The 57,671-nt window shown below is 63.3% G+C and carries 33 protein-coding genes and 2 pseudogenes (1 of these 35 running past the window's edge); 15 read left to right on the top strand and 20 right to left on the bottom strand.

Annotated elements, in window-relative coordinates:
- The 3 genes in view from INS93_RS20375 to INS93_RS20365 are tightly spaced (at most 4 nt apart) and all read left to right on the top strand, a layout consistent with a single transcriptional unit that may run on beyond the window.
- Positions 1-338 carry the 3' portion of an HIT family protein gene (locus tag INS93_RS20375; RefSeq protein ID WP_192985262.1) on the top strand. 109 nt of this gene lie to the left of the window's left edge, so only the last 338 of its 447 coding nucleotides appear in the window; its start codon lies off the left edge, out of view; its stop codon occupies positions 336-338.
- A 4-nt stretch (positions 339-342) separates the two neighbouring features.
- On the top strand, positions 343-1,116 hold the full coding sequence (locus INS93_RS20370) for a class II glutamine amidotransferase (RefSeq protein WP_192985260.1): 774 nt from the start codon (positions 343-345) through the stop codon (positions 1,114-1,116).
- 4 nt (positions 1,117-1,120) lie between these two features.
- Positions 1,121-1,645: a DUF2937 family protein gene (locus INS93_RS20365; protein WP_192985258.1), complete on the top strand. Its 525-nt coding sequence runs from the start codon at positions 1,121-1,123 to the stop codon at positions 1,643-1,645.
- A gap of 39 nt (positions 1,646-1,684) precedes the next feature.
- Here the strand turns inward: INS93_RS20365 and INS93_RS20360 are convergent, their stop codons facing one another.
- Genes INS93_RS20360 through INS93_RS20350 form a run of 3 tightly spaced genes read right to left on the bottom strand, consistent with a single transcriptional unit; the run spans position 1,685 to position 6,122 of the window.
- Entirely contained in the window at positions 1,685-3,028 is a 1,344-nt protein-coding gene (locus INS93_RS20360; protein ID WP_192985256.1) for a TolC family outer membrane protein, read from the bottom strand.
- Between the two features lies 1 nt (position 3,029).
- Positions 3,030-4,376, bottom strand: coding sequence for an HlyD family type I secretion periplasmic adaptor subunit (locus INS93_RS20355; protein ID WP_160018296.1), 1,347 nt, complete (start codon positions 4,374-4,376; stop codon positions 3,030-3,032).
- A gap of 6 nt (positions 4,377-4,382) precedes the next feature.
- Positions 4,383-6,122 carry a type I secretion system permease/ATPase gene (locus tag INS93_RS20350; protein WP_192985254.1) on the bottom strand — a complete coding sequence of 580 codons (1,740 nt, stop codon included), beginning with the start codon at positions 6,120-6,122 and terminating at the stop codon, positions 4,383-4,385.
- Between the two features lie 668 nt (positions 6,123-6,790).
- Here INS93_RS20350 and INS93_RS20345 point away from each other — a divergent pair.
- Positions 6,791-17,281 (top strand): peroxidase family protein, encoded by a 10,491-nt coding sequence (locus tag INS93_RS20345; protein WP_192985252.1) that lies wholly within the window; start codon positions 6,791-6,793, stop codon positions 17,279-17,281.
- A 75-nt stretch (positions 17,282-17,356) separates the two neighbouring features.
- Positions 17,357-18,025 (top strand): response regulator, encoded by a 669-nt coding sequence (locus INS93_RS20340; protein ID WP_160016788.1) that lies wholly within the window; start codon positions 17,357-17,359, stop codon positions 18,023-18,025.
- 11 nt (positions 18,026-18,036) lie between these two features.
- Here INS93_RS20340 and INS93_RS20335 read toward each other — a convergent pair whose 3' ends face one another.
- Positions 18,037-19,497 carry a sensor histidine kinase gene (locus INS93_RS20335; RefSeq protein WP_192985250.1) on the bottom strand — a complete coding sequence of 487 codons (1,461 nt, stop codon included), beginning with the start codon at positions 19,495-19,497 and terminating at the stop codon, positions 18,037-18,039.
- A 561-nt stretch (positions 19,498-20,058) separates the two neighbouring features.
- On the opposite strand from INS93_RS20335, the gene INS93_RS20330 reads away from it, so the two are divergent.
- Both INS93_RS20330 and INS93_RS20325 read left to right on the top strand, forming a co-directional pair.
- Positions 20,059-26,238, top strand: coding sequence for a peroxidase family protein (locus INS93_RS20330; RefSeq protein ID WP_192985248.1), 6,180 nt, complete (start codon positions 20,059-20,061; stop codon positions 26,236-26,238).
- Between the two features lie 215 nt (positions 26,239-26,453).
- The gene (locus INS93_RS20325; RefSeq protein WP_192985247.1) at positions 26,454-27,500 is read left to right on the top strand and encodes a DUF2167 domain-containing protein; all 1,047 of its coding nucleotides are present in this window, start codon (positions 26,454-26,456) and stop codon (positions 27,498-27,500) included.
- Positions 27,501-27,626: 126 nt separating this feature from the next.
- On the opposite strand, the gene INS93_RS20320 is transcribed toward INS93_RS20325, so the two are convergent.
- Both INS93_RS20320 and INS93_RS20315 read right to left on the bottom strand, forming a co-directional pair.
- The gene (locus INS93_RS20320; RefSeq protein ID WP_160016784.1) at positions 27,627-28,805 is read right to left on the bottom strand and encodes a vWA domain-containing protein; all 1,179 of its coding nucleotides are present in this window, start codon (positions 28,803-28,805) and stop codon (positions 27,627-27,629) included.
- Positions 28,806-28,993: 188 nt separating this feature from the next.
- On the bottom strand, positions 28,994-29,839 hold the full coding sequence (locus INS93_RS20315) for an AAA family ATPase (protein WP_160016783.1): 846 nt from the start codon (positions 29,837-29,839) through the stop codon (positions 28,994-28,996).
- 207 nt (positions 29,840-30,046) lie between these two features.
- On the opposite strand from INS93_RS20315, the gene cysK reads away from it, so the two are divergent.
- Positions 30,047-31,018 (top strand): cysteine synthase A, encoded by a 972-nt coding sequence (gene cysK / locus INS93_RS20310; protein ID WP_192985245.1) that lies wholly within the window; start codon positions 30,047-30,049, stop codon positions 31,016-31,018.
- A gap of 274 nt (positions 31,019-31,292) precedes the next feature.
- Here cysK and INS93_RS20305 read toward each other — a convergent pair whose 3' ends face one another.
- On the bottom strand, positions 31,293-32,183 hold the full coding sequence (locus tag INS93_RS20305) for a DMT family transporter (RefSeq protein WP_192985243.1): 891 nt from the start codon (positions 32,181-32,183) through the stop codon (positions 31,293-31,295).
- Between the two features lie 223 nt (positions 32,184-32,406).
- On the opposite strand from INS93_RS20305, the gene aceK reads away from it, so the two are divergent.
- Together aceK and INS93_RS24820 are read left to right on the top strand one after the other, a co-directional pair.
- A complete protein-coding gene (aceK, locus tag INS93_RS20300) occupies positions 32,407-34,125 on the top strand; it encodes a bifunctional isocitrate dehydrogenase kinase/phosphatase (RefSeq protein WP_192985241.1) in 1,719 nt (572 codons plus the stop codon).
- An 87-nt stretch (positions 34,126-34,212) separates the two neighbouring features.
- Positions 34,213-34,341: a PA1414 family protein gene (locus INS93_RS24820; protein WP_017677423.1), complete on the top strand. Its 129-nt coding sequence runs from the start codon at positions 34,213-34,215 to the stop codon at positions 34,339-34,341.
- Between the two features lie 6 nt (positions 34,342-34,347).
- On the opposite strand, the gene INS93_RS20295 is transcribed toward INS93_RS24820, so the two are convergent.
- From INS93_RS20295 to INS93_RS20250, 10 genes are all read right to left on the bottom strand, one after another.
- A complete protein-coding gene (locus tag INS93_RS20295; RefSeq protein WP_192985239.1) occupies positions 34,348-35,079 on the bottom strand; it encodes an MBL fold metallo-hydrolase in 732 nt (243 codons plus the stop codon).
- Between the two features lie 260 nt (positions 35,080-35,339).
- A complete protein-coding gene (locus INS93_RS20290; RefSeq protein WP_192985237.1) occupies positions 35,340-36,680 on the bottom strand; it encodes a purine-cytosine permease family protein in 1,341 nt (446 codons plus the stop codon).
- A gap of 157 nt (positions 36,681-36,837) precedes the next feature.
- The gene (locus INS93_RS20285; RefSeq protein ID WP_192985235.1) at positions 36,838-38,439 is read right to left on the bottom strand and encodes a 5-guanidino-2-oxopentanoate decarboxylase; all 1,602 of its coding nucleotides are present in this window, start codon (positions 38,437-38,439) and stop codon (positions 36,838-36,840) included.
- A 73-nt stretch (positions 38,440-38,512) separates the two neighbouring features.
- A complete protein-coding gene (locus tag INS93_RS20280) occupies positions 38,513-39,907 on the bottom strand; it encodes a YjiH family protein (protein WP_192985233.1) in 1,395 nt (464 codons plus the stop codon).
- Positions 39,908-39,986: 79 nt separating this feature from the next.
- Positions 39,987-40,946, bottom strand: coding sequence for an agmatinase (speB, locus tag INS93_RS20275; protein WP_072424662.1), 960 nt, complete (start codon positions 40,944-40,946; stop codon positions 39,987-39,989).
- Between the two features lie 170 nt (positions 40,947-41,116).
- Positions 41,117-41,839 carry a class II aldolase/adducin family protein gene (locus tag INS93_RS20270; RefSeq protein ID WP_226945644.1) on the bottom strand — a complete coding sequence of 241 codons (723 nt, stop codon included), beginning with the start codon at positions 41,837-41,839 and terminating at the stop codon, positions 41,117-41,119.
- Positions 41,836-43,350: an amino acid ABC transporter permease/ATP-binding protein gene (locus INS93_RS20265; protein ID WP_192985231.1), complete on the bottom strand. Its 1,515-nt coding sequence runs from the start codon at positions 43,348-43,350 to the stop codon at positions 41,836-41,838. The genes INS93_RS20270 and INS93_RS20265 overlap by 4 nt, the downstream gene beginning before the upstream one ends.
- Before the next feature lie 128 nt (positions 43,351-43,478).
- Positions 43,479-44,285, bottom strand: coding sequence for an ABC transporter substrate-binding protein (locus INS93_RS20260; RefSeq protein ID WP_192985229.1), 807 nt, complete (start codon positions 44,283-44,285; stop codon positions 43,479-43,481).
- Between the two features lie 42 nt (positions 44,286-44,327).
- Complete coding sequence (locus INS93_RS20255) at positions 44,328-45,368, bottom strand: isopenicillin N synthase family dioxygenase (RefSeq protein ID WP_192985227.1); 1,041 nt, start codon at positions 45,366-45,368, stop codon at positions 44,328-44,330.
- Positions 45,369-45,377: 9 nt separating this feature from the next.
- Complete coding sequence (locus tag INS93_RS20250; RefSeq protein WP_192985225.1) at positions 45,378-46,220, bottom strand: sugar phosphate isomerase/epimerase family protein; 843 nt, start codon at positions 46,218-46,220, stop codon at positions 45,378-45,380.
- Positions 46,221-46,639: 419 nt separating this feature from the next.
- On the opposite strand from INS93_RS20250, the gene INS93_RS20245 reads away from it, so the two are divergent.
- From INS93_RS20245 to INS93_RS20235, 4 genes and pseudogenes are all read left to right on the top strand, one after another.
- Positions 46,640-47,533, top strand: coding sequence for a LysR family transcriptional regulator (locus INS93_RS20245; RefSeq protein WP_192985223.1), 894 nt, complete (start codon positions 46,640-46,642; stop codon positions 47,531-47,533).
- A 117-nt stretch (positions 47,534-47,650) separates the two neighbouring features.
- Positions 47,651-47,932 (top strand): annotated as a pseudogene (locus tag INS93_RS25160) (PAS domain-containing protein); the annotation flags it as partial.
- Between the two features lie 309 nt (positions 47,933-48,241).
- Positions 48,242-49,216: pseudogene (locus INS93_RS25155) on the top strand (methyl-accepting chemotaxis protein); the annotation flags it as partial.
- An 82-nt stretch (positions 49,217-49,298) separates the two neighbouring features.
- Complete coding sequence (locus tag INS93_RS20235) at positions 49,299-49,892, top strand: tRNA-uridine aminocarboxypropyltransferase (RefSeq protein ID WP_192985219.1); 594 nt, start codon at positions 49,299-49,301, stop codon at positions 49,890-49,892.
- Positions 49,893-50,019: 127 nt separating this feature from the next.
- Here INS93_RS20235 and INS93_RS20230 read toward each other — a convergent pair whose 3' ends face one another.
- The 3 genes from INS93_RS20230 to INS93_RS20220 are packed head-to-tail and all read right to left on the bottom strand — an operon-like array spanning position 50,020 to position 54,930.
- Complete coding sequence (locus tag INS93_RS20230) at positions 50,020-51,378, bottom strand: HlyD family type I secretion periplasmic adaptor subunit (protein ID WP_160016768.1); 1,359 nt, start codon at positions 51,376-51,378, stop codon at positions 50,020-50,022.
- 12 nt (positions 51,379-51,390) lie between these two features.
- Positions 51,391-53,541: a type I secretion system permease/ATPase gene (locus tag INS93_RS20225; protein ID WP_192985348.1), complete on the bottom strand. Its 2,151-nt coding sequence runs from the start codon at positions 53,539-53,541 to the stop codon at positions 51,391-51,393.
- A gap of 33 nt (positions 53,542-53,574) precedes the next feature.
- Positions 53,575-54,930: a TolC family outer membrane protein gene (locus tag INS93_RS20220; RefSeq protein ID WP_192985217.1), complete on the bottom strand. Its 1,356-nt coding sequence runs from the start codon at positions 54,928-54,930 to the stop codon at positions 53,575-53,577.
- Positions 54,931-55,375: 445 nt separating this feature from the next.
- Here INS93_RS20220 and INS93_RS20215 point away from each other — a divergent pair.
- Positions 55,376-57,671: retention module-containing protein (locus tag INS93_RS20215; protein ID WP_192985215.1), on the top strand; the 2,296-nt coding region annotated here is incomplete at its 3' end.

Genomic DNA, 57,671 nt, shown 5'->3' with positions numbered 1-57,671 from the left:
ATGTGCTGATCGTCAGTCGTCTGCATGCACCGTATCTACGTGATCTGCCGCCAGCGGTTCGTGAGCGTCTGCTGGCCTTGTCCGCGCGTGTGACCGCTGCACTGCGTGAGGCGGGTTACGGCAAGAACGGCATCAACCTGCTGATCAATGATGGTCCTGATTCCAATCAGCACGTTCCCCATCTTCATTTACACCTGATTCCGCGGCGGCCGGGTGACCTGCCAGCGTTGCTCTGGCGACTGCTGGTGCGTTTTCTGCCAATGGGTCGCAAGCGACTCGACGCGCGTCTGCAGGACGAAGCCGATCGTTTGCGTCTGATCCTCGGCAAGGAGAATTGATTCGATGTGCGAATTGCTCGGCATGAGCGCCAATGTACCCACCGATATCGTGTTCAGCTTTACCGGGCTGATGCAGCGTGGCGGCCGCACCGGGCCGCACCGCGATGGTTGGGGTATCGGTTTTTACGAGGGGCGGGGTTTGCGTCTGTTTCAGGACCCGCGGGCGAGCAGCGAATCCGAGGTGGCGCAGCTGGTGCAGCGCTACCCGATCAAGAGCGAGGTGGTGATCGGCCATATCCGCCAGGCCAATGTCGGCAAGGTCAGCCTGGTCAATACCCACCCCTTCAGCCGCGAGTTGTGGGGGCGTAACTGGTGTTTCGCGCACAACGGCCAACTGGCTGGCCTGGAAGGCTCCACCACCTTCTACCGACCCGTCGGCGAAACCGACAGCGAGGCGGCGTTCTGCGATCTGCTCAACCGTGTGCGTCGCGCCTTTCCCGAGCCGGTATCGGTGGAAATGCTTTTGCCGGTGCTGGTGGCGGCCTGTGCCAGCTACCGCAAGCTCGGCGTGTTCAACTGCCTGCTCAGCGATGGCGACTGGTTGTTCAGCTTCTGTTCGACCAAGCTCGCGCATATCACCCGCCGCGCGCCGTTCGGCCCTGCGCAACTCAAGGACGCTGACCTGAAGGTGAATTTCCAGTCGCAAACCACGCCCAACGACGTGGTGACGGTGATCGCCACCGAACCTTTGACCGACAACGAACAATGGTCGCTGTACCAGCCGGGCGAATGGCGCCTGTGGCGTCGTGGCGAATGCATCACTGACGGCAAGGCCTGATCCCATGCTTAGAAGTTACCTGCGTCTGACGCTGTTCGCTTTTGGCCTGTTGCTCGGCGTGCAGGTACCGGGCTTCGTCGATGACTATGCCAAGCGGGTCGAGGCTCATCGCCTGGAGTCGCAGCAGAGTCTCAAAGGCTTCCAGGAAACTGCGCGCAATTTCTTCAAGGGCGATATGGATGCGCTGGTCGCACACTATCGCGTCAGCGACGACCCGGTGATGCGCAGCGATGCCAATAGCCTGGCGCATCTGGTGCAGCGCTCAGCCTTGCTCGAACGCGAATGGCAGGCCATGCAGGGCCCCTGGTACGCCCAGGCCTGGCACCTGGCGACCGGCGCGGATCATCAGCTGTTCGAGGAAACTCTGCAGGCATACCGTTATCAGGTGCTGTTTACCCCGGATGCGATTCTCTGGGGCGTGATCAGCGCGCTGCTGCTGGCCTGGCTGGCGGAGGTGCTGGTGGTGCTGTGCGGCTGGATGTTCGGCGCAGGGCAGACCAGGCGTGCGCAGCAGCGCCACTGGCGCTGAATACCCGGGCAAAACACCGGTGATTGGTGAGTACGGCGCTCAGTAACCGAGTGCCAACTCCGGACCCAGGTAGGCATTGACCTGGAGGATATCGTCCTCGCCGAGCAGACCGACCGCTGCGGCCAGTTGCAGGCGTGCGAGCAGATAGCGAAGTTTGGCTTCGAGCAGATCACGACGGGCGATGAACACCTGTTCTTCGGCGTTGAGTATGTCGACATTGGTACTGGAGCCTGCGAGAAACCCCTTGCGCGCCGAATCCTGCGCCCGCTCGCTGGAAATGACGGCCTGCTGCAGGGCGCGAATGCGCGCCTGGCCGCTCTGCACGCCACGGAACTCACGGGTTGTGGCGGAGAATACCTCCTCGCGGCTGGCATTGACTTCTTCCCCGGCCTGTTCACGGCTCGCGGTGGCCTGGCGCACCCGTGCACTGACTCCGCCGCCGGAGTAAAGCGGCATGGTGAATTCCAGGCCGATGGAGCTGTAGCGGTTGGTCTGGTTGATGGTGGAGAGCGAATCGCTCTCGCTGTCGGTATAGCCCAGTACCAGATCAAGCGTGGGCCAGTGGGCGCTGCTGGCGCGTTTGACCTCCTCTTCGGCGAGGCCGTGATTGAGCTGTCGCGCGCGCAGCGAGGGATTGTTCAATTGCGCCTTTTGTAGCCAGTCCTGCAGGTTGTCCGGTTGCAGCGGCGGGGTTGGAAAGTCCGCGTGCAGGGTGGAGAGCTGATCCAGGTTGTTGCCGAGCAACTCCTGCAGCAGGCGCAGGGCAACTACCAGATTGTCTTCGGCTTCAATCACACCGGCCTGCGCCAGGTCACGTCGGGCGGTGGCCTGGTCGACGTCGGTGATGGTGCCGTCGCCCAGGTCGAAGCGGCGCTTGGCAGCCGCTACCTGCTGCTCGAAAGCCTTGAGCTTGGCGCGCGAAAGGTCGATGGTCTCGCGCGTCAGCAACACATCGAAGTAGCGACTGGCCAGGCGTACGGCAACGCTCTGCGTCTTGGCATCGAACACCGCTTCGCTATAGCTGGCGCGTTGTTTGCCCTGGCGGTACTCGACCATTTTCTGGCGGTTATACAGCGGCTGACGCAATTGCACGCTGAGGCTTTCCGAGTCGTAGTCCAGATCGTTCTCGATGCGCCGGCCAAGTGCATTCTGTTGCTCCTGGGTGCCGTCGACCTGGCTTTTGCTGGCCCTGGCCGTGACCTGCGGCAGTAGCCCGGCTCTGCCGATGGCGGGGTTTTCCAGACCGGCTGCACGTTCGTGGACGGCCGCACGATAGGTCGGGCCCTGCAGCTGCAGCAATTCCCAGGCCTGCACCAGGTCCATGGAGTGGGCGGGCAGGCTGACCAGGCAGCAGAGGCCTGACAGGATCTGGCGTACGAGCATGTCATTGCTCCTTGAAGGCCCCGTCGATACGGTCGAGCATGGGCTTCATCAGATAGCTCATGAGGTTGCGTTCACCGGTCTTGATCGTCACGGTGGCTGGCATGCCAGGGCGAATGCGATTGCTGCCCAGCTTGTCCATGCCTTCGGCGGTGACCTCGATCTCGGCCAGGTAGTAGGGCTGCTTGTTGGTCTCGTCGATAAGGCGATCGGCGGAAATCGTCAGAACGCGACCAGGAATGTTCGGCGTCTGCGCGTGGTTGAATGCGGGGAAGGCGATGTCCACCGGCAGTCCAGGTTGCATCTTGTCGATGGCCTGCACCGGCACCATGGCATCCACCTGCAGCGGCTCATTGGCCGGCACCACGTCCATGATCCGCGAGCCGGCCTGGATCACCCCGCCTATGGTGGAGGCGGACAACCCCAGCACCACACCGTCGATGGGCGAGCGGATCACCGTGTTGGTGACTTCATAGTCCAGTGCTCGCAGGCGGTCGGCGAGGGCGGCGGCCTCTTTCTGCATATCGCTGAGCTGCGATTGCACTTCCTGCTGGTAATTCTGTTCAAGCTGGAGGATGCGCAGTTTGAGTTCGGAGATCTGGTTGCGCGTACGCCCTGTGTCGGCGATGTTCTGCGCCAGCGAGGCGCTCAGTTCGGCGGCGTTGCGTTCCAGTTCGAGCATGCGGTTGCGCGTCACATAGCCTTCCGCCGCGAGGCTGCGCACGCCGTCGAGCTCCTGGTTGAGCAGCCTGATCTGCGCGCTGCGCGAGTACTGGACCTGGCGCAGGCCCTTGAGCTGTTCCTCGGCGCCGAGGATGTTCTCGCGGAGAATCTCGGCTTCGCCGGTCAATGCCGTACGGCGGGTAGTGAACAGGCGCTGCTGCAGGGCGACGGAGGCATGCAGGCGTGGGTCGTCGGCGAACCGGCTGAGCAACTCAGGGTCGAACTCGACCTGTGCTGCGCCGTCGCGCTCGGCCTGCAGGCGACTTTTTACTGTGCTGACCACTATGTACTGCGCGCGGACCATGCCCTGCTCGGCGATGGCGCGGGTGGCGTCCAGTTCGATCAGCGGCTGGTTGCGTTGCACCAGATCACCCTCGCGCACCAGGATGGCGCCGACCGAGCCGCCGGTCAGGTGCTGGATGGTCTTGCGGTTGTCGGTGACGTTGACCGTGGCATTGGCCACCACCCCGGCATCCAGTGGCGCGAGAATGGCCCAGAGAATGAATCCGCCGAAGCCGGCGAGCACCAGCGACAAACCCCAGCGACTGGGTTTGCCATCGTCCATGTCAACTGTGCAGGGGCTATCCGTCAGTATCAGCCCCTTGCTTTCGAACTGCAGATCGGACATGACATGTCACTCCTTGGCCCGCACCGAGGCCAGGGTCGGCGCCCCTTTGCCGGTGGGGACCACGTTGGCCTGGCGCAACGCGGCGAATACCTCATCGCGGCTGCCGAACATCTGTACAGCGCCTTCGCGCAGTACCAGAACCTTGTCCACCATGCTCAGCACGGTGGGGCGGTGGGAGATCAGCACCAGGGTCTTGCCGCGTTGCTTGAGGTCGAGCAGCGCTTGCAGCAGCGCCGCTTCGCCGACGTCGTCGAGGCTGGCGTTGGGCTCGTCGAGGACGATCAGCGAGGGCTCGCCATAGAGTGCGCGGGCCAGACCGATGCGCTGCTTCTGCCCACCAGACAACGAGCCACCGTCGGCGCTCAGGTGGGTGTCGTAGCCTTGCGGCAGGTGCAGGATCATCTCGTGCACGCCGGCCTGCCTGGCGGCCAGGATCACTGCCTCGCTGTCGATTGCGCCGAAGCGCGCGATGTTCTCGGCGACGCTGCCCTCGAACAGTTCGACGTCCTGCGGCAGGTAGCCGAGCCAGGGACCCAGTTCGGCTTTGTTCCATCGATAGATATCGGCGCCGTCCAGGCGCACCTTGCCGCCTTGCGCTTGCCAGACACCGACCAGCAGGCGCGCCAGGGTAGATTTGCCCGATGCCGAGGGTCCGATGATGCCCAGGGCCTCGCCGGGCGCCAGATTGAAGCTGACGCCGCGCAGGATCGGCGTGGGCGAGCCCGGTGCGCTGGCGAAGGCGTTCTCCACGTGGAGCATGCCCAGCGGCTTGGGTAGCGGCATGGAGGGCTTGTGTGCAGGAAAGTCGGTCAGCAGCCCGGACAACCGGGCCCAGGCAGCGCGGCTGGAGAGCAGCTGCTTCCAGGCCGAGATCACCTGCTCCACTGGCGCCAGGGCACGACCGGAGAGGATCGAGCAGGCGATCATCATGCCTGGGGTGATCGTGCCCTGGATTGCCAGCAGGGCGCCGGCGCCCAGGATCAGCGACTGCAGGGTGACGCGCACGAAACGACTGGCCCCGGCGATGTAGGCCGCGCGGTCTGAGGCCAGGGTTTGCAGCTCAAGAATTTTCAGGTGGTTGCCGAACCAGCGCTGACGAATCGCCGGCAGCATGCCCATGGCTTCGATCACTTCGGCATTGCGCAGGTTGTTGTTGGCGAAACTGCCGGATACCAGCGAGGCCTGATTGGCCTCGGCCAGCGGCTTGCGGGTGCTGACTTCGGTCAGCCAGGCCAGGCTCACCAGCAGTAACGAGCCAATCAGGGTAATCAGGCCGAGCAGTGGGTGTACCAGGTAGATCACCAACAGGAAGATCGGGGTCCAGGGGGCGTCGAAGAAGGCGAACAGGCCGTTACCGGTGAGAAACTGGCGAACCTGCGAGAGATCCTGCAGCGCCTGTGCGGGGTTGCCGCCGGCGCGGCGCAGGTTGCGCTCGAAGGCGGCGCCGAAGATGCGCTTGTTGAGCATCATGTCGAGACGGTTGCCGACGCGGATCAGCACGCTTGAGCGCACCACCTCCAACAGCGCCATCAGTACATACAGACCGATCACCAGCACGGTGAGCATCAGCAGGGTGGTGATGTTGCTGCTGACCAGTGCGCGATCATAGACCTGCAGCATATAAACAGCCGGGGTCAGCATCAGCAGGTTGATCACCCCGCTGAAGGCGGCCAGTGCGTAGAAGGTACGGCGCAGGCGAAACAGCACCTCGGCCAGCTCGGAACGCGGGGACTGCGGGACGTCCATGGGACCCTCCGGCACTGCATGTTCGCTGGGTGTCCTGCTTGGGGTGACGGCATTTCGACGATTGATGCGCAGGACCGTCTAGTTAGAGACATTTTTTTGTCTTCTATGGTGTCGCCATGTAGGTATAGATGGGATTTTCGTCGATGTGCAAGGGATTTGAGTGCCTTATTTTTTTGATGCTTCGTTTTGTTTCATCAAAAAAATCTTTATTCAATAAATGCTTATACAGATGTGTCGTGATTGATGAGGCGACTGACGGTATCTTGACAATCCTATTGGCTAGGACTTAAGTCTAGTCGTGTGATCCAAGCCAAGAAGTCGACACGGCTCTCCTTGGCGAGCTCCTGCAAGGGGGTGATCACCATCGGAATCACGTTTTACCGGACGCCTGAGGCGTCTTTGCCAGGGCATTTCGCCGACCCGCAATTGCACGGGTCTCACACTGCCTGATTTCTGACGCTAGGTTTCGTGCCAGCGTGAGCATAGGGACATACCAAGCACTGATTGCACGCCGATCAGCCCAGCATGTCGGTGTGGCAGCGTTTGGCCTCTATCCCGGGAACGCTCTGACGATTGCGCGATGCGCAACGGACTGGGTGGGCTGCTTCTGTGCCAGGGATTCCTTCGACTTCGCGCATTCAGCCGCTGGGTATCCGAGGTGTAAGGAAATGGCCAATTTCATCAAGTCCGATCTCGAGTTCATCCTGCAGCAGATTTTCATTGCCGAGGCGCATGCTGCCGGGCAGAGCCTGAGTGAATTGCTGCCCAATTCCCAGGTGCCCTGGGGACTGCGTACAGTGGATGGCAGCTACAACAACCTGGTGGAGGGCCGTACCTTCTGGGGCGCCGCCGACCAGGAGTTCCTCCTGTTGCTGGACCAGCAGTTCCGCAATGACCAGGACGGCGACACCTTCGATATGAACGGCGGTGCGCCGGGCGGAGAGGTGACCAATACCGATTACGGCGCCACCGGCAATGTGGCCGATGCCGACCCGCGGATCATCTCCAACCTGATCGTCGACCAGACCATCAGCAATCCGGCGGCGGTGCAGGCTTTCATTGATATCGGGATGGGCATGCTGGCTGACGGTAGCCAGTTGGACCCGGATGGCAACCCCTATCCCGTTGGCACCGTACTGGATCTCGACGGAGTGGCGATCCCTGCCGGCCAATCGTTATTTATCCCCAACACTGCGCCGGACGAAGGGCTTTCGGCCGGCTTCAACACCTGGTTCACCTTCTTCGGCCAGTTTTTCGACCATGGCCTGGACCTCGTCAACAAGGGCAGTAACGGCTTCGTCTTCATTGCGCTGCAGCCGGACGACCCGCTGTACAACCCGGCCACACCGCAGACCAACTTCATGGTGGTTACCCGTGCCAGCGTCGAGGTGGACGCGGACGGTAACCGTGTGCACGTCAACCAGACCACGCCGTTCGTCGACCAGAACCAGACCTACAGCTCGCACGCCTCGCACCAGGTGTTCCTGCGGGCCTATGTGCTGGTGGACGGCCAACCCATGGTCACCGGCAAACTGCTGACCAACCGCGATCTGGGCGGCGACGGTATTTTCGGCACCGAGGACGACGTGGAGCTTGGCGGTATGGCCACCTGGGGCGTGCTCAAGGCGCAGGCTCGTGACGTGCTGGGCATCGAACTGGACGATCAAGATGTCGGCCGGGTGCCGTTGTTGGCCACCGACCAGTACGGCAACTTCATTCCGGGCGCTAACGGCATGCCGCAACTGGTCACCGCCGGCGGCCTGGTCGAGGCCAGCCTGGCTGCGCCCGTGGACGCCTCCCTGGCGCTGAGCACCGGTCATGGTTTCCTCGACGATATCGCCCACTCGGCCAACCCGTTCAACAGCCAGACCGGCGCGCCGCTGGTGGCCGATGCTGATGGCGTGGCGGGGGTCAACGACGGCCTGGCTGGCACCTATGACGACGAGCTGCTCGACGCCCACTTCATGGCCGGTGACGGCCGGGTCAACGAGAACATCGGCCTGACCGCCGTGCACCATGTGTTCCACGCCGAGCACAATCGCCTGGTCGAACATACCAAGGATGTGGCCCTGCAGGCCGCCGCCGATGGCGACATCGCCTTTCTCAACCAGTGGCTGTTGCAGCCGGTCGGCGCGATTCCGGCCGATCTATCGACTCTGGTATGGAACGGCGAACGGTTGTTCCAGGCCGCCAAGTTCGGTACCGAGATGCAGTACCAGCACCTGGTGTTCGAGGAGTTCGCGCGCAAGGTGCAGCCATTGGTGGACGAGTTCCTCATCCCCAACGGTTACGATGCCACCATCAACCCGGCGATCATGGCCGAGTTCGCTCACACCGTGTATCGCTTCGGTCACTCGATGCTGACCGAGACGGTCGATCGCTTCGATCCGAGCTTCCAGAACGACAGTAGCATGGGGCTGATCGAGGCCTTCCTCAACCCGCTGGCCTTCGACGATAACGGCACGCTGTCGCCCGAAGAGGCTGCTGGCGCCATCGTCCGCGGCCTGACCCGGCAACTGGGCAACGAGATCGACGAGTTCGTCACCGGCGCCCTGCGCAGCAACCTGCTCGGCCTGCCGTTGGACCTGGCGGCGATCAATATCGCCCGCGGTCGCGACACTGGCGTGCCGTCGCTGAACGAGGCGCGCGCCGAATTCTTCGCCATGACTGGCGATAGCCAGCTGCGTCCCTACACCAGCTGGCTGGACTTCGCCCTGCACCTGAAACATCCAGAGTCGTTGATCAACTTCATTGCCGCCTATGGCGCACATGCCAGCATCACCGGGGTGACCTCGCTGGCGGCCAAGCGCGCTGCGGCCATGGATATCGTGCTCGGTGGCGGCGCGATCTCCGATGACGCGCGCATGGCCTTCCTCAACGGGCCGGCGGCCAGCACCGGGGTCAATGACATCGACTTCTGGATCGGCGGCCTGGCCGAGCAGATCATGCCCTTCGGCGGCATGCTCGGCTCCAGCTTCAACTTCGTCTTCGAGACGCAGATGGAGGCGCTGCAGAACGGTGACCGCTTCTACTACCTGGCGCGCCTGGATGGCCTCAACTTCCTCACCGAGATGGAGGACAACTCCTTCGCCAAGCTGGTGATGCGCCATACCGATGCGGTGCACCTGCCGGCGGATATCTTCTCCAGGCCGGGGCTGATCCTCGAAGTGAATCAGTCAGCGCAGTTCAACGACGGGCTCGGTAGCGCCGATCCGGTTGGCGACAACCCGCTGATCCCACTGGTTATCCGCGATAACCCGGAGACGCCGGAGGTCGAAACCAACTACCTGCGTTACACCGGCGACGAGCACGTTGTGCTCGGCGGCACCGCAGGCGACGACGTGATGATCGGCAGCATCGGCGACGACACCCTGTGGGGCGACGGCGGCAACGACCGCCTGGAAGGCGGCGACGGCAACGACGTGATCGAAGGCGGGGCCGGCGACGACATCATCACCGACAAGGGCGGCGACGACGTCATCAAGGGTGGCGACGGCAATGACGTGATCCACGGTGGTAACGGCTTCAACCTCATCCTTGGCGGCCATGGCAACGACTTCATCATCACCGGTGAGGACGTTTCGGAGGTCTTCGCCGGCACTGGCAACGACTTCATCCTCGGCGCCAAGGGCAACCTGCAGACCGCCGGTAACGAGGGTGACGACTGGATCGAGATCGGCACCCAGGACGGCGCCCCCGGCGACAACCTCGAGCCGTTCTCCACCGATACCGTGAACGGCCATGACGTATTTATCGGCGGCCCTGGCTTCGACGAGGTGATAGGCGAGGGCGGCGACGACATCATGATCGGCTCCGAAGGCGCCGATCACTTCGACGGCAACTCCGGCTTCGACTGGGCCGTGTACAAGGACGATCAGGTCGGGGTGAAGGTCGACCTGATCGTCGACGACTTCGTCGAGCCGCCGGTGGCGCCATCCAATGCCGGTATCCTCGACCGCTTCGCCGAGGTGGAAGGCCTGTCCGGCTCGGCCCATGGCGACATCCTGCGCGGCGACAACGCCGATGCTGCGTTGATCGCCCAGGCCGGTGCCCAGGGCAGTCTGCTGACTGCCGAGGGCATCGCCCGCATCACCAACCTGCAGCAGATGCTCACCGAGTTCTTCGGGGCGCCGCAGACCTCCTTCGGCAGCGGTAATATCATCCTCGGCGGTGGCGGCAGCGACGTGCTGGAAGGTCGCGGTGGCGACGACCTGATCGACGGTGATCGCTGGCTCAACGTGCGCATCAGCGTGCGCGAGAACAACGACGGTACGGGCAATGAGATCGCGTCCTTCAACAGCATGAAAGACATGATCACGCTGATGCTCGACGGCGTTTACAACCCTGGGCAACTGGTGATCCAGCGCGAGATCCTCGATAGCGCCGATAGCTTCGACACCGCGCTGTACGGCGGGCCGCGCGAGAACTACACCGTGACCACGCTGGCCGGCATGACCATCGTCACCGACAACGTTGGCGACGAAGGTGCCGACCGCCTGCTCAATATCGAGCGCATCCAGTTCGCCGACAGCGCCTTGGTGCTGGTCGGCGGCCAGTTCGTCGAGGAAGTGGCGGGTACCGAACAGGGCGGCAACTTCTCGCCCACCGGCGCACTGCAGATTCTCGACGTCAATGGAGACCCCGTCGATGCACCGGCCATGGGCCAACTGCTGCGGGTTTCGGCCGCAGGCGTCGGCGATGAGGACAATGGCAATGGCCTGATCAATGGCCGGCCGGTCAGCTATGTCTGGCAGTTCGAGGCGGATCCGGGCTCGGGCATCTTCCAGGATATCGTCGAAGAAGGCGGTGCGCGGCCGTCCACCCAGGATGGCGTCTCCTATCGCGTCAGCCCCAACCTGGACGGTCTGGCGATTCGCGTGATCGCCATTTACCAGGACGATAACGGCGTGCTGGAGCGGGTGGCCTCGGCGGCCACAGACCCGGTAGCGGGCGGTGAGCTGCCGCTGCCGCCGGCTCCGCTGCCGGTGGAAAGTGAGGTGGTCAGCCCCGGCAATGGCCTGCGGATGATCCGCTCTGACCTGCAGTTCATCCTCGACCAGATCATCATCGCCGAGCGCCATGCCGCCGGCGAGGAGCTGATGGACATCATCCCCAACTCGCGCCTGCCCTGGGGCCTGCGCACGGTGGATGGTACGTTCAACAACCTGGTCTCCGGGCAGGAGCACTTCGGTGCGGCAGATCAGCCGTTCCCGACCTCGACCACGCAGGACTTCATCAACGACCCGGATGGCGACACCATCGACTTCAATGGGCCGGGCATCCCGGGCGGTGAGTTCAGCAACGGCAACTATGCCTACGATCCGGCCGATGTGACCAATCCGAACGATCCCACCGCACCCTGGAACGTGGTGGATGCCGATCCGCGGACCATCTCCAACCTGATCGTTGATCAGACCATCACCAATCCGGCAGCGGTACAGGCCTATGTCGATGCCGGCCTGGGCACTCTGGATGTCAACGGTGTGCTGCTGGATCTCAACGGCCAGCCGATCCCGGAAGGTATGCCGCTGTTTATCCCCAACAGCGCGCCGGACGAAGGGCTGTCGGCCGGCTTCAACTCCTGGTTCACTCTGTTCGGCCAGTTCTTCGATCACGGCCTGGACCTGGTCAACAAGGGCGGCAACGGTACGGTGTTCATCCCGCTGCAGCCGGACGACCCGCTCTATGTCGAGGGCGGTTCGGCCAACTTCATGGTGCTGACCCGGGCCACCAACCAGGCGGTGCTGGCCGGTACGGACGGTGTACTCGGCACGTCGGATGACGTACATGTGCATGTCAACCAGACCACGCCCTTCGTCGACCAGAACCAGACCTACACCTCGCATGCCTCGCACCAGGTGTTCCTGCGTGAGTACGCCATGACCGACGAGGGTCCGGTGGCCACCGGGCGCCTGCTCAATGGCGCCGATGGTGGCCTGCCGACCTGGGCCGAGGTCAAGGCTCAGGCGCTCGACATGCTGGGCATCGTGCTGAGCGATGCCGATGTGGTGAATGTGCCGCTGCTGGCTACCGACCAGTACGGCAAGTTCATCCCTGGCCCCAACGGTTATCCGCAGTTCGTCACGGGCGGTGGCCTGGTCTCTGCCGGGCCTGGAGGGGTGGCGGTGCCCAATGATGTGATTCGTACCAATCACGCCTTCCTCGACGATATCGCGCACAACGCCAGTCCCTTCAACAGCCAGAACGGCGCGCTGAAGACCGCCGACGGTGATGCTGAAGTGGGGTTGACCCTCGGCGATGGGCAGACCAGCGGCAACACCTATGATGATGAGCTGCTCGATGCCCACTTCATCACCGGCGACGGCCGCGGCAACGAGAATATCGGCCTGACCGCCATCCACCATGTGTTCCACGCCGAGCATAACCGCGTGGTGGCGCATACCAAGGACGTGGTGCTGGCCTCCAACGATATCGACTTCATCAACCAGTGGTTGCTGGAGCCGGTCGATAGCCTGCCGGGCAGCCCGGATGGGTTGGTGTGGAATGGCGAGCGACTGTTCCAGGCCGCGCGTTTCGCCACCGAGATGCAGTATCAGCACCTGGTGTTCGAGGAGTTCGCGCGCAAGGTGCAGCCGCAGGTGGACGTGTTCTTCAACGCCACCCAGGTGTACGACAGCACGTTGAATCCGGCAATCATGGCCGAGTTCGCCCACGTGGTGTACCGCTTCGGCCACTCGATGCTGACCGAGACGGTGGATCGCTTCGATCCGAACTTCGTCTCCAGCGAGCTGGGGCTGATCGAGGCCTTCCTCAATCCACTGATGTTCAATCAGTTGCGCAATCCGCTCAGTGATCCGAACAATCCGGATTTCGATCCGAACGCTCCTGAGTACATCACCGTCTCGGCGGAAGAGGCCGCCGGCGCCCTGGCGCGCGGCATGACCCGGCAGTTGGGCAACGAGATCGACGAGTTCGTCACCGAGGCCCTGCGCAACAACCTGCTCGGCCTGCCGCTGGACCTGGCCACCATCAACCTGGCACGCGGTCGCGAGACCGGGGTGCCGTCGCTCAACGCGGCGCGTCAGGAGTTCTACAACATGACCGGCGATAGCCAGCTCAAGCCGTACACCAGCTGGATCGATTTCGCCATGAACCTTAAGCACCAGACCTCGCTGGTCAACTTCATCGCTGCCTACGGTACGCATGCCGCCCTGCAGGCAGTCGATGTCGATACTCTGGCCGAGAAACGCGCGGTGGCCTTCGCCTTGGTATTCGGCGGCACGGCACTGATCGATGACGGTACGCCAGAGGGCCGGTTGTTCGATGCGGACGCCGAAGGCGTCGACCGCATGGCCTTCCTCAATGGCCCGGCGGCAACCACCGGGGTCAACGCGATCGACTTCTGGATCGGTGGCCTGGCCGAGAAGATCATGCCCTTCGGCGGTATGCTCGGCTCCAGCTTCAACTTCGTCTTCGAGACGCAGATGGAGGCGCTGCAGGATGCCGACCGCTTCTACTACCTGGAACGGCTCGCTGGCCTGAACATGCTCACCGAGATGGAGAACAACTTCTTCTCGCGCATGGTCATGGCCAACACCGATGCCACCCACCTGCCGGGGGATATCTTCTCCACACCGGGCTTTATCCTCGAGGTGAACCAGGCTCAGCAGTACACCGGCCTGGGCGTCGACGGCCGCGCCGATCCGGATAGCGGCGACCCGCTGCTACCGGAAGTGATTCGCGGGCCGAACTTCCTGCAGTACAACGGCGACGAGCACGTGGTGCTCGGCGGCACGGACGGCAATGACACCCTGATCGGCAGCATCGGCGACGACACCCTGTGGGGCGACGCTGGCAATGATCGTCTGGAGGGTGGCTTCGGCAACGACTTGCACATGGGTGGAGCTGGCGACGACATCATTACCGACATGGGCGGTGACGACATCATCCGCGCCGGCGAAGGCAATGATGTGATCCACACGGGCAATGGCTTCGACCTGGTGATGGCCGGCCATGGCAAGGACTTCGTCATCTCCGGCGAGGACGGTACGGAAATCTTCGGTGGACCGGGCGACGACTTCATCCTTGGCACCCGCGGCAACGAGGCGCAGTTCGGTAACGAAGGCAACGACTGGCTGGAGCTGGGCGGCCCCGACGGCAACGGCGGTGACAACTTCAGCGAGTTCGGCCTGGACGACGTGATCGGCCACGACGTGTTCATCGGCGAGTTCGGCATCATCGACCGCATGGACGGCGAGGGTGGCGACGACATCATGTTCGGCAACGGCGGCGAGGGCGACCGCTACGTCGGCGGCTCCGGCTTCGACTGGGCGGGCTTCCGCGACGATCCGTTCGGGGTCAACGTGGACTTCCGTCTGCGCGCCTTCGACGAAACGCCGGTGGCACCGTCCGATGTATCGGTGCTGGCGCGCTTCGAGTTCATGGAAGGGCTGTCGGGCTCGCAGCATGCCGACATTCTCAACGGCGACGACCGTGACGCCACGGCCATTGCGCTGTCCGGCGCCTACGGCAGCGTGCTCAGTGACGACTACATGGACATGGTCGACGGCTTGCGGGCGTTCATCAACGAACTGGCCGATCCGCTGACCAGCCTCGGCGAGGTCACCTCCTTCGGTGCGGGCAATATCATCTTCGGCGGCAACGGCAGCGACCTGATCGCCGGTAACGGCGGCGACGACCTGATCGACGGTGACATGTGGCTCAACGTGCGCATCAGCGTGCGTGAGAACAATGATGGTAGCGGCGCAGAGATCGCCAGCTTCAACAGCATGGTGCCGATGATCCCGCTGATGCTCAACGGTACCTACAACCCGGGACAACTGGTCATCGTCCGCGAGCTGATGTCCGGCACGGTCGACCCGGACGACCTCGGGCAGTCCTTCGATACGGCGGTCTACTCGGGGCTGATGTCCGAGTATGAAGTGCTCGAGTGGGGCGATGGCCTGTTCGGTGTACGCCACGTTGGTCTGGATGGTTTGGACAACGACGGCGACGGCCTCCTCGATGTAGTCGGTGCCGATGGTGCGGACATGATCCGCAATATCGAGCGCATCCAGTTCAACGACCAGGTCATGGTGCTGGTCGAAGGACGCAACGCCGAGGTGGAAGGCGCGCTGCGCATCAGCGACGGCTCGCCCAGCGTCGGCCAGGTGCTCAGCGTATCGGCCGGGCTGGTGCGCGACGCCGACAACATCGGCGTCGGTAATCCGAACGGCGCCATCACCGGGCCGATCAGCTATTACTGGCAGGTGGATGCCGAGGGTGACGGCACCTTCGAAGATATCGTGACGGAAAACATCGGTGGCGAGGCTGCCCGTGCAACCGGCCCGAACTTCACCGTGACGCCTGAGTTCGAGGGGTTGGCCCTACGCGTCAAGGCGATCTACAAGGACGCTCACGGCGTGCTGGAAACCGTGCTCTCGGCACCGACCAGTTTGGTCGTGCAAGGTGGCGATCCGAACGATCTGCCGGTGGGCAGCGTGCTGCTGAGCAGCATGACGCCGACGCTGGGGCAACCGTTGACGGCGATCAATGCCTTTACCGATGCCGACGGGCTCGCCAGCGTGCAGTTCTCCTACCAATGGCAGGCCGGCGCGGGCGGCAACTTCGTCAATATCGCCGGCGCCACCGGCTCGAGCTTTACCCCGACCGTGGCCCAGGCCGGGCAGCAGATCCGGGTGATGGTCCGCTACACCGATAACGGCAACACCCTGGAGTCGCTGACTTCGGCGGCGACAGCGGTGTTGGCTGGAATCATGGTCATGACGACGTTCGGCGGAACCCTGGTGGGTACTTCGGGTAGTGAAATGATGCAGGGTAGCGATGGGGACGACACCCTCAACGGCATGGGCGGGGACGATACGCTGGAGGGTGGTGCTGGCAACGACCGCCTCAATGGTGGCACTGGTGCCGACACCATGATGGGGGGGGCTGGTGGCGATATCTACTGGGTCGATCATGTAGACGACAGGGTGACCGAGCATGCAGGTGAGGGCACCGACCAGGCGAGGACGACGCTCAGCAGCTACACGCTGGGGGCGAACGTAGAGAACCTGTGGTACTACGGCACGGAGTCCTTTACCGGTTCTGGTAATGGCCTGGACAACATTATGGTCAGCGGGGGGAGCAGTGATCGACTCAATGGTCGTGAGGGGGCTGATCGGATGGTGGGCGGTGCAAGTGACGACATCTACTGGGTCGACCATGTAGGCGACCGGGTGATCGAGCAGGTAGGCGAGGGCACCGACCAGGTGAGGACGACGCTCAGCAGCTACACACTGGGGGCGAACGTAGAGAACCTTTGGTACTACGGGACGGAGTCGTTCACGGGCACAGGTAATGCACTGGACAACATTCTTCAGGGAAGTACCGGCAATGATCGGCTCAATGGTCGTGAGGGTGCCGACCGGATGGTTGGCGGGGCTGGTGACGACATCTACTGGGTCGATCATGTAGGTGACCGAGTGATCGAGCAGGTAGGTGAGGGCACCGACCAGGTGAGGACGATGCTCAGCAGCTACACGCTGGGGGCGAATGTGGAGAACCTGTGGTACTACGGCACGGAGTCGTTCACGGGCACGGGTAATGCACTGGACAACATTCTTCAGGGAAGTACCGGCAATGATCGGCTCAATGGTCGTGAGGGTTCCGACCGGACGGTTGGCGGGGCTGGTGACGACATCTACTGGGTCGATCATGTAGGCGACCAAGTGATCGAGCAGGTAGGTGAGGGTACCGACCAGGTGAGGACGACGCTCAGCAGCTATACGTTGGACGCGAATGTGGAGAACCTGTGGTACTACGGCACGGAGTCATTCACGGGCATGGGTAATGCACTGGACAACATTCTTCAGGGAAGTACCGGCAATGATCACCTGAATGGAGGTGTTGGCAATGACAGGCTTATTGGTGGTGCTGGCAACGACATCTTCGCGTTCGGACCGAACTTCGGCAACGACACCCTCATCGGCTTCGATGCCAATCCGGCTGGTGGTCAGGATCTGCTGAACATCGCGGCCTTCGGCCTCACGCTGGATACCTTCGACAGCCGGGTTGCCATTGGTGATGCTGGAAACGACACGGTCGTGACCATCAATGGCGTCGATGGCGGCACCATCACCCTGGTCGGAGTCGTCAATCACACCACAGTGACCGTGGCGGACTTCCAGTTGAGTTGATTCGGAAAGCCTGGTGCCTGGCTCTGTCCAGGCACCATGGCGACAAGGGTATAAACCTTGAGGGGAGCATATTCGATGAGCGACAAGATCAAGGTGGGCATAGTCGACGACCATCCAATGCTGCGTCAGGGGGTCGCTGCGACCCTGGGCCGGGTCGAGGACTTCGAGGTGGTGGAGCAGGGCGGTTGCGCCGACGAGGCGCGGGAAATTTCCGCGCGCTGTCAGCCCGATGTGCTGCTGATGGATGTCAACATGCCTGGCGATACCTTCGCTGCGGTGCGCGCCATCAGCAAGGCGCAGCCGAAGGTCAAGGTGTTGATGCTGACGGTGTCCGAGTCCGAGGACGATGCGTACTCGGCCCTGGAAGGCGGTGCTCAGGGCTACGTGCTAAAGGGGGTCAGTGGTCCCGAGCTGATTCAGGCGATTCGCACCGTGGCCAAGGGTGAAACCTTCATTACCCCGGCGCTGGCGACACGGCTGTTGAGCAACTTTCGCAAGCACCAGACTGAGCAGCGCGGGGTAGACCTCACTCACCGCGAAGAACAGATCATCCGTGAAGTCGCCAACGGCCTGACCAATCGTGAGGTGGCGGCCAAACTGGGCTTGAGCGAGAAGACAGTGAAGTACTACATGACCAACGTGATGCAGAAGTTGCATGCGCGCAATCGCGTCGAGGCGGTGGCAGCTGTGCGCCGCTATTGGGAAAGCCACAAGACCTGGACCGTGGGCATCGGAGCACCGTGAAAGCAAAGACTCTAGCGGTTATCGTCGTCGCGTAAATCGAACCTGGCCGTGACCCGGGTGCCTTGCCCGGGGGCCGATTCGAGTTCGAACGTCCCGCCCAGAGACTCCACTCGATAGCGCATGCCTACCAGTCCCAGGCGCGAACGATGTGCCCCTGTCGCGGCCTGAAGGCCCTGAGCGATGCCTGCGCCAGCGTCCGCCACCTGTACCTCCAGCACGCCATGCCTGCACTCGGCGCTGACCCACTGGCCCTGGCCGCCGGCATGGCGGAAGGCGTTGTTCAACGCCTCCTGTACCAGACGGTAGACGCAGATCTTGTAGGGCAGACTCAGCGTCTCGGGCAACTTGCCGAGTTCCAGTTGCACCTTGGTTTCGCTGCGTTGCTCATGGCGTTGCACCACCAGTTTGAGCAGCTCTTCCAGATTCAGCTCGTTGATTTCCGGCAGGGCCAGGCCACGGGAAATACCGCGAATCTCGCGCAGACTTTCCTGGGCGGCATTGCGGATGGTCTCCAGAGGCTCGCTGGTCGTGCTTGTTGACAACGCCGCCAGTTCATCCAGACGTAGCAAAATCAGGGTCAGAAGCTGCGCCGGACCATCGTGCAGGTCAGCGCCCAGGCGTCTGTGAGTCAGCTCATTGATCGTGGCGAACTCCTGACTGGCGGTGGCGACGCGTCGTTGCAGGGTGGCATTTTGCTGATGCAGCGCCAGCTGTGCATGCATCTGCTGGCGCAGAGCCGTCTGCTGTTTGCTGATGATGCGGTCACCGTGGCGGACGATGAGAAACAGCAGCACCAGCATGGCCAGGGTCGCAGCGGCGATGATCGCCCAGACCTGCTGGTGGATGCTGCCGATCTCGTGCTCCATCTCGTAGAACTCACCGATGGCGATGATCTTCCCGCTACCGAACTCACGCAGCGGCACGTAGGTTTCGTACAGCGGTCGGTCGAAGCTGCGCTCGTAGGCATGCTCGTCATGATCCAGCGGGCTCAGGCGGGTGACCACCTTGCCTTGCATGGCCTCGGCGATGGGCCCGGCCGGGTGATAATAGAAAGCCGGTCGCTTGCTGGTGCTGTAGACATTGCTACCGTCGGGGAGCCAGATCTTCACCGAAACGATGTGGCTGTTGAGCGAGGTTTGCCGCATCAGTGCATCGATCGCCTGCGTGCTCTCGGGCTTGAGGCTTCGCGCACTGGCCAACTCCTGAACGTACTCGTCGAGAAATGCCTCCATGTAGATGGCTGCACCTTCTCCTGCACTCTGCGCGGCGGCCAGCCTGATCTGCTGGCTGACCAGGCTGCCGACGAAGGTCATGCTCACGCCGAGAATCAGCGCAGCAGCGAGAACGAACTGCACCGAGCGGTTCGCCGGCCCCAGGCGACGCCAGCCGGATGAGATGGGTTCGACCAAAGTCCCATCACCATTCTCGACCAAGGTCGTTGAAATGGATTCGACCTTTGCATCTATGGCCATTGCCGTTACTCCCCGATGCTTGAAACCAAGTGCTGAAAGACCTTCTGCTTGCTGCAACACGGTGAGGTCTATCAACAAGCTAGTTCAGGATTGGCCTTGTCGGGACGCCGAGCGCGCATCACCAACTCAGCAGAGGTTGGCGTGTGCTCCAGGCGGATAGGCGAGGTGGCTGTTACAGCCGTAGCTTGATAGGACGCATGGAGTGGGTCTTGAGTATTTTCAAGCGTGGCGCTGGCGATGGCATGCGGTGCAAGAGAGGGCACCACGGTCGTCGTTGAGGTCACCCATGATGGAGCGCAATAACATGGACAGCAGTCCACGCCGTCCCGTAGCGGCGAGCTTATGCGGTATCGGTCTGTGGCATGGCCACGGGCCGCCTTAGTTCCATCTCTCGGCCCAGTTGCCGCTGGGGCAAACGATCGCTACGCGGTTCGAGCCCTTATCCATCTGCCCAGACACACTTCTGCCTGCGCTGCGCCACGCCGTTGCAATGTTGCCGTATGCATGTGGTTTCACTGACGTCTCCGTCAGTCGCGCTCACATCAAAGGGAGCACAACAAAATGGCTGTCAAGACAACCCAATCCGATCTGGAATTCATCCTCCAGCAAATCAAGATCGCCGAAGCCCACGCCGCTGGCGCCTCGCTCTATGACCTGGTCGGCAACCCGCTGTTGCCCTACGGTCTGCGCACGGTCGACGGCACCTACAACAATCTGGTGCCTGGCCAGGAGCAATACGGCTCGGCCGACCAGATCATGCCGCGGCTGCTGGAACCCGAGTTTCGCGATGCGGAAAATGGTATCGATGGTGCCGGCGCCCCTCCTGGCTTTCCCGGTTCAGGCACTCAGACCAGCTATGAACAAACCAGCGGCTATGTGGTGGATTCGCAGCCGCGGATCATCAGCAACCTGATCGTCGACCAGAGCCTGAACAACCCGGCGGCGGTGATGGCCGCGCTGGAGTACGCCGGTTCCAGCGATGTCTTCGGCGATGCACAGTTGGTGGCAAATGCTCTGGCCGCGTTGAAAACCGCCGAGGCGGCGGCGCAGGGCAATAGTGCGCTGGTCGAGGCTAGCGCCGCGCTGCTGGCCGCCTCTGCCGCTGCGGCCCAGGCTGCAGCCGAAGCGGCGGCGCAGGTGCAGGCGCAGGCCGATGCCGACGCCTTGGCGCACAGCGAGGCGCTGGCGCTGGTAACAGCTGCGCAGGCCGCGGAAGGGGCTGCCTTGGCGGCGTTGATTTTTGCCCTGAATAACGGTGGTGATGTTGTCGGCACTTTAGCCACATACAATGCGGCAACGGCTGCGACTGCCGCAGCTCAGGAGCAAGCTGGTACGGCTGGCGAAAGTGCTGCCGCATCGGCTGCGCTTGCTATGGAAGCTCAGATCGTTGCTCAGACAGCGGCTACACAGTTGGCCAGCGATACGGCCGCTCACGAACTGGTGCTGGCCGAGGTTGCTGAAAGCAGCGCCGAGGTTGCTGCTGCCCAGGCCGCGCTGGATGGGCTGCTGGACGATATGGGTATCGTCATGGACAACGGCAGCGTGCAGGTGCCCAACGTCTCGCCGGACGAGGGACTGAGTGCGCCATTCAACGCCTGGATGAGCCTGTTCGGCCAGTTTTTCGACCATGGCCTGGATCTGGTCAACAAGGGCGGCAGCGGCACCGTGTATATCCCGCTGCAGCCGGACGACCCGCTGTATGTCGAGGGCTCGCACAGCAACTTCATGATCCTCACCCGCGCCACCAACCAGCCGGGGCCCGATGGCATCCTCGGCACGGTCGACGACGTGCGCGAACATGTCAACCAGACCACCCCCTTCGTCGACCAGAACCAGACCTACACCTCGCACGCCTCGCACCAGGTGTTCCTGCGCGAGTACGTCATGGTCGACGGCAAGCCGGTGGCCACCGGGCATATGCTCGACGGGCCCAACGGCGGCCTGGCTACCTGGGCCGATATCAAGGCGCAGGCGCGCGAGATGCTCGGTATCGAGCTCACCGATGCCGATGTCGGCAACGTGCCGCTGCTGGCCACCGACGAATATGGCCAATTCATTCGTGGCGAGAATGGTTTCGCCATGTTGATCATGCCGGGTAACCCGCCAGTACAGGTAGAGGGCGATCCGGACAATCCAATCAGCACCCAGGGGGCTGTCCGCACCGGCCATGCCTTCCTCGACGATATCGCCCATAACGCGGTACCGGTGATAGTCGGCGGGCAATTGGTGGCCGATGCCGATGAGGTGGCCGGCAATGCCGTGGTGGCCAACCCCATGACCGGACGCAACCTCGAGTACGACAACGAATTGCTCGACGCCCACTACATCACCGGCGATGGTCGCGGCAACGAGAACATCGGCCTGACCGCGGTGCACCATGTGTTCCACTCCGAGCACAACCGGCTGGTCGAGGCCAACAAGCAGACCATCCTCGCCAGCGGCGATCTGGCCTTTATCAACGAGTGGCTGCTGCAGCCGGTGGAGTCTGTGCCGGAGAGTGTCGACGGGCTGATCTGGAACGGCGAGCGCTTGTTCCAGGCCGCGCGCTTCGTCAACGAGATGCAGTACCAGCACCTGGTGTTCGAGGAGTTCGTGCGCAAGGTCCAGCCGTTCACCGATATCTTCCTGGTGCAGCCGGATATCGAGATCGACGCGGCCATCGTCGCCGAGTTCGCCCATGTGGTGTACCGCTTCGGTCACTCCATGCTCAACGAAACGGTGGACCGGCTGAGCTTCGACATGCAGTCCAACGATATCGGCCTGATCGAGGCCTTCCTCAACCCGGTCGAGTTCGGCAGTGCCGATGGCGATGTCATGGCCGGCTCGATCATCCGTGGCATGACCCGGCAGACCGGTAACGAGATCGACGAGTTCGTCACCGGCGCCTTGCGCAACAACCTGGTGGGGCTGCCGCTGGATCTGGCGGCAATCAATATCGCCCGCGGTCGCGACACCGGCGTGCCGTCACTCAACAGCGCGCGCGAACAGTTCTTCGCCGCCACCGGCGACAGCAACCTCAAACCCTACGTCAGCTGGGTCGACTTTGCGCTGAACATCAAGAACCCGGCGTCGATCATCAATTTCATCGCCGCCTACGGCCAGCACGAAAGCATCCTCGCGGCCGATACAGCCGAGGCCAAGCGCGACGCCGCCACTCTGCTGGTGATGGGCGGCAGCGGCAGCCCGAGCGACCGCACCGACTTCCTCAACAGCAGCGGCACCTGGGCCGAGCGGGAATCCGGCCTGAACCTGGTGGACTTCTGGATCGGCGGTTTGGCCGAGCGCAAGATGCCGTTCGGCGGCATGCTCGGCTCGACCTTCAACTTCGTCTTCGAAATACAGATGGAGAATCTGCAGGACGGCGACCGCTTCTACTACCTGTCGCGCACCCAGGGGCTCGACCTGTTGGGGGCACTGGAGGCCAATTCCTTCGCCTCGCTGGTGATGGCCAACACCGACCTTGGCCGGCCGGGCTCCTCGCACCTGCCAGGAGATCTGTTCGCCTCGGTGGACCATATTCTCGAGCTGAACCAGGCGCTGCAGATCGGCGACGATCCGGTATGGGACAACCCCATCATGCAGGCGCTGACGCCCATGGTGGAGCGTGGTGAGGGCTACCTGCGCTACAACGGTGAGGCCCATGTAGTGCTGGGTGGTACCGAAGGCAACGACACCCTGATCGGTGGTGTCGGCGACGACACTCTGTGGGGCGATGGTGGCGACGATACCCTGGAGGGAGGCTACGGCAACGACATCATCCAGGGCGGCGACGGCGACGACATCATCACCGACATCGGCGGTGACGACATCATCAAGGCCGGCGACGGCAACGACGTGATCCATGGCGGCAATGGCCTCGATCTGATCTTCGCCGGCGACGGTCATGACTTCGTCATCGGCGGCACCGACGGCAAGGAAATCCTGGCCGGCACGGGCAACGACTTCATCCACGGTGGCGACGGCATCGACGCGCTGTTCGGCGGCTCCGGCGACGACTGGGTGGAAGGCGGCGGACGTTTCGACTACATCGCTGGCGACAACGGCGACATCTTCTTCGAGAGTCCGATCCTCGGCCACGACGTGCTCAACGGCGGCCAGGGCGACACCGACTACGACGCCGATTCCGGCGACGACATCATGTTCGCCGGTGCCGGTATCCAGAAGAATATCGGCATGTGGGGCTTCGACTGGGTGATCCACAAGGACAGCACGGTGTCCGCCTACTCGGATCTCAACCAGTTGGTGTTCGACACCGAGCCGCTGAAAGTGCTGCGCGACCGCTTCAGCGACGTCGAGGCACTATCGGGCTGGGACCTCGATGATGTCTTGCGTGGCGATGACCGTGGCAACGATCCGGATGCCGGCGAGGAGGAGCAGTTCGATGCCAATAACGCTCTCAGCCAGGCCGGTGTGGACCGTATCAACGGTCTGCGCGAGATGCTCGATTATTTGGTGGAGCTGCCGCCCGAGGAGGGCGACCTCGAGGCCGCCATTGCCTTCAATGCCGGCAATATCCTGCTCGGCGGCGGCGGCAGCGACGTGATCGAGGGCCGTGGTGGCGACGATTACATCGATGGTGCGGCCTGGCTCAACGCGCGTATCAGCATCCGCGACGATAACGGCAACGAGATTGGCACGGCCGATGGCATGACCAAGGTGATTACCGGCAAGAGCGGCATTCTTGCCAATACGGTGGACAGCCTGACGCTGGATCAGGCCATGTTCAGTCGCCTGCTCAATCCCGGGCAGTTGCATATCGTGCGTGAGATTCTCTACAGCAAGGACGAGAACGACATCGACACCGCGGTGTACTTCGGCCTGGCCGATGAGTACGACATCTTCGAGAACTTCGATGGTACCTGGACCGTCACCCATACCCGCTTCGCTGGCGACGGCGGCACCGTGACCACCTTCGACCCGCTCGATCCGGACGGGCTCAATACCACGCGCAAGATCGTCTCCGACGGCACCGATACCCTGCGCAATATCGACCGCGTGCAGTTCGCCGATCAGGTGGTGTGGTTGGTAGATCGCCCCGCCGAGGGCTCGGTGTCGATCAGCAATATGGCGCCGGCCGAGGACGACATGTTGCTGGCAGCCGCCATCATCAGCGATCCCAATGGCACCGAGTTCGCCGTGCTCAGCTACGCCTGGCAGGCGCTGGTGGCCGGTGAGTGGGTGCAGGTTGGTACGGGGCAGAGCTTCCAGCCCGGAGACGCCCAGGTCGGGCTGGCGCTGCGTGTGGTGGTCAGCTTCAACGACGACTGGGGCAACCCGGAGAGCGTGGTGTCTGAGGTCACCGCGCCGGTGCTCAACGTCAACGATGCACCCACCGGGCTGCCGCAACTCAGCAACGCATCGCCCAGCGTCGGCCAGGTGCTGATCGCTTCCGCCGCGCAGATCGCCGATGCCGATGGTCTGGTCGGGGCGACCTTCGCCTACCAGTGGCAGGTCGGCAGCGGCGATAGTTTCAGCAATATCGCTGGCGCCACCGCGCAGTCCTTCACCCTGACAGCGGCTCAGGCCGGCCAGCAGGTGCGGGTGCAGGTCAGCTACACCGATAACCGCGGCACCTTCGAGTCGCTGACCTCAGCGGCTACCGCGGTGGTGGCCAGTGCGGTGATCATGGGCACCAATGCGGCCAATACGCTCAACGGTACGGCGCTGGACGACCATATCCTCGGCCTGGGCGGCAATGACGTGCTCAACGGCCTGGCCGGTAACGACATCCTCGACGGTGGCGCGGGCAACGACACCCTGGATGGCGGCCTCGGTGCTGATGTCATGCTCGGCGGCCTGGGCAACGACATCTATATCGTCGATAACCTCGGTGATCAGGTGATCGAGGCAGTCGGCGCCGGTACCGATACGGTGCGCACCACGCTGCTTAGCTATGGCTTGGGCGAGAACCTCGAGCACCTGACCTTTATAGGCAGCGGCAATTTCACTGGTTACGGCAACACCTTGGCCAACACCATCACCGGCGGCGCGGGCAACGATGTGCTCGATGGCGGTACCGGAATCGACCGTCTGGTTGGTGGGGCGGGCAACGACAGCTACTACGTCGACAACCCCGGCGATGTGGTGGTCGAGGCCAGTGGCGGTGGCATCGATACCGTCTACTCCAGCGCGGCCAGCTACACCCTGAGCGGCAACGTGGAAAACTACGTGCATATCGGCGCAGGGGCGGCCAATGCCACTGGTAACGGCCTGGCCAACCAGATGTCGGGCAGTGCCTTGGCGGATGTCCTGCGCGGCCAGGGAGGGGATGATGTACTCCTCGGGCTCGGTGGCAATGACACCCTGTATGGCGGAGCAGGTGCCGACACCCTGTTCGGCGGCCTTGGTAACGACACCCTGTTCGGCGAGGGCGGCAACGACACCCTCGACGGCGGCGACGGTGACGACATCCTCGATGGTGGTGCCGGTAACGACATCGTGATCGGCGGTGCCGGCAACGACACCCTGTATGCCAATCAGGGCAACGACATCTTCATGTTCGGGCCCAACTTCGGCAACGACACCATCATCGGTTTCGACGCCAACCCGGCAGGAGGGCAGGACCTGCTCAATATCGCGGCATTCAATCTGACTGCCGCGACGTTCTCCAGTCGCGTGTCAATCGCCGATGCCGGCAACGATGTGTTGGTGACGGTCAACGGTGCAGATGGCGGCAGTATCCGCCTGGTCGGTGTAACCGATCACACCAGCGTGGCCATCACCGACTTTCAGTTGGCATGAGGTGGCGTGATCCCTGGCGTTCGGATCACGCGCGGTAAGCCAGGGTCGGCGCCAGGTTGACTGCGGAGCATCGCCTGCGGGGGCGGTGCTTCGTGGTCTTCTTTTCAGGTGCGAGGGAATATCGCAAAAAGTTGCGCTGGAACGCATGTCGAGTTCCATTCGCGTGGTAATGTAATACGCAGTTACATTTACCCACCTGTGTTTATGGAGTTTCCATGCCGATCAAGGATTCGATCCTGGCAGCCGTGCTGGCTGCTGTCCTGCCGTTCACCTGTGTTGCATACGCCAATCCCGAGACCGAGCCAGAAAATGCTGTGGTCGGCGAAGAGGTCATCGAGACCGAGGACGCAGCGCAGTTCATCAGTCCCGAAGAGTTTGTCGCCAGCCTGGAGTTCAAGACCGGTCGCGTCGTTCTGGGCAGCGATCTTGCTACCCTCAATCTGCCCGATACCCTGGTGTTTCTCGACGGCGAGAACGCTCAGCGTCTGCTGGTCGATGGTTGGGGCAACCCACCGGATGACGTCCCGCCGCTGGGCATGATCCTGCCGGCTGGCGTATCGCCCTTGGCCGACGAATCCTGGGGTGTGACGGTCGAGTATGAAGACAGCGGTTACGTGTCCGACGAGGACGCCGCCGATATCGACTACGGCGACATGCTCGAGGACATGCAGGCCGACATGCGCGAGGCCAACACCTGGCGTGAAGAGAACGGCTACGAGGCCGTGCAACTGGTCGGTTGGGCTGCCGAGCCGCACTACGATGCGCAAGGCAAGAAACTGCACTGGGCCAAGGAGCTGAAGTTCGGCGACAGCGACGTCAATACCCTGAATTACAACATTCGCGTGCTGGGTCGCAAGGGCGTGCTGGTGCTGAACTTCGTCGCCAACATGGATCAGTTGGCGGAGATCGAGGCCAGCGTGCCGGCTGTGCTGGCTGCGACCGAGTTCAACCCAGGCCAGCGCTATGCCGAGTTCGATCCGGATCTGGACACCGTTGCCGCATACGGCCTCGGCGCGCTGGTAGCCGGCAAGGTCGCTGCCAAGACCGGTTTGCTGGCCATGTTGCTGGTACTGCTGAAGAAGTTCTGGTTCATTCCGGTGGTGCTGGGCGGCTGGCTGTTCAAGCGTATCGGTCTGCGCAAGAAGCAAGATCCGGCCGAAGCGGTGAGCGCGCCTGCCGCAACCACTGTCGACGCCGAGCCACAAGAGCCAGGGCAAACGGTGATGGATCTGAACAAGCCGGATGATGCGGACAAACGCTGAATTCAGTCCGTAGCCCGGATGCAATCCGGGGGCTCTTTCGCACTATTGCCGGATTGCTTCCGGGCTACGAGAAACGCCGCGAACCCTGCAGAGGGCTCGCGGCGTTTTTCGTTGCGGCTTGAAGTCTTACTTGGACAGGTACTTCATCCCGTCTTCCAGCCCCTGCAGGGTCAGCGGGTACATGCGATCTTCGATCAGTTCGCGCACCAGGCCGGTGGAGGCGGTGTAGTTCCAGGTGTCCTTGGGGTAGGGGTTGATCCAGATGATCTTCTTGAACTTCTCGGTGAAGCGCTTCATCCAGACGTAGCCGGCTTCCTCGTTCCAGTGCTCGACGCTGCCGCCGGCCTGGGTGATCTCGTAGGGCGCCATGGCTGCGTCGCCGACGAACACCACCTTGTAGTCGGCGCCGTACTTGTGCAACAGGTCAATGGTCGAGGTGCGCTCGCTGGTGCGACGCATGTTGTTCTTCCACACGCTCTCGTAGATGAAGTTGTGGAAGTAGAAATACTCCAGGTGCTTGAACTCGGTCTTGCAGGCGGAGAACAGCTCCTCGCAGACCTTGACGTGGGCATCCATCGAGCCGCCGATATCCAGCAGCAGCAGGAGCTTCACCGTGTTGCGGCGTTCCGGGCGCATCTGGATGTTGAGCAGGCCGCCGTCCTTCGCGGTGTGGTCGATGGTGCCGTCCAGGTCCAGCTCCTCGGCTGCGCCCTGACGGGCGAACTTGCGCAGGCGGCGCAGCGCGACCTTGATGTTGCGCGTGCCCAGCTCGACCTGATCGTCGAGGTTCTTGTATTCGCGCTGGTCCCACACCTTGGCAGCCTTGCCCTGGCGCTTGCCGGCATCGCCGACGCGAATGCCTTCGGGGTTGTAGCCGCCGGAGCCGAACGGGCTGGTGCCGCCGGTACCGATCCACTTGTTGCCGCCGGCGTGCTTTTCCTTCTGCTCCTCGAGGCGTTTCTTGAATTCCTCGATCAGCTTGTCGAGGCCGCCGAGGCTCTGGATCTGCGCCTTTTCCTCGTCGCTCAGCAGGCGCTCGAACTCCTTGCGCAGCCATTCCTCGGGGATCATCGCCTCGATATGCTGGTTGAGGTTCTCCAGGCCCTTGAAGTAGGCGCCGAAGGCACGGTCGAACTTGTCGAAGTGACGTTCGTCCTTCACCAGAATTGCCCGCGCCAGGTAGTAGAACTCGTCCATATCGGCGAACACGACGTTATGTTTGAGCGCGTTGATCAGGTCGAGCAGCTCGCGCACCGACACCGGCACCTTGGCCGCACGCATTTCGTTGAATAGGTTGAGCAGCATGGCTGCGCCCTCATGTCAGTTCTGGCCGGGCTGCTGCGCGTCGGCCATGCGGCGTTGAAAGCTCGCTGCCCATGCTCACGTACTGCAGTACGCTGCGCTGTTCAGCTCGCTTTCGCCTTGCCTGGCTCTAGCTCGCGAGCCCTGTATCAAGTGGGCTGCGCGCCAAGCGGTGCGCAGCAGCCCGATGTTTACCGAGAAGCGCGGCGGGTCATGAAGGCCAGGCGCTCGAGCAACTGTACATCCTGCTCGTTCTTCACCAAGGCGCCGGCCAGCGGCGGGATGGCCTTGGTCGGGTCGCGCTCGCGCAGTACCGCTTCGCCGATGTGGTCGGCCATCAGCAGCTTCAGCCAATCCACCAGCTCGCTGGTCGAGGGCTTCTTCTTCAGGCCTGGCACCTTGCGTACATCGAAGAACACGTCCAGCGCTTCGGCCACCAGCTCGCCGCTGATGTTGGGGTAGTGCACGTCGACGATCTTCTTCAGGGTGTCGCGATCCGGGAAGGCGATGTAGTGGAAGAAGCAGCGGCGCAGGAAGGCGTCCGGCAGTTCCTTCTCGTTGTTCGAGGTGATGATGATGATCGGGCGCTGCTTGGCCTTGATCGTCTCGTTGGTCTCGTAAACGTAGAACTCCATCTTGTCGAGTTCCTGCAACAGGTCGTTGGGGAACTCGATGTCGGCCTTGTCGATCTCGTCGATCAGCAGGATCACGCGCTCGTCGGACTCGAACGCCTCCCACAGCTTGCCTTTCTTGATGTAGTTGCGAACGTCGTGAACCTTGTCCGAGTCGAGCTGCGAGTCACGCAGGCGGCTGACCGCATCGTATTCGTACAGGCCCTGGTGCGCCTTGGTGGTGGACTTGATATGCCAGGTGATCAACCTGGCGCCAAAGGCATCGGCCAGTTGTTCGGCAAGCATGGTCTTGCCGGTGCCTGGCTCACCCTTGACCAACAGTGGGCGCTGCAGGGTGATGGCGGCGTTGACCGCGAGTTTGAGGTCGTCGGTGGCGACGTAGGACTGGGTGCCTTCGAACTTCATCGGAAAATCCTCGGAACGGTAACGCGCGGGGCCGGCCCGCAGCAGAAATTCAGAGTGCGACTATAACGCGCAGCTCCGGTGGCTGTGAACGCAGACGCAGTATTCAGTCACTGAATGGCGAGTCACCCGGCTTTCGGTCTGCTGGCTGGACGTGTGCCAGGGGGAGGCTTAGGCTTGGGGTTTTCCCTGCCCGCAAGGACTTCCGTCATGAGTCGTATCTTCGCAGACAACTCCCAGGCCATCGGCAACACGCCGCTGGTCATGATCAACCGCCTGGGGCCCAAAGGCGTGACCATTCTGGCCAAGATCGAAGGCCGCAACCCGGCGTACTCGGTCAAGTGCCGCATCGGCGCCAGCATGATCTGGGATGCCGAGGAGCGCGGTGTGCTCAAGCCAGGCATGACCATCGTCGAGCCGACCTCCGGCAATACCGGTATCGGCCTGGCGTTCGTCGCTGCTGCACGTGGCTACAAGCTGGTGCTGACCATGCCCGCCTCGATGAGCCTGGAACGACGCAAGGTGCTCAAGGCCCTCGGTGCTGAACTGGTGCTGACCGAGCCCGCCAAGGGCATGAAGGGCGCTATCGAGAAGGCCAACGAGCTGGCCGCCGCCAACCCCGATTACTACCTGCCGCAGCAGTTCGAGAACCCGGCCAACCCGGCCATTCACGAAAAGACCACTGGCCCGGAAATCTGGCGCGACACCGAAGGAGCCATCGACGTGCTGGTCGCTGGTGTGGGCACTGGCGGCACCATCACCGGGGTTTCGCGCTATATCAAGCAAATCCAGGGCAAGCCGATCCTGTCGGTTGCGGTGGAGCCTGTGGGCTCGCCGGTGATCAGCCAGACCCTGGCCGGTGACGAGGTCAAACCCGCGCCGCACAAGATCCAGGGTATCGGCGCCGGTTTCGTGCCGAAGAACCTCGACCTGGCGATGGTCGATCAGGTCGAGCAGGTCAACGATGACGAATCCAAGGCCATGGCCCTGCGCCTGATGCGCGAGGAAGGCATTCTCTGCGGCATCTCCTGCGGCGCAGCCATGGTGGCGGCAGTGCGTCTGGCGGAGAAGCCGGAAATGCAGGGCAAGACCATCGTGGTGATCCTGCCTGACTCCGGCGAGCGCTACCTGTCGAGCATGCTGTTCAGCGATATGTTCACCGAGCAGGAGCTGCAGCAGTAAAGCGGCTTTTTCGTAGGGTGCGCCTGGCGCACCGGGGTTGCTTCGCGGTGGCTTTGGTGCGCACGGCGCACCCTACGTCCTGGTTACGCTTGGCTTGACTACCAGGCGTCGGGTGGATGTCGCCTTTCACATCCACCGCTCTGAGATCGATGAGGCACGATCCCCCGCGCCCTGCTGACCACCATTGATCAAAGCCGCCTGCGGGCGGTTTTTCGTAGGGTGCGCCTGGCGCACCGGGGTTGCTTCGCGGTGGCTCTGGTGCGCACGGCGCACCCTACGTCCTGGTTACGCTCGGCCTGACCACCAGCCAAAGCGCCAGCGCGATCAGCACGCAGCCGGGCAGGTAGTCCCAGCTCAGCGGCTCACCCAGCAGCAGCGCCCCCCACAACACACCGAACGGCGGAATCAGGAAGGTGGTGGTGCTGGCCTTGATCGGCCCGATATCGGCCAGCAGGCGGAAATACAGCACATACGCGAACGCCGTGCAGACCAGACCAAGGCCGGCCAGCGACAGCCATACCTCGACACCGCCCCAGCTTGCCGGCGGTTGCAGCGCCAGGCTGCCGATGAACAACGGCAACAGGAACAGGCTGGCTCCCGCCAGGCTGGCGAAGGCGGTCAGGCGGTTGTCCAGACCGCCTTGCTGACCGATCCAGCGGCGGGTGAGAAAGCCGGCGAAGCCGTAGCAGGTGGTGGCCACCAGGCAGGCGCCGGCACCCATCAGCAGTTGCAGGTCGAAGGCCACCGGGCCGGTGCGGGTCAGCACTGCCACGCCGAGCAGACCGAGAAACACACCCGCCGCCTTGCTGCGGGTGATGCCCTCACTGAAGAACATCGCGCCGATCAGCACGCCCATCAAAGGCGTGGTGGCGTTGAAGATGGCCGAATAACCGGCTGGCAGAATCAGCGCCGCCAGGCAATACATGGCTGAAGGCAGGCCGGCATTGATCACGCCCAGGCCCAGGCAGATGCGCAACTTGCCGCGAAAGTCCCAATCGCAGCGCAGCAGCAGGAGCAGTGCGAGCAAGCCCAGCACGCCGAAGCTGGCACGGAAGAACGCGGTCGGCATGCTGCCGAGGACCGGTGCGGCAACGCGCATGAACAGGAAGCTCGCGCCCCAAATGGCGGCGAGCAGCAGCAGGCGAAGGATATCGGCGGTACGCACGGTGAAGCATCCGGCAGGGTGGGGCCGAGAGTGTTGCCGCTGGGCGGGGTTCTGGCAATCCGCATTGCGCTTTCGAATGTTTGGGAAGGGCGCTGCTGCAGGGAAGAGGTGGGAGGGGCTTTAGCCGCGACGTGCAATCGTGGAGGCTTTGGCGATTCCCGATTGCATCCACGCCGGCGTTGTCGGCTAAGCTCGGCTGATAACTGCGTATGAGGCATGCGTAATGGGGCAACAATGGCCGGCCGGCGAGATCGCTCGTCTGATCCTCGATGGCTTCGACGATTATCGCGAGCATTTTCGCCAGATCACCGATGGCGCGCGTGTGCGCTTCGAGCAGGCGCAGTGGCAGGAGGCTCAGCAAGCCTCGGCGGCGCGTATCAACCTGTACGAAGAGAAGGTCGCAGAAACCCGCGAGCGTCTGCTGCAAGGGTTCGATGCTTCGCTGCTGGACGTAGCGCAGTGGCCGCTGGTCAAGAGCGCCTACATCGCCCTGATCGACCTGCGTTTCGACGACGAGTTGGCGGAAACCTGGTTCAACTCGATCTTCTGCAGCCTGTTCAGCCATGACCAGATCAGCGATGGCTGCATGTTCATCCACACCACAAGGCCATCGCTACGCAACCAGCCCAGCGCCGCCCAGACGCGTAGCTATCGACCCGCTGGCGAACTACTCCTGGCGTTGCAGACGATCTTCGACGATTACCGTTTCGATGCGCCCTACGAGGATCTGTCGCGCGACCTGCTGCGCCTGGAGGCGCAGCTGCGCGCCAGTCTGCCGGATTGGGTCTGCAAGGACCCGCAGCTGTGCATCGAGTTGTTCTCCTCGGTGCTGTACCGCAACAAGGGCGCCTACCTGATCGGGCGCATCTACAACCGTGAGGAGCAGTGGCCGCTGGCGATCCCGCTGTTGCACCGCGAAGGGCAGGGCATCCAGGCCGATGCGGCGATCACCGACGAGGCGGAGGTGTCGATCATCTTCTCCTTCACCCGCAGCTACTTCATGGTGGACGTGGCGATTCCCGCCGAATTCGTCGGCTTTCTCAAGCGCATCCTGCCGGGTAAGCACATCGCCGAGCTGTACACCTCGATCGGTTTCTACAAGCACGGCAAATCCGAGTTCTATCGCGCCCTGATCGGCCACCTGGCCGGCACCGATGATCGCTTCATCATGGCGCCCGGTGTACGCGGCATGGTCATGAGCGTGTTCACCCTGCCGGGCTTCAATACCGTGTTCAAGATCATCAAGGACCGCTTCGCCCACGCCAAGACGGTGGATCGCAAGACGGTGATCGAGAAGTATCGCCTGGTGAAAAGTGTCGACCGTGTGGGGCGCATGGCCGATACCCAGGAGTTCGCCGACTTCCGCTTCCCCAAGGCCAAGTTCGAGCCCGAGTGCCTCGCCGAGCTGCTGGAAGTAGCGCCGTCGACCGTGGTGGTGGAGGGGGACACCGTGCTGGTACGGCACTGCTGGACCGAACGGCGCATGACGCCGCTCAATCTCTATCTGGAAAGTGCCAACGAGGCGCAGGTGCGCGAGGCGCTGGATGACTATGGCCTGGCCATCAAGCAACTGGCGGCGGCCAATATCTTCCCCGGTGACATGTTGTTGAAGAACTTCGGTGTCACCCGCCATGGCCGTGTGGTGTTCTATGACTACGACGAGATCTGCTTTCTCACCGAGGTGAACTTCCGGCGCATCCCGCCGCCGCGTTTCCCCGAGGATGAGATGAGTTCCGAGCCCTGGTACTCGGTGGGGCCGATGGATGTGTTCCCCGAGGAATTTCCGCCGTTCCTGTTTGCCGATATCAAGCAGCGCAGGCTGTTCAGTCAGCTGCATGGCAATCTCTATGAGGCCGATTACTGGAAACAATTGCAGGAGGCGATTCGGGCGGGCAAGGTGATCGACGTGTTCCCGTATCGACGCAAGAGTCCGGTGATTTGACGGAGGCTGGTTGAAATCCGTTTGGCCCGGCCTAATCTTATAGGTGAGCCGCTGGCTCTTCCCTTTACTTGGCAGGAGGTCGTACCCATGCTCGCCAAGCTGCAAGAACAACTGCAAGCCCTGCTGCAGGCCCTTGGCCTCGCCCCGCAACCTCAGCCGATTCGCATCAGTGAAGCCGAGCAGCAACGCCTGCGCCGCGAGCGTCAGCGTCGCTGAAACTCGTCAGGTGAGCCGATGGGCGTCGAACCAGGCGTCTATCAGCTCGCGCATCCGCTCTCCCGAGAAACTCGCGAAATGCCCGCCGTGCACAGTGCGTACCGGCAGCTCGCGCAGACGCTTCAGGCTGCGCGCGTAATCGTCCAGGTTCGAGTGGTAGGCATCTTCGATCAGTGGGCCGTCGTAGAGAATGTCGCCGGAAAAAAGCGTGTACGTCTGCGCTTCCCATAGGCTGATGCCACCCGGCGAATGGCCGGGCGTGTGCAGCACCTGCAAGACCCGATTACCCAAATCCAGTACGTCACCATCCTCGATCAGGCGCGTGGCTGGTGCTGCTCGTACGCGGTATTCGGCGTAGCACAGCGGGCAATCCGGATGCGCCTCGAACATGTCGTCGCCGACGAAGTCGGTGGCCAGGGTATTGGCGCCGTCCGGCGCGGCGAGGATATCGGCTTCGGCCGGATGCACCAGGCGCTCATCGAATTCGTGATGCCCGGCGATATGGTCGAAGTGGCAGTGACTGGCCACCGCCAGCAGTGGCTTTTCGGTCAGCCACGGCAGTTGCTCGCGCAGGCTGACCAGCCCGGAGCCCGAGTCTATCAACACGTCATGCTCGCGCCCCTGCACATGCCACATGTTGCAGCGATAGAAGGGACGCACGTAAGGCTCGTGGATCAGGCAGATGCCGTCGTGGCGGTGCTCCACCTCGAACCAGCGGTCACGGCTGACGATTTTCATGTTCGTTCCTCAAAGCGGTTTCGCATCCTGCCGCAGCCTAGTTGGCGGACCGCGCTCTCCCGTAGGGTGGGTTAGCGGCGCTGAATACCAATCTTGCAAACGCAGATAAGGGCAGTGCGCCGCGTAACCCACCAGGCGATCGATGGTGTTGCGCAGATGGTGGGTTACGCCGCACCCGACACGGTGAGTACCGGGCGAGCGCAACAGGCGGCTAACCCACCCTACAGGTTGTCGTTTCCGGCACCACGGTTGTCATCACGCTACGCCAGCTGCGCCCGTGGCACCAGCACCCAGCGTCGCAGCACCGTGTAGCTGGCGGCGGTGATCAGGAACACCGGCAGCGAAGCGCCCCAGGCCAGCGGCGAGACCCAGCCCCAGTAGTAGGCCAGCACCGCGCCCAGGCCGTAGGCGACGAAGGCGGCCGGGTTGAAGCCGCTCAGATAACGGTAGCGGCCGCCGTCTTCACTGAGCAGTTCGTCCACCGCGTAGTCGCCCTTGTGAATCAGGAAGTAGTCGGCGATCAGCACCGCAAAGGCCGGGATGAACACACTGCCGATCACCAGCAAAAAGCTCTGGAAATTGTCGAGAATGCCGGGGATCTGCGAGCCGAGGATCGACAGCACGCCGATGGCCAGCGCCGGCTTCCAGAACGGGGTTTTCGGGCTGATGTTCAGGTACGACAGCGACGCGCTGTACACGCACATGACATTGGTGGTCATCACCGAGAGGAACACCACGATGGCCGCCGGCAGTCCGAAGCCGAAACCGGCCAGCAGCACGGCCGGGTCGTAGGTCTGTTCCATGCCTGTCAGAACCGAGAAGCCCGACACCGTGGCGCCCAGGCCCATGGCTAGTAGCGTTGCCGCGACATAGCCGACCCAGGTACCGACCCCCGCCACGCCCTGGCTGCGGCAGTTGCGGTTGTAGTCGGCGGCCAGAGGAATCCAGGAAAACGCGGTGGCGATGACGATATCGAAGGCGATGCCGGGAGTGATCTCGTTGCGCGGTTCGGTGGGCATGGCCAACAGATTGGCGAACTCGAATTTCTGCCCCATCACGTAGAACACCGCGCCGGCCAGCAGGAGCATGCCGATGGCGGCCCAGCGCTCGACTCGCTCGATGCCCAGGTGGCCGCGCAGGGCGATCAGCAGCACCAGGGCTTCGCAGAGGATGGTGAATAGCGGCAGGTTGGAGTAGCCGGTCAGGTGCTCCACCGCGTAGTTCAGGCTCATGCCGGCCAGCAGCGCCTGGATCCAGCTCCAGGCCAGCAGGGTCAGCAAATTGACCAGCGACGGCAGCTTGGCGCCGTGCACGCCGTAGCTGCCGCGTGCCAGCACCATGGTGGTCAGGCCCGAACGCTGGCCCATCAGGCCGACCAGTACCAGCGGCAGGATGCCGATGCCCGAACCGATCAGGACGATGAGCATGGCCTGGGTGAATTTCAGATCCGGCACCAGCAGCATGCCGGTGAGGATGGTGGTGACCACCACGTTGGCGCCCAACCACAGGGCGATGGTGCCGCCGAAACCGAGACTGCGATGCGCCTTGTCGGTTGGGGCCAGGCCGTCCTGGCCGAAGTGCTGGCTGAGATTCTTGAACATGGAACGACTCCCCGATGCTTGATTATTGGTATTGGTGGGCGGCAGTCAGTGGTACAGCGGGATCTTGTGGTTATGGTCACGCGGGGTCGCGGCTAAAGCCCCTCCCACAAGGGCGCCTCGATTTCCGTGGGAGGGGCTTTAGCCGCGATTGATCTAGTCAGGGGTGAAAGGGCGCGGCCTCCTGCACCTCGATGATCAAAGGGCGATGTTCGGGTGCGCTACGCAGCAGCTCGGTCAGATGTGCATGGTCACGCGCACGCTCGGCGGCGCAGCCAAAGCCACGGGCGATGGCGACGAGATCCGGGGTGTAGATATCGACGCCGATTGGCTCGATGTCGCGGCGCTGCATATAGCGCTTGATCTCGCCATAGCCGGCGTTGTTCCACAGCAGCACGATGATGCCGACCCGCGCTTCCACGGCGCTGGCCAGCTCGGCAATGGTGAACTGGATGCCGCCGTCACCCATCAGGCTGATCACCGGCCGCGCCGGCTCGGCCAGCTTGGCACCGATGGCCGCCGGCAGGCCGTAGCCGAGGGTGCCGTAGCCGGTGGAGGCGTTGAACCAGCGCCGCGCACCGTCCAGTTCGACCAGATGGTTGCCGCTGTACACGGTCTGCGTCGAGTCGCCGACGAAGCGGGCGTCGGGCAGCGCATCGAGGATGCAGTCGAACAGCTGGCGGTAATGTGCCCAGCCGCTGAAGTCTTCGTTAAGGCGCGCCTGTACGGCCGCGGTACGCCGGGCGCCGGGGCTGTTCGCGTTGGCTTCGCGCGGGTCGAACTCGGCCAGCAGCATGCGCATGGCCACGCGCGCATCGCCCTGGATTGCCAGGTGTGGGGTGAAGTTTCGCTGCAGTTGCTGGGCATCGATGTCGATGCGGATCAGTCGGCCGGGCAGGCGGAAGTCGCCATCGAACACCACGTCGTAGTCGGTCTCGCCCAGCTCGGTGCCGATGGCCAGCACCACGTCGGCCTCCAGCGCCAGATCGCGCACTGGGCGCAACGACTGGTTGCTGCCCAGCAGCAGCGGATGACCCGGCGGGAGCAGGCCCTTGGCGTTGATGGTCAGCGCGGTCGGCATATCCAGTGCAGCGGCCAAAGCGCGGGCTTCAGCCTCGGCGGATACGCAACCGCCACCGAGCAGCAGAAGAGGGCGCTCGGCTTGTCTGAGCAGGCCGGCGGCCTCTCGGATCAACGTGCGGTTGGGCGCTGGGCGGCGCACCGTCGGCTGTGGCGCCAGGGTCATGTGCGTGGCGTCGGCGGTGATGATGTCCAGCGGCAGCTCGATATGCACCGGGCGTGGCCGCTCGCCTTCGAACACGGCGAAGGCGCGGGCCAGCACGCCAGGCAGTTCCTCGACGCTCATCAGCGTATGGCTGAAGGCGCTGACTCCGGCGGTCATCGCCCGCTGGTTGGGCAGCTCGTGCAGATAGCCCTTGCCGAGCCCCAGGCGCGCGCGTTCGTTGACGCTGGAAATCACCAGCATCGGGATCGAGTCGGCGTAAGCCTGGCCCATGGCGGTGAGGATGTTGGTCATCCCCGGGCCGGTGATGATGAAGCACACACCCGGCTTGCCCGAGACGCGTGCATAACCGTCGGCCATGAAACCGGCGCCCTGTTCGTGACGCGGGGTGACGTGGTGGATGCTGCTCGATGGCAGGCCACGATAGAGCTCGACGGTGTGCACGCCGGGGATGCCGAACACGGTGTCGACGCCCCAGGCTTCCAGTTGTTTGACGAGAAATTCGCCGCAGGTGGTCATGTCATGGATCCTGTGTGGGACGGGAGACCCTCATCCCCGGCCCCTCTCCCGGGGGGAGAGGGGAGGGAATGGATTAGCCGACGATCCAGTGCGCCATCAGTGCGATGATCGGCAGGGTGATCAGGGTGCGGATGATGAAGATGACGAACAGCTCCAGCAGATTCAGTGGCAGCTTGGCCTTGATGATCAGCACGCCGACCTCGGACATGTAGATCAGCTGGGTCAGCGAAACGCAGGCCACCACGAAGCGCGTCAGCTCGCTCTCGATACCCTTGCCCAGCACTGCCGGCAGGAACATGTCGGCGAAGCCCACCAACATCGCTGGCGCTGCCTTAGCGGCTTCCGGCAGTTGCAGCAGTTCGAGCAACGGCACGATGGGAGCGGACAGCCAGTTGAAGATCGGAGTGAACTCGGCGATGGCCAACGATACCGTGCCAATGGCCATTACCAGCGGCAGCAGGCCCAGCCAGATGTCGACCACGTTGTGCACGCCGATCTTCACCATCTGTGCCGGCGAGGGGTTGGCGTTGGCGCGCTGCACCGCCTGGGCCAGGCCCCAACGCAGCAGCGAGGTGCCGGCCGGCACGTCTTCCTTGATTTGCTTGCCGACCCCGACGATGTACTCGTCCTTTTTCCATGACAGCGGTGGAATACGCGGGGTGATGATGGCGGCGGCCAGACCGGCGACCACCACGGTCAGGTAGAAGGGTACGAACAGATGGTCGAGCTTCATGAAGCTGGTGATCAGCAGGCTGAAGGCAATCGAGGCGATGGAGAAGTTGGTGGCGATCACTGCCGCTTCGCGGGCGCTGTAGAAGCCCTTGTGGTACTGCTGCGCGGTGATCAGCACGCCGACGGTGCCGGAGCCGAGCCAGCTGGCGATGGCGTCGATGGCCGAGCGTCCGGGCAAGCCGAAGATCTTGCGGAACACATTGCGCACCAGGGTGCCGCAGAACTCCATCAGGCCGTAGTCGGTCAGCAGCGGCAGGATCAGGCCGGCGACCAGGAAGAAGGTGATCAACACCGGTGCCAGGTCTTTCAATACCACCCCGCCGGTATTGGCGTTCCACACCCATTCCGGGCCGAATTGCCAGAACGTCATGGCCGCGAACAGCCCGCCGAGCACGCGCAGGGCGAGCCACAGCGGCGGCAGCACGAACAGGTCGTTCAGCGCGCGACGCTCGGTGAGCCAGCGTGGCTTGAGCAGGCTGCCGAACAGACCGAGGACGGCGGAGAGCAGCAACAGGGCGGTGGCGATGGCAGGCAACTGATCGCTGACGGCAGCCTTGAGTGCGTCAGCCATGACGCCGAGGCCGATGGTGACCTTTTCTTCGTAAACGATGGGGGTGAGAAACAGCAGTACGCCGAGCAACGAGGGGATCAGGAAGATCAGTAACTGACGCACGCTGTAGGAGGTATCGGTCGGTGGCTGGTCATCCAGCAGCGGCATGGATTCTTCGCGATTCATCTGGGCACCCTGATTTGTTGTTGTAGGGATGTACCGGGCGCCTCGCGGGGCGCCCGGGCGGAGCAGTAAAAGCCGGCGGTCAGCGACGCTGAACCCCCGGAAGCACGCAGAGCATTTCGTACAGCAGGTTGGCGCCGAGCAACGAGGTGTTGCCGGTGGTGTCGTAGGGCGGCGAGACCTCCACCAGGTCACCACCTATCAGGTCCAGGCCCTGGCAACCACGGATGATCTCGATGGCCTGGATGGTGGTCAGACCGCCGATTTCCGGGGTGCCGGTGCCGGGCGCCCAGGCCGGGTCGATGCCGTCGATGTCGAACGACAGGTACACCGGGCCGCCGCCGACCTTCTCGCGCACTTCGGCCATCAGCGGCTCCAGCGACTTGTGCCAGCACTCCTCGGCCTGCACCACACGGAAGCCCTGCTTGCGGCTCCAGTTGAAGTCCTCGGCGGTGTAGCCCTGGGCGCGCAGGCCGATCTGCACCACACGCTGGCTGTCGAGCAGGCCTTCTTCCTGGGCGCGACGGAAGGTGGTGCCGTGGGCGATCTTCTCACCGAACATATGGTCGTTGACGTCGGCGTGGGCGTCGATATGCACCAGTCCGATCTTGCCGTACTTCTTGTGCAGGGCACGCAGGATCGGCAGGGTGATGGTGTGGTCGCCACCCAGGGTCAGCGGCTTGATGCCGAGTTCGACGATCTCGTCGTAGGCTTCCTCGATGATGCGCACGGCGTCGAGCAGGTTGAAGGTGTTGATCGCCACGTCGCCGATATCGGCCACGTTCAGCGAGTCGAAGGGGGCGGCACCGGTGGCCATGTTGTACGGGCGGATCATCACCGACTGGGCGCGGATCTCGCGCGGGCCGAAGCGGGTGCCGGAGCGCAGCGAGGTGCCGATGTCCAGCGGCACGCCGACGAAGGCGGCGTCGAGCTGGCGTTTTTCCTCGGGGCTCTGGATATGCGGCAGGCGCATCATGGTGGCGATGCCGCCGAAGCGGGGCATTTCATTGCCGCCCAGGGGCTGGTGGAAGGTCTTGTCCATGGGTGGGCCTCAGGCTCGTTCTGGTTGTGGCCGGAGTCTTGACCGGCCAGGCGCTGGGAAAAATCGGCTGGGGCAAAAACTTACTTCAGAATTGTTTGAAGTAAAGCTGTAAGCCCCGTGCCAGCTGCGTTGACTGGCGGCGCAAATGATCCAGGTGCGCACAGCGCACCCTACTGTTGGTAGCTGGGGTCGAGGCGATCGAGCTTGCGCAGCCAGGCCTGCCACAGCAGTTGGCGCTGCCATTGCGCGCCCTGTAGTTGCTCGCAGGCATGCTGCGACAGGTGCGCCGGAATCTCGCTGCAGGGCTGGCCACCGCCGGTGGCGGCGAGCTGGATCTCGCAGGCGCGGTTCAGGTAATACATGACGTAGAAGGCATCGGCGACGCTGGCGCCGACGCTGAGCAGGCCATGGTGGCGCAGCAGCAGGGCGATGTTGTCGCCCAGCGACGCCTGGATGCGCGCACGTTCGTCCAGATCCAGTGCCACGCCCTCGTAGGCGTGGTAGCCCAGGCGCTGGTGAAACTCGGTGCTGATCTGGTTGAGCTGCAGCAGGCCGGCGTCTTGCGCCGCCACCGCCATGCCGGCCAGGGTATGGGTGTGGATCACGCAATGGGCGTCGTCGCGTGCCATGTGCACGGCGCTGTGGATGGTGAAACCGGCGACGTTGTAGTCGGCGTTGCCCTCGACCACCTTGCCGTGCATGTCCGCCACGATCAGGTCGCTGGCGCGAATTTCCTCGAAGAACAGGCCGAAGGGGTTGATCAGAAAATGCGGCTCGCCGTCGCCCGGCAGGCGCACGGAAAAGTGCGTGTAGAGGGTGTCGTCCCAGCCGAACAGGGCAGCCAGGCGGTAGGCCGCAGCCAGGTCGCGGCGCAGGGTGGCGATATCGTTCATGCGTTCTCCAGGCCGATGAAGCGGCGTACGCGTTGGTGGTCGCCGGTGCGGATGGCGTCGGGCGAGGCGTCGAGCTGGACAAGACCGTCTTCCATGAACAGCACGCGGTCGGAGATCGACAGGGCGAAGTCCATCTCGTGGGTGACGATCAGCATGGTCATGCCTTCGCGGGCCAGGTCGCGGATCACCGCGAGCACGTCGCCCACCAGCTCCGGGTCAAGCGCCGAAGTGGGCTCGTCGAACAGCATGATGTCCGGCCGCATGGCCAGGGCGCGGGCGATGGCCACGCGCTGTTGCTGGCCGCCGGAGAGCTGGTGCGGATACTTGTCCGCGTGGGCCAGCAGGCCGACCTTGTTGAGCAGCGCCAGGGCTTGCCGGCGCAGTTCGGCGGTATCACCCAGGCCGTGATAGCGCGGCGCGAGCAGGACGTTGTCAAGAATGGTGCGGTGCGGGAACAGGTTGAAACTCTGGAACACCATGCCGATGCGCCGCACGCCTTCGCGCTGGCGACGGTTCTCGGGGCGGTCGCCGGCCTGGATGAAACTCTCGCCGAACAGCACGATCTCGCCTTCGTCGATGCTTTCCAGGCCGTTGACGGTGCGGATCAACGAGGTCTTGCCGGAGCCGGACGGGCCGATGATGGAGATCACCTCGCCAGGCTGCACGCTCAGGTTGATGCCCTTGAGCACATGGTGGTCGCCGTAGTGCTTGTGGATGTTACTCAGGTACAGCGCCGCCGGAGTACCTGGCTCACGAACCCGGGCGTTGCCGGTCGCCACCTGTGGCAGGCCGCTGCGCAGCTTGGCCACCTGGGCCTCGCCGAAGGTGCCCGGCTTGCGCCTGCCAAGGTCGAGGTGGCGCTCCAGGTACTGCAGGCCCCAGCCGAACAGGCTGACGATCAGCACGTAGTAAACGGCCACGGCGCCGAGGGTTTCCAGTACCAGGAAGTTCTGCGCGTAAAGGCGCTGGCCGACCAGCAGCAACTCGCTGAGGGAGATCACCGAGACCAGCGAGGTCAGCTTGACGATGGTCACGTACTCGTTGGTCAGAGTCGGCAGGGCGATGCGAAAGGCCTGCGGCACGACGATCAGGCGCTGCGTACCAAGCCGGCCAATACCCAGGGCGCGGGCGGCCTCGCGCTGCCCTTTGGCTACCGACAACAAGCCACCACGGTGGATTTCGGCCATGTATGCCGCCTCGGTCAGTACCAGGGCGAACAGACCGGCGTAGAACGGGTTGGACAATACCTTGCCGCTGGCCGGCATCAGTTGCGGCAGGTTGTAGACGAAGATCAGCAGCACCAGCAGCGGCACGCTGCGAAAGAACCACACGTAGATCGCGGCTGGTGTGCTGAGCCAGCGACTGGCGGCTTGCTTGGCACTGGCCAAACCGAAGCCCAGCACCAGGCCGAGCAGCCAGGCCAGGCTGCTGAGTTTCACCACCGTCCAGCACGCCGCCCAGAAGGCCGGCATGGAAAACAGGGAGAAGAAATAGCTCCATTCAAACGGCATATGGGGCTCCTGTGACTCAAGCCGAAAAGGGGCAGGCCGGATCAAGGATCGGCCTGTGGGGTGAAGCGGTCATTCAACGCAGCGGCCGTGGGCGAGTCATGACGACATGACTCGCCCACGGACTTACCTCAGGCTTCTTCCAGGTTGTATTTCTTCAGCAGTTCGGCGTATTCGCCGCTGGCCTTGAAGTCGTCCAGCGCGGTTTTCAGGGCGTCGAGCAGTTGGGCGTTGCCCTTCTTCACGTAGATGCCCAGTACCTGCGGGTAGATCGAGCCCTTGGAGCTGATGGCGATGCGGCCACGGGATTTTTCGACGATCAGCAGCGAGGCGGCGTCGATCTCCAGGTGCGCCTGGATATGGCCGGAGAGCAACGCCTGGGAGGTTTCCGAGGTGGTCGGGTACTGGTTGATGGTGATGGCGCCGGCGCCCTGTTCCTTGCAGTAGCCGTCGGAAACCTTCTGCAGTGCCGGAATCCACGAAGTGCCCTGTTGCAGGCCGACGGTCAGGCCGCACAGCTCTTCGGGGGTGGCCGGTTTCTTCTCGGCGTCGCTGCGCACCATGATCGCTGCGCCGGTCTTGGCGTAGGGAATCGCGTCGGCTTTCTCCAGGCGCTCGGGGAGGATGTACATGCCGGAAATGATGGTGTCGAAGCGGCCGGCGTCGAGGCCGAGGATCAGGTTGGGAAAGGTGATGTCGCTGAAGCTCGCCTCCAGGCCCAGACGCTTGGCCAAGGCTGCGGAAACCTCCGGGTCGAAGCCTTTCACCTTGTCGCCTTCGTAGTATTCGAACGGTGGGTAGGTAATTTCCATGCCCACCTTCAGCTCGCCGCTGGCAATAGTCTTGGGCGTTTCGGCGGCGTGGGCGGTGGCGAACAGTCCGGCGAGGGTGCAGGCCAGAGCCAGGGCGGTGGTGCGCAGCGGTTTACGGGTTGTCATTGTTAATCTCCGGATCAGGGCTTGTATTGGCAGCGTGGAAAGTCACAGCGCACTCGGCTGGTGCTTCAGGTGGCCAAAGCTGGACGGTGCGCGGGCGCGTTCGGGCAGCTGCAACTGGCCGTCCTCGACGCGCTTCTTCAGGTATTGGTAGGTCTGCAGCGCCTGGCTCCACATGTGTTCGCCGATGCTGATGGTTTCGTAGCGCTGGCCGGTGGCTTCGAACTGCGGCAGCGGGCGGATCTGCGTGTGGTAGTCGCAGGCATAGAAGAACGGGAAGGAGTAGCGCTCCTGGCTGACCTTGCGCACGCGGTGTGAGGTGGCGACGAAGGTGCCGGCGCTCATCACCTCGAGCATGTCGCCGATGTTGACGACGAAGGTGCCCTCGCGCGGCGGTGCGTCGATCCACTGGCCGAGGTCGTTCATTACCTCGAGCCCCGGACGGTCGGCGAGCAGGATGGTGAAGCACTCGTAGTCGGTGTGGGCACCGATGCCGGGTGCATCATGAGCATCGCCGTCGTAGGGGTAGTGGATCAGACGCAACTTCGAAGGCGGGAAGTTGGCCATCTCGTCGAAAGTGTTTTCCGGCACGCCGAGAGCCAGGGCGAAACCGCGGAACAGCGTGCGGCCGAGCTGGAAGATGCGCGCGTAGTAGGCCTGCACCGCCTCCTTGAAATTAGGCAGAGTGGGCCAGTCGTTGGGCCCCAGCAGCGGCGTGCCGGCCAGTACCAGCGGGTTGTTGGCGGGGACTTCGAAGCCGATGTCGAAGGCTTCCTTGTGGTCCGGCTTACCGGCGCCGTAACGCTCCTCGCCCTCGGGCACGAAGCCCTTGTGGCTGGCCGATGTGCCGATGTAGTGGTGCATCTTGGCGTCCAGGGGCTGGGCGAAGTAGTCCTCGGCGGCGCGGTGCAGGCCATCGATCAGCGTCTGCTCGATGCCATGGCCGCTGATGTAGAGAAAGCCCACCTCACGGGCGGCGCGACCCAGGTTCTCGGCCACGGCCAGGCGCGCGGCCGGGTCGCTGCTGAACAGGCCGGCGATGTCGACCACGGGGATTTCGGTGAAATGCTTGGCGTTGCTGTTCATCACGATTCCTCAGCGACTGGTGAAACGGTGGAAGTGCTGGCGCTCGCAACGCGCCATCCACTGGTTGAGCTGCCACAGGTCGGCCACCGGCACGTCGGTGAAGGGCAGGTGGTGCAGGTAGCCGTCCGGGCCGAATTCGGGGGTCAGGGTGGTGGTCTGCAGGCCGCGTTTTTCCTGGCTGCTCCAGATGCTTTCCCAGTGACGCTGGTGGAAGGCCAGCACCTCGGCGTACTCCGGCGCGCCGGGGTGCGGCACCTGTGGGCCCTGGTCATAGCCCACGCGGGCCTGGATGTGGTCGACCCGCTCGATGAAGGCCGAGAGGTCGTCGGCGGGGTCGTCGAGCAGGCGTTCGCAAGTCACCAGCCAGTGGCTGATATCGCTGGTGAAGCGCAATTCGGGCACCTGGCGGATCACGTCGAGGGTGACCCAGGGGCTGTACAGCGAGCGGCCGCGATGAATCTCGAAGCACACGCGCAGACCGCAGGCCAATGCCAGTTCGGCGGCGCGACCGAAGAAATCGACCTGTTCGCTCAGCGCCCAGCGATCATTGCCGGGCAGTACGTTGACCAGGCGTGGGCTCAGCTCAGCGGCCCAGTCGAGCTTCATGCGCAGGTCTTCGAGGTGTACCTGCGGGCTATCGCTCTGGCGCGGCAGAACCGGCGTGGAGGTGAACAGGGTGGCGATATAGGGGACGTTCTGCTCGCGCAGCAGACGGGCATTGATGGCGCGCTGCGCGGCGGTCTCGGGGATGCGCGCTTCGATACCGTCGAAGCCGGCACCGAGCGCTTCGTCGAGCGCTTGCTGCCAACTGCCGCGATAACCCCAGAGGGTGCGGAAGATTTCCAGTCGCATGGCCGTCTCCTGGAGAGGGCGAAGGTCAGCGGCAGATTGGCAAGGGGCGTGATGTGGCGCCCGGTGGCGTGCGGTTCGAGCCGGCGCCTGGTTATGGCTGCATTGTTGGCTCAGCCTGGGAACGGGTTAAATCGCATCGAACAAATACTTAGTTCAGTTATTGCTGAACTATTGATACGCCTTGCACTGCCCCGAATTTCATCCGTGCTACGACGCTATCGGCCCGTAGGGTGCGCCGCGCGCACCTGTTGTTTCGCCGGTCTGTGCCTAGAGCAGGGCGGTGTAGTCTTGTAGCCCGGATGCAATCCGGGGAAATAGGCTGGCTGTTGTCCCGGATTTCATCCGGGCTACATTTGCTGGATGTGCCAGGCCAGGGCAGGGCGCTACACTGGCGCTCCGTTCCTCTGCCGTGCGCCGCCATGTCCCTCGCTTTACCCGACCTGAAACTGCTGAAGATCTTTGTCGCCGTGGTGCGTCATCAGGGCTTCGCCGCCGCGCAGCAGGAACTCAATCTTTCCCCGTCGGCCATCAGTACCTACATGAGCCAATTGGAAAGTCAGCTCGGCATCGTGCTCTGCCATCGCGGCCGTGGCGGCTTCAGCCTGACCAGCAAGGGCGAGCTGTTTCACCAGGAAACCCTGCGCCTGCTCGGCGAACTGGAAGGTTTCGAGCGTTACTCGGCGGCGCTCAAGGGCGAGTTGCGCGGCACCCTCAACCTCGGCGTGCTGGACTCCACTGTCAGCGATCCGGCCCTGCCGCTGGCCGAGGTGATCGGCGCCTACAGCCAGGAGCACCCGGGCGTGCATCTGCACCTGTCGGTGATGAGCCCTTATGAGCTGCAGCTGGCGGTGCTGGACAACCGCCTGGACCTGGCCATCGGCGCCTTTTCCACGCGCATGAACGGGCTGGTCTACCAGCCGCTGTACCGCGAGCAGCACTGGCTGTATTGCAGCGAGCGGCATGCGTTGTTCGAGCAGAGGCGGATTCCTGAGGAGCTGATCACCCAGCAGCGCATGGTCGGTCGTGGCTACTGGAGCCAGGCCGAACTGGCCCGTCATGGTTTCAAGCACAGTGCGGCTACCGTGGAGTCGATGGAGGCGCAGCTGATTCTGGTGCTCTCAGGCGCCTACATCGGCTATTTGCCGGAGCACTACGCCCAGCCCTGGGTGGATCACGGCAAGCTGCGGGTATTGCTGCCAGCGGTATTTGGCTACCAGGCACCGTTCTCGCTGATCCTGCGCCGGGGACGTACTCGCGAGCCACTGATTCAGACTTTTCGCGACTTGCTCAAGACGCAACTGAATCAAATCTGAAACAGGGTCGTCTTTCTCCTTCGAAAGGCTTAGAGCCCACAACTGGCGCGGTTATTAGGCTGTGCTAGTACTTATCCATACGTCTGTACCAACATCAATTCGAACAGGGAAGCCTCGATGCGCCAGAACCTGCCCGTGACTCAGCGGGAAAGAACCTTCCCCGCTGATGAACGCCTGATTTCCACCACCGACCTCAACAGCAAGATCACCTACTGCAACGACGCCTTCGTCGAGATCAGCGGCTTCACCCGCGAGGAGCTGGTCGGCCAGCCGCACAATCTCGTGCGCCATCCGGACATGCCGCCGGCGGTGTTCGGCCATATGTGGGACACCATCAAGCAGGGCAAACCCTGGATGGGCATCGTCAAGAATCGTTCGAAGAATGGCGATTTCTACTGGGTCAGCGCCTACGTCACGCCCGTCTACGAGAACGGCCGGGTTTCGGGCTACGAGTCGGTACGCTCACTGCCAACCGAGGCCCAGAAGCGTCGCGCCGAAGCGCTTTATGCCCGGCTGCGGGCTGGCAAATCACCCGTGCCGAAGCTGGAATACTGGACGTACGATGTGGTGCGTTCCTGGCCGCTGATCGCCGCGTCGCTGCTGATCCTCGCGGCGCACTGGGTGGTCTCTGGCTGGCCGCTGATGGCTTTTATCGTGCTGACGCTGTTCGCGCTGGGATCCTACCAGCTTTATCGGACCCGGCAGCTGATCCGCCGCACGCTGGCCGAGCATCCGAAAGCCTTTACCAGCGGCCTGGTGGCGCTGACCTACAGCGACAACCGTGGTGCCCAGGCGTTGCTGGATATGGCGATGATCAGTGAGGAGGCGCGACTGCAGACGGCCTTGACGCGGCTGGAAGATGCTGGCGAGAACGTCAAGAAGCGCGCCACGCAGTCCGCCGAGTTGTCGCAATCCAGCGCACAGATGCTCGATCAACAGCGTGCCGAGACCGATCAATCGGCCACGGCCATCAACCAGATGGCGGCGACCATTCAGGAAGTTGCACACAACGTGCAGAACACCTCGCACGCTGCCGAAGAGGCTGATCGCCTGGCACGTGAGGGGCGCGATCTGGCTGTAGGTAGCCTCGATTCCATGCGCCAGATGGCCAAGGCGGTCAACGATATTGGCCAGGCAGTCAACGAGCTGGCCAACTCCACGCAGTCCATTGGCAGTGTGGCCGACGTGATCACCTCGATTGCCGAGCAGACCAACCTGCTGGCGCTCAACGCCGCCATCGAGGCCGCACGGGCAGGGGAGCAGGGCCGCGGTTTCGCGGTAGTGGCCGATGAAGTGCGTTCGCTGGCTTCGCGTACGCGCCAGTCCACCGAGCAGATTCACCAGATCATCGCCGACTTGCGTGCAGGGGCCGAGCGTGCGGTGGTCACAGCGGGCAAGGGCGAGGACATTTCCCGCGGCAGTGTGCAGAGCGTGGAGTCGGTACGCGACGCGCTGGAGGGCATCAGCTCGGCAGTGACGCGCATCACCAGCATGAGCCAGCAGATGGCGGCGGCTTCCGAAGAGCAGAGCCACGTGGCCGAGGACATCAGCCGGCAGATCACTCGTATCGCCCAGCTTTCCGATCACAGTGCCGGGCAGGCGCATCAGGGCGCGGCCATCAGCCGCGAGCTGGAGGAAATGGCCGATTACCTGCACAGTCTTGCGGAGCGCTTCAACCGCTGATCCCTGGCGCGGATGCAGTCTGGGGGGGGCCGGATTGCATCCGGGCTACGCGAGCCCGAGCCGTTCTGGCACACTGCGCGGCATGCCTCGTCCGACCTGCTCCCGCTGCCAGCGCCCGCTTGGCCATTGCCTCTGCCCGCTGATTCCCGACCTCGAGAGTCGCACTCGTGTGCTTGTCCTGCAGCACCCGAGCGAGGTCGGCCATGCCCTCAATACCGCTCGCCTGGCTACGCTTGGGTTGCGCCATGCCGAGCTGCGCGTCGGCGAGGTATTCGATGACCTGCCGCAGTTGCTCGCCCAGCCTGATTATCGAGCCTGCCTGCTGTTTCCTGGCGCAGAGGCTGTCGCCCTGACAGGCTACGCGTCCAAGGAGAAACCGCTGCTGTTGGTGGTGCCCGACGGCACCTGGCGCAAGGCGCGCAAACTGCTGCACCTCAATCCCCTACTGGCGGCATTGCCGCGAGTCAGCCTGAGCGCCGCAGCACCCTCGCGCTATCGCCTGCGCAAGGCTCCAGCAGAAGGGGCGCTGTCGACCATCGAAGCGATCGTTGCCGCGCTGGATGTGCTTGAGGCGCCACGGCGTTTCGACGCGCTGCTGCGGCCCTTCGATGCGCTGATCGAAGGCCAGATCGCGGCGATGGGAGAAGAGGTGTTCACCCGCAATCACCAGCGCTAGGGCGGTGCGCACGGCGCACCCTACGATATCGCTTCGGCCTTGTAGCCCGGATGCAATCCGGGGAAGTTGTGCGTCTCGACAATCAATCCCGGATTGCATCCGGGCTACGCGCGTGCACGGCAGGTATTCAACGTTCGCGCATGGCTTCCGAGCGCGCCTTGAGTACGGGCTTGAGCAGGTAGGCCAGCACGCTCTTCTCGCCGGTGATGATGTCCACCGTGGCGACCATGCCGGGGATGATCAGCAGTGGCTGTTCCTCGCTACCGAGGTGGCTTTTGTCGGTGCGCACATGGATCAGGTAAAAGCTGTTGCCTTCCTCGTCGGTGATGGTGTCGGCGCTGATCAGTTCGAGGTTGGCCTTGAGTCCGCCGTAGATGGTGTAGTCGTAGGCAGTGAACTTGACCATGGCTTTCTGGCCCGGATGCAGGAAGGCCACGTCCTGCGGGCGGACCTTGGCCTCGATCAGCAGGCTGTCGTCCAGCGGCACGATCTCCAGCATGTCGCTGCCCGGCTGCACCACGCCGCCGATGGTGTTGACCTTGAGCTGCTTGATCACCCCACGCACTGGCGAGGTGACGGTGGTACGGGTCACCTTGTCCTGGATGGCAACGCTGGTGGCGGTGATCTTCTTCAGTTCGGTGCGTAATTCGTTGAGCTCCTTGAAGGCCTCGGCGCGGAATGCCAGCTCGGACTCCTCCATCTTGCTCCTGATCTCGCTCATCGCCGCTTCGGCGCGCGGGATGGCCAGGTTGGTGGCCTCCAGTGAGCCGCGCACTTCCACCACGCTGCGGCGCAGACGCAACACTTCGACCTCGGAGATGGCGCCTGAGGCCACCAGCGGCTGCGACATGTTCAGCTCCTGCTGCAAAAGGCCGAGGCTGGAGCGGTATTGCTGGGCCTTGGAGCGAAATTCGGCGAGTTCCTGCTCCTTCTGCCGCAGTTGCTCGCCCAGGGTGCGTTGCTCGCTGCGCAAGCGCTGCTGGCGCGAGCGGTACAGGGCCAATTGATCTTCGGCCAGCTGTGGCGCGTCGCGGGTGATTTCCTCGGGCAGCTGCGGTTCGCGCCCTTCGGCCTCTGCGCTCAGTCGTTCGAGACGGGCGATCAGTGCCAGCCGATCCGCTTCGGTTTCCCCGCGATTGGATAGAAAACGTGTGTCATCCAGCCGCAGCAGGGTATCGCCCTTGTTTACCACCTGGCCTTCGCGCACAAAGATCTCACTGACGATGCCGCCCTCCAGGTTCTGGATCACCTGCACCTTGCTCGACGGGATGGCCTTGCCTTCGCCGGTGGTGACCTCTTCCAGCACGGCGAAATTCGCCCAGACCAGCGCTGCCAGCAGGCAGGCGCTGACCACCCAGATCGTGGCGCGGCTGAGCCAGGGCGAGTCCTCCAGAATGGCACCTTCGACTTCCGGCATGAACTCGGTGTCCTGACGTTTCTCGCGCAGGCTGCTGAAGTAGTTGCCGAGGCTCTGGGTCGCTTGCATCGCTCGTCGCTCCTACAGGCTGGCCGGGCCGACGCGGCCCTTGCGCAAGGCTTCGATCACCGCTTCCTTCGGCCCGTCCGCCACCACATGGCCGTTGTCCAGCACGGCCAGGCGATCCACCAGGCTGAGCATGGAGGCGCGATGGGTGATGAGGATCAGCGTCTTGCCCTGCACCCACTTGTGCAGGCGCTGGCGCAGCAGGTCTTCGCTGGTGTTGTCCATGGCGCTGGTGGGTTCGTCGAGCACCAGGATTGGCGGGTCGAGCAACAGTGCGCGGGCCAGCAACACGGCCTGGCGCTGGCCACCGGACAGCAACTGGCCGCGTTCGCCTACCGGGCGTTCGAAACCCTGCGGATGCTGGCGTGCCAGGTCCACCACGCCGGTGAGCTCGGCGACTTCGAGCATGCGCGCGTCGCTGATGTAACGGGCGCCGAGGGTCAGGTTGTCGCGCAGACTGCCGGCCAGCAGTGGCAGATCGTGCGCGACGTAGCCGATCTGGTGGCGCAGGTCGGCTACGTCGAGTTGGCGCAGGTCGAGGTTGTCGAGCAGGATCTGCCCTTCGTCGGCACTGTAGAAGGCCATCAGTAGACGCGCCAGAGTGCTCTTGCCCGAACCGCTGCGACCGATGATGCCGAGGCGCTCGCCAGCGCCCAGGCGCAGGCTGACGTTGGTCAGCGCCGGTGCGTTCTGGCCGGGGTAGGTGAAGCTGATTTGCCGGATTTCCAGGGCGCCCTTGAGCTGGGTGCGATCCAGCGGCCGCTGCTTGTCCTGACGCTCCTGCGGCAGGGCCATCAGGGCATCGGTGCTGGTCATGGTCAGGCGTGCCTGCTGGTAACGGGTGATCAGCCCGGCGATCTGTCCCAGTGGGGCGAGGATGCGGCTGCCGAGCATGTAGCAGGCCACCAGCGCACCGACACTGAGGTTGCCGGCGATGATCAGATAGACCCCGGCGACTATGGTGGCCATGCCGGCGAACTGCTGCAGGAACAGGGTGCCATTGGTGGCCAGCGAGGCGAGGAATTTTGCATGGCCGTCCAGACGAGTGAGGGCGCCATGGGTTTGCTCCCATTGGTGCTGGCGCTCGCTTTCGGCGCCACAGGCCTTGAGCGTTTCCAGGCCACCAAGGGTTTCGATCAGCAGTGCCTGGCGTTGCGCGCCGAGCTGCAGGCTCTTCTGCACGGTATCGCGCAGGCGTATCTGGATGATGTAGGCGAACAGCGCGGTGATGGGGAAGGCCAGCAGCGGGATGAATACCAGTGGCCCGCCGATAAGCCCGATCACCAGCAGCATCAGCAGGGAGAAAGGCAGATCGATCAGGCTGGTCAGCGTGACCGCAGTGAGAAAATCGCGCAGTCCCTGAAAATCATGGATGCTTTGCGCGAAGCCGCCCACGGTGGCTGGCCGTGCCTTCATCGACATGCCGGTGATGCGCTCGAACAGGGTGGCCGACAGCACCACATCGGTTTTCTTGCCCGCCGTATCCAGCAGGTGTGCGCGCAGCACCTTGAGCAGCAGTTCGAAGCCGGTGCCGATAAACAGACCAATGGCCAATACCCAGAGCGTCGCGGTCGCCTGGTTGGGCACCACGCGGTCGTAGGTCTGCATCACGAACAGCGGCACCATCAGACCCAGCAGGTTGATCAGCAGGCTGGCCAGGACGGCATCGGTGTAGAGCCAGCGCGACAGCTTGAGGGTGTCGCGGAACCAGGCTTCGATGCGTGGCACCAGCGGTGTGCGGGCCTCCTCCAGCTGATGTCGCGGGCGGGCAAAAAAGGCCCGGCCGCTGTACTCGGCGGCCAGTTGTTCACGGCTGACCCATTGTTCACCGCCATCGGTCTCGCAGGGCAGGATCTGCGCCTGCTGCTTCGGCCCCCACTGGCGCAAGACCGCACAGCGACCGTCCTTGAGCAACAGCAGGACGGGCAGGTTGAGGGCGGAAATGCTGGCAAGGTCGCGCTGCAGCAGGCGACCCTGCAGCCCGGCCCGTGCCGCAGCACGCGGCAGCAGGTCGGGGCTCATGCGTTGCTCCGGCATGGGCAGGCCAGCGCTGAGGGTGCCACGGCTGGCCGAGCAGCCGTGTAGCCGGCAGAGGATCAACAAACCATCCAGCAGCGGATCGTCGTGGCTGAGTCGCGGGTCACTGGCCGCCCCTGGCAGTTCCATGGTGGTCAATTTCTACTACTCCTCAAGCCGGTACTACTTCATATCCGGCAAACGTGCCTCGCTCTTCACTTCAGTGAGGGCTACAGCTTCCGCCGGGACCACGACCTGTTGCTGACGCAGCAGATCACCCATTGCCGCAACGACGCGGTACATCGAGAACTCTTCGCCATAGCGCACTTCGGTGTAACGGCGGTTGGCGGTGAACAGCTCGTTTTCGCTGTCGAGCAGGTCGAGCAAGGTGCGTTGACCCAGGCTGAACTGCTGCTGATAGGCCTCGCGAACCCGTGAGGTGTAGTCCGCGTAATCACGTGCCTTGGGTGTTTGCAGGCGTGCGTTTTCCATGGCGTTCCAGGCCAGCGAGAGGTTCTCGTTGAGCACGCGCAGCGCGTTGTTGCGGATGTCCATCGACTCGTTGATCTGGTGCGCCGCCGACTGCAGCCGGGCCTTGTCGCGCATGCCGTTGAACAGGTTGTAGTTCATCACCACCGCGGCTCGCCAGGTGTTGTAGTGACCCTCATCGCCCTGCACGTTGTCATCGGCCGATGTCGCCAGCTCCAGATCGAAGCGCGGGTAGAAGGGCGACTTGGCGACCTCGTACTGCTTCTCGGCGGCGTGGACGTCAGCCTGTGCCGATTTCAGGAATGGGTTGTTGTCCATCACGGTTTGCCGCGCGGCGAGCAGATCGGCGGGCATGCCGCCTTTGATCGAAGTCGGGCTTTCCAGCTGGTCCGGCAGGCGGCCCACGGCGCTGAAGAAGTTGGCTTCGGCATCGGCCAGGTTGACCTCTTCGGTGTAGAGGTTGTTCTGCGCCAGTGCCAGGCGAGCTTCGGACTGGTCCAGGTCGGCAGTGCTGCCAACGCCCTGGCGGCTTCGCAAACCGATCTGATCGTTGATGCGCTGGTGTGCCTGCAGGTTGTTGCGGGCCAGGGTGACCATCTCGCGACGCATCAGCACATCGAGGTACACCTCGACGGTGCGCAGGGCCAGGCTTTCGGAGGTGCCGAGCAGGCGATAGGCCCGCGAGTTCACCACGGCCTCGGTACGTGCCACTTCATTGGGTGTATTGAAGCCGTCGAAGAGCATCTGTCTCAGTCGAAGTTCGGCATCGCGGTAATTGAGTGTCTCCTTGTTGTGATCGCCCAGTGCGCGGGTACTGGGGCTGTCCGTCTGCTCGCGACCGTAGCCGACCAACAGGTCGACCGTTGGGAGATATCCCCCTTTCGCGAATTTCACGTCCTCATCCGATGAGAGTCGGCTATTGGCGGCTGCGTGGATTTCCGGGTGATTGTCCAGCGTGCTTTGAATCGCTTCCGAGAGATTCATGGCGTGCGCCTGGCTGCAAACAGTCGCCAAAAGCATGGCGCTCCATAGCGGGGTCAAGGTGCGCATTGGCGTTTCTCCTGACTGAGTTCTTATCCTGTCGCCATTAAAATGGCGTTTTTGCCTGTAAAACCGTTTCAGGCTTGTAACATCAGAGCTAAGAACAACTTTTGGAGAACCTAAGATGTTTTTTTCACAACCTATATTCAGAAAAAATCTTATGAACTCTGCGAAAAGCAGCACATTGTTTGAACCTGTGAGCTGCGCAAACCCTCATTTTCCGTGGGTTTTGCAGCTGAAATGGGTTGTCAGGCATCACAGGGCGGGGATTCATCTGATGGAGTAGTTCGACGCAGGTTGTAGTGACATTTTTTTGTCATTAGCGTTTTTTGGATTTTGCGCCGTTCCATTTCAATCAGCTGTCTTGGGTTTCTCCTCGGCTTCGAAAAGGTGTTCTGACCCTTTCGGTAGGTACGTGTCGGCGGTGGTCGGCAGCCGTAGTGAGGATGGAATCATGGCTACTCTTATTGGTGTCGTCAGTCAGGTTGTCGGCGAAGTGTTCGCGGTAGCGAGCGACGGATCGCGCCGGCCGATCAGTGAAGGAGACCGGGTCTACGCGGGCGAGCAACTGGTAACCGGCGCCTCTGGCGCGGTGGCCATTGCCATGACCAACGGCCAGCAACTGACTCTTGGGCGCGACAGCAGCATGACGCTCGACGCGCAGATGCTTGCCGCCAGTCCCGACTCGCAGACTCCGACGGCCGATGCGCCGCCCCCCGTTCCCAGCGATAGCGATCTGACCGACGTCGAGCGACTGCAGGCGGCGATCGAGGCCGGCGTCGACCCGACCCTCGAAGGTGAAGCCACCGCCGCCGGCCCGGGTGCGGGTGGTGGTGCAGGCGGCGTCGGTGGCGGCCACTCCTTCGTGCTGCTCGGCGAGGTCGGCGGCGCACTCGACCCAGTGATAGGTTTCCCTACCTCAGGGCTCAGCACCGGCCCCGAATTCCCCGATGGCGAGCCGATTGTCGATCCGGATGACGCGGTGGTACTCGAGGTCGACGGTGCCCCTACCGGGGGCGAGGCCATCAATGCAGTCGACGAAGAGGGGCTGCCGGGTGGTATTGCCGGTGGTCCAAACGATCTGGCCGGCGAAGACACGGCGGTCATCGGCACCCTGGGCTACAGCTTCGGCCCCAATGGCATCGGCAGCTTCGCCTGGAGCAGTGAAGGGCTGGCGGCGCTGGGAATCAGCTCGCAGGGCGTTTCGCTGACTTACAGCGTCAGCGCCGATGGTTTGACCCTCAGCGCCTTTGCCGGCGACACGCTGGTATTCACCCTGCAGCTCACCGATCTGGCGGCTGGCACCTACGAGTTCAGCCTGTTCGCCCCGCTTGACCATGCCGCACCGGAACCTGGCGGCAGCGACGAGAACGACCTGTTCTTCCTGCTCGGCTATAGCATCACCGACGGCGCCGGCAACACCGCTGCCGGCAGTCTGACGCTGGGCGTCGACGACGACACCCCAGAACTGCAAGGCGTACCGGGCGAACGCCCGAGCGTAGGCGGCCTGGTGCATGAAGACGCGTTGGACAATGGCAATGCCGAAGGCGGCCAGACCCTGACGCTCAGCGGCGGGCCCGGCACCCTGGACGCCCTGGTCAACTTCGGCGCCGACGGGCGCGGCAGTTTCTCCCTTAGCGGCAGCGCCGAAGCGCTCGACAGCCTGATCGCCCTGAGCCTGACCTCGGGCGGTGTGGCGCTGGCCTATTCGGTTTCCGCCGACGGCACGACCTTGATTGCCACGGCGGGCGGTAACCCGGTGTTCACCCTGGTGGTCAACCCGGACGGCAGCTACCTGTTCACCCTGCAGGGCCCGCTGGATCATCCGGAGGCCGATGGCATTGACGCGGAAACCCTGGGCGATAACAGCCTGGCGCTGGATTTCTCCGGAATTCTGCAAACGACCGATTTTGATGGCGACGCCGTGGCGGGTGGTTTCGACGCCGGCAGCTTCATCATCGATATCGAGGACGACGTGCCTGTATTGGTCGGCGCCCCGGGCGAACGGCCCACGGTGGGCGGCCTGGTGCATGAAGACGCGTTRGACAATGGCAATGCCGAAGGCGGCCAGACCCTGACGCTCAGCGGCGGGCCCGGCACCCTGGACGCCCTGGTCAACTTCGGTGCCGACGGGCGTGGAGGCTTCCAGCTGAGCACCGCCCCGGGTGCGCTGATCGGCCTGCAGGACCTGGGCCTGACCTCGGGCAATGTCGAGCTGTTCTACGCCGTCTCGGCCGACGGCAGCACCCTGACGGCGACGGCCGGCGAGGGCGGCGCACCGGTGTTCACCCTGGTGGTCAATCCGAACGGCAGCTACCTGTTCACCCTGCAGGGCCCGCTGGATCATCCGGAACCCGATGGTATCGACGCGGAAACCCTGGGTGACAGCAGCCTGGCWCTGGATTTCTCCGGYSTGCTGGTGGCCACCGACGGTGACGGYGAYCCGCTGATCGACGGTTTCGACGCCGRCAGCTTCGTCATCGATATCGAGGACGACGTGCCGGTACTGGTCGGCGCCCCGGGCGAACGGCCCACGGTGGGCGGCCTGGTGCATGAAGACGCGTTRGACAATGGCAATGCCGAAGGCGGCCAGACCCTGACGCTCAGCGGCGGGCCCGGCACCCTGGACGCCCTGGTCAACTTCGGTGCCGACGGGCGTGGMGGCTTCCAGCTGAGCACCGCCCCGGGCGCGCTGATCGGCCTGCAGGACCTGGGCCTGACCTCGGGCAATGTCGAGCTGTTCTACGCGC

The sequence above is a fragment of the Pseudomonas sp. EggHat1 genome (assembly GCF_014892995.1).
Taxonomy (GTDB): Bacteria; Pseudomonadota; Gammaproteobacteria; order Pseudomonadales; family Pseudomonadaceae; genus Aquipseudomonas; species Aquipseudomonas chaetocerotis.
The sequence above is the reverse complement of the archived record's forward strand: the minus strand, read 5'-3'. Positions and strand labels throughout refer to the sequence as shown.

Excerpts from the sequence above, each read along its gene's own strand:
- INS93_RS20370 (WP_192985260.1), top strand. The coding sequence starts at position 343 with ATGTGCGAATTGCTCGGCATGAGCGCCAATGTACCCACCGATATCGTG.
- INS93_RS20365 (WP_192985258.1), top strand. The coding sequence starts at position 1,121 with ATGCTTAGAAGTTACCTGCGTCTGACGCTGTTCGCTTTTGGCCTGTTG.
- INS93_RS20360 (WP_192985256.1), bottom strand. The coding sequence starts at position 3,028 with ATGCTCGTACGCCAGATCCTGTCAGGCCTCTGCTGCCTGGTCAGCCTG.
- INS93_RS20355 (WP_160018296.1), bottom strand. The coding sequence starts at position 4,376 with ATGTCCGATCTGCAGTTCGAAAGCAAGGGGCTGATACTGACGGATAGC.
- INS93_RS20350 (WP_192985254.1), bottom strand. The coding sequence starts at position 6,122 with ATGGACGTCCCGCAGTCCCCGCGTTCCGAGCTGGCCGAGGTGCTGTTT.
- INS93_RS20345 (WP_192985252.1), top strand. The coding sequence starts at position 6,791 with ATGGCCAATTTCATCAAGTCCGATCTCGAGTTCATCCTGCAGCAGATT.
- INS93_RS20340 (WP_160016788.1), top strand. The coding sequence starts at position 17,357 with ATGAGCGACAAGATCAAGGTGGGCATAGTCGACGACCATCCAATGCTG.
- INS93_RS20335 (WP_192985250.1), bottom strand. The coding sequence starts at position 19,497 with ATGGCCATAGATGCAAAGGTCGAATCCATTTCAACGACCTTGGTCGAG.
- INS93_RS20330 (WP_192985248.1), top strand. The coding sequence starts at position 20,059 with ATGGCTGTCAAGACAACCCAATCCGATCTGGAATTCATCCTCCAGCAA.
- INS93_RS20325 (WP_192985247.1), top strand. The coding sequence starts at position 26,454 with ATGCCGATCAAGGATTCGATCCTGGCAGCCGTGCTGGCTGCTGTCCTG.
- INS93_RS20320 (WP_160016784.1), bottom strand. The coding sequence starts at position 28,805 with ATGCTGCTCAACCTATTCAACGAAATGCGTGCGGCCAAGGTGCCGGTG.
- INS93_RS20315 (WP_160016783.1), bottom strand. The coding sequence starts at position 29,839 with ATGAAGTTCGAAGGCACCCAGTCCTACGTCGCCACCGACGACCTCAAA.
- cysK (WP_192985245.1), top strand. The coding sequence starts at position 30,047 with ATGAGTCGTATCTTCGCAGACAACTCCCAGGCCATCGGCAACACGCCG.
- aceK (WP_192985241.1), top strand. The coding sequence starts at position 32,407 with ATGGGGCAACAATGGCCGGCCGGCGAGATCGCTCGTCTGATCCTCGAT.
- INS93_RS24820 (WP_017677423.1), top strand. The coding sequence starts at position 34,213 with ATGCTCGCCAAGCTGCAAGAACAACTGCAAGCCCTGCTGCAGGCCCTT.
- INS93_RS20295 (WP_192985239.1), bottom strand. The coding sequence starts at position 35,079 with ATGAAAATCGTCAGCCGTGACCGCTGGTTCGAGGTGGAGCACCGCCAC.
- INS93_RS20290 (WP_192985237.1), bottom strand. The coding sequence starts at position 36,680 with ATGTTCAAGAATCTCAGCCAGCACTTCGGCCAGGACGGCCTGGCCCCA.
- INS93_RS20285 (WP_192985235.1), bottom strand. The coding sequence starts at position 38,439 with ATGACCACCTGCGGCGAATTTCTCGTCAAACAACTGGAAGCCTGGGGC.
- INS93_RS20280 (WP_192985233.1), bottom strand. The coding sequence starts at position 39,907 with ATGAATCGCGAAGAATCCATGCCGCTGCTGGATGACCAGCCACCGACC.
- speB (WP_072424662.1), bottom strand. The coding sequence starts at position 40,946 with ATGGACAAGACCTTCCACCAGCCCCTGGGCGGCAATGAAATGCCCCGC.
- INS93_RS20270 (WP_226945644.1), bottom strand. The coding sequence starts at position 41,839 with ATGAACGATATCGCCACCCTGCGCCGCGACCTGGCTGCGGCCTACCGC.
- INS93_RS20265 (WP_192985231.1), bottom strand. The coding sequence starts at position 43,350 with ATGCCGTTTGAATGGAGCTATTTCTTCTCCCTGTTTTCCATGCCGGCC.
- INS93_RS20260 (WP_192985229.1), bottom strand. The coding sequence starts at position 44,285 with ATGACAACCCGTAAACCGCTGCGCACCACCGCCCTGGCTCTGGCCTGC.
- INS93_RS20255 (WP_192985227.1), bottom strand. The coding sequence starts at position 45,368 with ATGAACAGCAACGCCAAGCATTTCACCGAAATCCCCGTGGTCGACATC.
- INS93_RS20250 (WP_192985225.1), bottom strand. The coding sequence starts at position 46,220 with ATGCGACTGGAAATCTTCCGCACCCTCTGGGGTTATCGCGGCAGTTGG.
- INS93_RS20245 (WP_192985223.1), top strand. The coding sequence starts at position 46,640 with ATGTCCCTCGCTTTACCCGACCTGAAACTGCTGAAGATCTTTGTCGCC.
- INS93_RS20235 (WP_192985219.1), top strand. The coding sequence starts at position 49,299 with ATGCCTCGTCCGACCTGCTCCCGCTGCCAGCGCCCGCTTGGCCATTGC.
- INS93_RS20230 (WP_160016768.1), bottom strand. The coding sequence starts at position 51,378 with ATGCAAGCGACCCAGAGCCTCGGCAACTACTTCAGCAGCCTGCGCGAG.
- INS93_RS20225 (WP_192985348.1), bottom strand. The coding sequence starts at position 53,541 with ATGGAACTGCCAGGGGCGGCCAGTGACCCGCGACTCAGCCACGACGAT.
- INS93_RS20220 (WP_192985217.1), bottom strand. The coding sequence starts at position 54,930 with ATGCGCACCTTGACCCCGCTATGGAGCGCCATGCTTTTGGCGACTGTT.